Origin of the sequence: Planotetraspora mira, from assembly GCF_016863275.1 — a bacterium.
Classification (GTDB): Bacteria; Actinomycetota; Actinomycetes; order Streptosporangiales; family Streptosporangiaceae; genus Planotetraspora; species Planotetraspora mira.
In genome coordinates, this window is the sequence record NZ_BOOO01000039.1 from 56725 (window position 1) to 113611 (window position 56887).

General features: G+C 70.2%; 52 protein-coding genes (1 of these 52 cut by a window edge). 22 read left to right on the forward strand and 30 right to left on the reverse strand.

The window, feature by feature from the left end:
- Positions 1-173: 173 nt before the first annotated feature.
- Complete coding sequence (locus Pmi06nite_RS33055) at positions 174-1091, forward strand: 5-dehydro-4-deoxyglucarate dehydratase (protein ID WP_203957108.1); 918 nt, start codon at positions 174-176, stop codon at positions 1089-1091.
- A 61-nt stretch (positions 1092-1152) separates the two neighbouring features.
- The gene (locus Pmi06nite_RS33060) at positions 1153-2526 is read left to right on the forward strand and encodes a pectate lyase family protein (RefSeq protein WP_203957109.1); all 1374 of its coding nucleotides are present in this window, start codon (positions 1153-1155) and stop codon (positions 2524-2526) included.
- Positions 2527-2714: 188 nt separating this feature from the next.
- On the opposite strand, the gene Pmi06nite_RS33065 is transcribed toward Pmi06nite_RS33060, so the two are convergent.
- Positions 2715-4229, reverse strand: a complete 1515-nt coding sequence (locus Pmi06nite_RS33065) for an aldehyde dehydrogenase (NADP(+)) (protein ID WP_203957110.1) — start codon at positions 4227-4229, stop codon at positions 2715-2717.
- 1 nt (position 4230) lies between these two features.
- The gene (locus Pmi06nite_RS33070; RefSeq protein ID WP_239114374.1) at positions 4231-5031 is read right to left on the reverse strand and encodes an NAD-dependent epimerase/dehydratase family protein; all 801 of its coding nucleotides are present in this window, start codon (positions 5029-5031) and stop codon (positions 4231-4233) included.
- A gap of 264 nt (positions 5032-5295) precedes the next feature.
- On the opposite strand from Pmi06nite_RS33070, the gene Pmi06nite_RS33075 reads away from it, so the two are divergent.
- The 5 genes from Pmi06nite_RS33075 to Pmi06nite_RS33095 are packed head-to-tail and all read left to right on the forward strand — an operon-like array spanning position 5296 to position 13423.
- Complete coding sequence (locus tag Pmi06nite_RS33075; protein ID WP_203957111.1) at positions 5296-6213, forward strand: 5-dehydro-4-deoxyglucarate dehydratase; 918 nt, start codon at positions 5296-5298, stop codon at positions 6211-6213.
- Positions 6207-7466: a glucarate dehydratase family protein gene (locus tag Pmi06nite_RS33080; RefSeq protein WP_203957112.1), complete on the forward strand. Its 1260-nt coding sequence runs from the start codon at positions 6207-6209 to the stop codon at positions 7464-7466. Before Pmi06nite_RS33075 ends, Pmi06nite_RS33080 begins: the two co-directional genes overlap by 7 nt.
- Positions 7463-8593, forward strand: a complete 1131-nt coding sequence (locus Pmi06nite_RS33085) for a hypothetical protein (RefSeq protein ID WP_203957113.1) — start codon at positions 7463-7465, stop codon at positions 8591-8593. The genes Pmi06nite_RS33080 and Pmi06nite_RS33085 overlap by 4 nt, the downstream gene beginning before the upstream one ends.
- 15 nt (positions 8594-8608) lie before the next feature.
- Positions 8609-11854, forward strand: a complete 3246-nt coding sequence (locus Pmi06nite_RS33090; RefSeq protein WP_203957114.1) for an AfsR/SARP family transcriptional regulator — start codon at positions 8609-8611, stop codon at positions 11852-11854.
- Positions 11855-11884: 30 nt separating this feature from the next.
- Positions 11885-13423 carry a DHA2 family efflux MFS transporter permease subunit gene (locus Pmi06nite_RS33095; protein WP_203957115.1) on the forward strand — a complete coding sequence of 513 codons (1539 nt, stop codon included), beginning with the start codon at positions 11885-11887 and terminating at the stop codon, positions 13421-13423.
- Here Pmi06nite_RS33095 and Pmi06nite_RS33100 read toward each other — a convergent pair.
- The 4 genes from Pmi06nite_RS33100 to Pmi06nite_RS33115 all read right to left on the reverse strand — a co-directional run bounded on the left by Pmi06nite_RS33100 (position 13416) and on the right by Pmi06nite_RS33115 (position 17329).
- Positions 13416-13973 (reverse strand): ribonuclease FAU-1 family protein, encoded by a 558-nt coding sequence (locus Pmi06nite_RS33100; protein ID WP_203957116.1) that lies wholly within the window; start codon positions 13971-13973, stop codon positions 13416-13418. The two genes, Pmi06nite_RS33095 and Pmi06nite_RS33100, sit on opposite strands and share 8 nt — an antisense overlap.
- An 84-nt stretch (positions 13974-14057) precedes the next feature.
- Positions 14058-15743 carry a ribonuclease J gene (locus Pmi06nite_RS33105; RefSeq protein ID WP_203957117.1) on the reverse strand — a complete coding sequence of 562 codons (1686 nt, stop codon included), beginning with the start codon at positions 15741-15743 and terminating at the stop codon, positions 14058-14060.
- A 225-nt stretch (positions 15744-15968) separates the two neighbouring features.
- A complete protein-coding gene (dapA, locus tag Pmi06nite_RS33110) occupies positions 15969-16886 on the reverse strand; it encodes a 4-hydroxy-tetrahydrodipicolinate synthase (protein WP_203957118.1) in 918 nt (305 codons plus the stop codon).
- A 254-nt stretch (positions 16887-17140) separates the two neighbouring features.
- On the reverse strand, positions 17141-17329 hold the full coding sequence (locus tag Pmi06nite_RS33115; RefSeq protein ID WP_239114375.1) for a hypothetical protein: 189 nt from the start codon (positions 17327-17329) through the stop codon (positions 17141-17143).
- Positions 17330-17747: 418 nt separating this feature from the next.
- On the opposite strand from Pmi06nite_RS33115, the gene Pmi06nite_RS33120 reads away from it, so the two are divergent.
- From Pmi06nite_RS33120 to Pmi06nite_RS33130, 3 genes are all read left to right on the forward strand, one after another.
- Complete coding sequence (locus Pmi06nite_RS33120; RefSeq protein ID WP_203957119.1) at positions 17748-18485, forward strand: GntR family transcriptional regulator; 738 nt, start codon at positions 17748-17750, stop codon at positions 18483-18485.
- 52 nt (positions 18486-18537) lie between these two features.
- A complete protein-coding gene (locus Pmi06nite_RS33125; protein WP_203957120.1) occupies positions 18538-19221 on the forward strand; it encodes a JAB domain-containing protein in 684 nt (227 codons plus the stop codon).
- Between the two features lie 87 nt (positions 19222-19308).
- Positions 19309-19791, forward strand: coding sequence for a GntR family transcriptional regulator (locus Pmi06nite_RS33130; RefSeq protein ID WP_203957121.1), 483 nt, complete (start codon positions 19309-19311; stop codon positions 19789-19791).
- A 92-nt stretch (positions 19792-19883) separates the two neighbouring features.
- Here Pmi06nite_RS33130 and Pmi06nite_RS33135 read toward each other — a convergent pair whose 3' ends face one another.
- The 5 genes from Pmi06nite_RS33135 to Pmi06nite_RS33155 all read right to left on the reverse strand — a co-directional run bounded on the left by Pmi06nite_RS33135 (position 19884) and on the right by Pmi06nite_RS33155 (position 24265).
- Positions 19884-20507 carry a DJ-1/PfpI family protein gene (locus Pmi06nite_RS33135; protein WP_203957122.1) on the reverse strand — a complete coding sequence of 208 codons (624 nt, stop codon included), beginning with the start codon at positions 20505-20507 and terminating at the stop codon, positions 19884-19886.
- A complete protein-coding gene (locus tag Pmi06nite_RS33140; protein ID WP_203957123.1) occupies positions 20441-21475 on the reverse strand; it encodes a GlxA family transcriptional regulator in 1035 nt (344 codons plus the stop codon). The genes Pmi06nite_RS33135 and Pmi06nite_RS33140 overlap by 67 nt, the downstream gene beginning before the upstream one ends.
- 83 nt (positions 21476-21558) lie before the next feature.
- A complete protein-coding gene (locus Pmi06nite_RS33145) occupies positions 21559-21984 on the reverse strand; it encodes a hypothetical protein (RefSeq protein ID WP_203957124.1) in 426 nt (141 codons plus the stop codon).
- Between the two features lie 173 nt (positions 21985-22157).
- Entirely contained in the window at positions 22158-23180 is a 1023-nt protein-coding gene (locus tag Pmi06nite_RS33150; RefSeq protein WP_203957125.1) for a hypothetical protein, read from the reverse strand.
- 65 nt (positions 23181-23245) lie between these two features.
- The gene (locus Pmi06nite_RS33155) at positions 23246-24265 is read right to left on the reverse strand and encodes a DMT family transporter (RefSeq protein WP_203957126.1); all 1020 of its coding nucleotides are present in this window, start codon (positions 24263-24265) and stop codon (positions 23246-23248) included.
- Between Pmi06nite_RS33155 and Pmi06nite_RS33160 the strand changes: the two genes are divergently transcribed.
- The 4 genes from Pmi06nite_RS33160 (at position 24264) to Pmi06nite_RS33175 (ending at position 28201) form a co-directional block, all read left to right on the forward strand.
- Positions 24264-25667, forward strand: a complete 1404-nt coding sequence (locus Pmi06nite_RS33160) for an aminotransferase-like domain-containing protein (RefSeq protein ID WP_203957127.1) — start codon at positions 24264-24266, stop codon at positions 25665-25667. The two genes, Pmi06nite_RS33155 and Pmi06nite_RS33160, sit on opposite strands and share 2 nt — an antisense overlap.
- A gap of 224 nt (positions 25668-25891) precedes the next feature.
- The gene (locus Pmi06nite_RS33165; protein WP_203957128.1) at positions 25892-26470 is read left to right on the forward strand and encodes a CGNR zinc finger domain-containing protein; all 579 of its coding nucleotides are present in this window, start codon (positions 25892-25894) and stop codon (positions 26468-26470) included.
- A gap of 5 nt (positions 26471-26475) precedes the next feature.
- Complete coding sequence (locus Pmi06nite_RS33170; protein ID WP_203957129.1) at positions 26476-27060, forward strand: GNAT family N-acetyltransferase; 585 nt, start codon at positions 26476-26478, stop codon at positions 27058-27060.
- Positions 27061-27331: 271 nt separating this feature from the next.
- Complete coding sequence (locus tag Pmi06nite_RS33175; RefSeq protein WP_203957130.1) at positions 27332-28201, forward strand: 1,4-dihydroxy-2-naphthoate polyprenyltransferase; 870 nt, start codon at positions 27332-27334, stop codon at positions 28199-28201.
- Between the two features lie 55 nt (positions 28202-28256).
- Here the strand turns inward: Pmi06nite_RS33175 and dapB are convergent, their stop codons facing one another.
- The 13 genes from dapB to rimP all read right to left on the reverse strand — a co-directional run bounded on the left by dapB (position 28257) and on the right by rimP (position 42794).
- Positions 28257-28994: a 4-hydroxy-tetrahydrodipicolinate reductase gene (gene dapB, locus Pmi06nite_RS33180; protein ID WP_203957131.1), complete on the reverse strand. Its 738-nt coding sequence runs from the start codon at positions 28992-28994 to the stop codon at positions 28257-28259.
- Positions 28995-29084: 90 nt separating this feature from the next.
- Entirely contained in the window at positions 29085-30395 is a 1311-nt protein-coding gene (locus Pmi06nite_RS33185) for a M16 family metallopeptidase (RefSeq protein ID WP_203957132.1), read from the reverse strand.
- A complete protein-coding gene (locus tag Pmi06nite_RS33190) occupies positions 30392-32698 on the reverse strand; it encodes a polyribonucleotide nucleotidyltransferase (protein WP_203957133.1) in 2307 nt (768 codons plus the stop codon). The genes Pmi06nite_RS33185 and Pmi06nite_RS33190 overlap by 4 nt, the downstream gene beginning before the upstream one ends.
- 367 nt (positions 32699-33065) lie before the next feature.
- The gene (rpsO, locus tag Pmi06nite_RS33195) at positions 33066-33335 is read right to left on the reverse strand and encodes a 30S ribosomal protein S15 (protein WP_203957134.1); all 270 of its coding nucleotides are present in this window, start codon (positions 33333-33335) and stop codon (positions 33066-33068) included.
- Between the two features lie 220 nt (positions 33336-33555).
- Complete coding sequence (locus Pmi06nite_RS33200; protein WP_203957135.1) at positions 33556-34524, reverse strand: bifunctional riboflavin kinase/FAD synthetase; 969 nt, start codon at positions 34522-34524, stop codon at positions 33556-33558.
- Positions 34525-34657: 133 nt separating this feature from the next.
- On the reverse strand, positions 34658-35557 hold the full coding sequence (truB, locus tag Pmi06nite_RS33205) for a tRNA pseudouridine(55) synthase TruB (RefSeq protein WP_203957136.1): 900 nt from the start codon (positions 35555-35557) through the stop codon (positions 34658-34660).
- Positions 35558-35734: 177 nt separating this feature from the next.
- Positions 35735-36754, reverse strand: a complete 1020-nt coding sequence (locus tag Pmi06nite_RS33210) for a DHH family phosphoesterase (RefSeq protein WP_203957137.1) — start codon at positions 36752-36754, stop codon at positions 35735-35737.
- On the reverse strand, positions 36751-37236 hold the full coding sequence (gene rbfA / locus Pmi06nite_RS33215; protein ID WP_203957138.1) for a 30S ribosome-binding factor RbfA: 486 nt from the start codon (positions 37234-37236) through the stop codon (positions 36751-36753). The genes Pmi06nite_RS33210 and rbfA overlap by 4 nt, the downstream gene beginning before the upstream one ends.
- A gap of 48 nt (positions 37237-37284) precedes the next feature.
- On the reverse strand, positions 37285-37584 hold the full coding sequence (locus tag Pmi06nite_RS33220; protein ID WP_203882775.1) for a DUF503 domain-containing protein: 300 nt from the start codon (positions 37582-37584) through the stop codon (positions 37285-37287).
- Positions 37585-37645: 61 nt separating this feature from the next.
- The gene (infB, locus tag Pmi06nite_RS33225; RefSeq protein WP_203957139.1) at positions 37646-40786 is read right to left on the reverse strand and encodes a translation initiation factor IF-2; all 3141 of its coding nucleotides are present in this window, start codon (positions 40784-40786) and stop codon (positions 37646-37648) included.
- Between the two features lie 203 nt (positions 40787-40989).
- Positions 40990-41307 (reverse strand): YlxR family protein, encoded by a 318-nt coding sequence (locus Pmi06nite_RS33230; protein WP_308442546.1) that lies wholly within the window; start codon positions 41305-41307, stop codon positions 40990-40992.
- On the reverse strand, positions 41261-42250 hold the full coding sequence (gene nusA, locus Pmi06nite_RS33235) for a transcription termination factor NusA (RefSeq protein ID WP_203957141.1): 990 nt from the start codon (positions 42248-42250) through the stop codon (positions 41261-41263). The genes Pmi06nite_RS33230 and nusA overlap by 47 nt, the downstream gene beginning before the upstream one ends.
- A gap of 22 nt (positions 42251-42272) precedes the next feature.
- Positions 42273-42794, reverse strand: coding sequence for a ribosome maturation factor RimP (gene rimP, locus Pmi06nite_RS33240; protein WP_203957142.1), 522 nt, complete (start codon positions 42792-42794; stop codon positions 42273-42275).
- Positions 42795-42952: 158 nt separating this feature from the next.
- Here rimP and Pmi06nite_RS33245 point away from each other — a divergent pair, with 158 nt between their 5' ends.
- Entirely contained in the window at positions 42953-43450 is a 498-nt protein-coding gene (locus Pmi06nite_RS33245; RefSeq protein WP_203957143.1) for a hypothetical protein, read from the forward strand.
- Positions 43443-43997, forward strand: coding sequence for a ferritin-like domain-containing protein (locus Pmi06nite_RS33250; protein ID WP_203957144.1), 555 nt, complete (start codon positions 43443-43445; stop codon positions 43995-43997). Before Pmi06nite_RS33245 ends, Pmi06nite_RS33250 begins: the two co-directional genes overlap by 8 nt.
- Positions 43998-44008: 11 nt before the next feature.
- On the opposite strand, the gene Pmi06nite_RS33255 is transcribed toward Pmi06nite_RS33250, so the two are convergent.
- Positions 44009-45751 carry a proline--tRNA ligase gene (locus Pmi06nite_RS33255; RefSeq protein ID WP_203957145.1) on the reverse strand — a complete coding sequence of 581 codons (1743 nt, stop codon included), beginning with the start codon at positions 45749-45751 and terminating at the stop codon, positions 44009-44011.
- A 156-nt stretch (positions 45752-45907) separates the two neighbouring features.
- A complete protein-coding gene (locus tag Pmi06nite_RS33260; protein WP_203957146.1) occupies positions 45908-46597 on the reverse strand; it encodes a hypothetical protein in 690 nt (229 codons plus the stop codon).
- Between the two features lie 218 nt (positions 46598-46815).
- On the opposite strand from Pmi06nite_RS33260, the gene Pmi06nite_RS33265 reads away from it, so the two are divergent.
- Positions 46816-48261: a S1 family peptidase gene (locus Pmi06nite_RS33265; RefSeq protein ID WP_203957147.1), complete on the forward strand. Its 1446-nt coding sequence runs from the start codon at positions 46816-46818 to the stop codon at positions 48259-48261.
- A gap of 38 nt (positions 48262-48299) precedes the next feature.
- Here the strand turns inward: Pmi06nite_RS33265 and Pmi06nite_RS33270 are convergent, their stop codons facing one another.
- Entirely contained in the window at positions 48300-48788 is a 489-nt protein-coding gene (locus Pmi06nite_RS33270; RefSeq protein WP_239114376.1) for a hypothetical protein, read from the reverse strand.
- Positions 48789-49181: 393 nt separating this feature from the next.
- Between Pmi06nite_RS33270 and Pmi06nite_RS33275 the strand changes: the two genes are divergently transcribed.
- The 3 genes from Pmi06nite_RS33275 to Pmi06nite_RS33285 all read left to right on the forward strand — a co-directional run bounded on the left by Pmi06nite_RS33275 (position 49182) and on the right by Pmi06nite_RS33285 (position 53475).
- A complete protein-coding gene (locus tag Pmi06nite_RS33275; RefSeq protein WP_203957148.1) occupies positions 49182-50657 on the forward strand; it encodes an Hsp70 family protein in 1476 nt (491 codons plus the stop codon).
- A gap of 188 nt (positions 50658-50845) precedes the next feature.
- Positions 50846-52174, forward strand: coding sequence for an FAD-dependent oxidoreductase (locus Pmi06nite_RS33280; protein ID WP_239114381.1), 1329 nt, complete (start codon positions 50846-50848; stop codon positions 52172-52174).
- A 122-nt stretch (positions 52175-52296) separates the two neighbouring features.
- Positions 52297-53475: a DUF6986 family protein gene (locus Pmi06nite_RS33285; RefSeq protein WP_203957149.1), complete on the forward strand. Its 1179-nt coding sequence runs from the start codon at positions 52297-52299 to the stop codon at positions 53473-53475.
- Positions 53476-53538: 63 nt separating this feature from the next.
- On the opposite strand, the gene Pmi06nite_RS33290 is transcribed toward Pmi06nite_RS33285, so the two are convergent.
- The 3 genes from Pmi06nite_RS33290 to Pmi06nite_RS33300 form a co-directional block, all read right to left on the reverse strand.
- Positions 53539-54219 carry a copper homeostasis protein CutC gene (locus Pmi06nite_RS33290; protein ID WP_203957150.1) on the reverse strand — a complete coding sequence of 227 codons (681 nt, stop codon included), beginning with the start codon at positions 54217-54219 and terminating at the stop codon, positions 53539-53541.
- 52 nt (positions 54220-54271) lie between these two features.
- Positions 54272-54862, reverse strand: a complete 591-nt coding sequence (locus Pmi06nite_RS33295) for a GNAT family N-acetyltransferase (protein WP_203957151.1) — start codon at positions 54860-54862, stop codon at positions 54272-54274.
- 186 nt (positions 54863-55048) lie between these two features.
- The gene (locus tag Pmi06nite_RS33300) at positions 55049-55801 is read right to left on the reverse strand and encodes a GntR family transcriptional regulator (RefSeq protein WP_203957152.1); all 753 of its coding nucleotides are present in this window, start codon (positions 55799-55801) and stop codon (positions 55049-55051) included.
- Between Pmi06nite_RS33300 and Pmi06nite_RS33305 the strand changes: the two genes are divergently transcribed.
- Positions 55789-56235 (forward strand): hypothetical protein, encoded by a 447-nt coding sequence (locus Pmi06nite_RS33305; protein WP_203957153.1) that lies wholly within the window; start codon positions 55789-55791, stop codon positions 56233-56235. The two genes, Pmi06nite_RS33300 and Pmi06nite_RS33305, sit on opposite strands and share 13 nt — an antisense overlap.
- Before the next feature lie 236 nt (positions 56236-56471).
- Positions 56472-56887, forward strand: partial view of an SDR family oxidoreductase gene (locus Pmi06nite_RS33310; RefSeq protein WP_203957154.1) — the 5' portion only. It continues 346 nt past the right edge of the window; only the first 416 of its 762 coding nucleotides appear in the window; the start codon lies at positions 56472-56474; its stop codon lies beyond the right edge, outside the window.

Genomic DNA, 56887 nt, shown 5'->3' on the forward strand with positions numbered 1-56887 from the left:
CTCCACGGTGATGTTCGGTCAGGAGGTTGTCAAGGAGTCGTGTCCTATTCGAAATGTTTCCGGTCATCGCACTCCTGATTTCGGCTTGATGTCTTGACCGCGGGGCCTGCCGGGCTTACCGTCCGGGTGTTCATGTATATGAATTCCGTCCAGAAACATGTCAGGGGGGTCAGTTGTCCTTCGACGGCCTGCTGTTCTTCCCGGTCACGCCGTGCGACGAGGAGGAGCGGCTCGATCTCGGAGCCTTCCGGCGGCATGTCCGCCAGGGCGTCGAGGCGGGCTGCGGAGCCGTGTTCGCCTGCTGCGGGACCGGCGAGTTCGCCGCGCTGAGCCTGCGCGACTACGCGGCCTGTGTGGCGGCCGCCGTCGAGGAGGCCGGCGGGCGGGTGCCCGTCGTCGCCGGCACCGGATACGGCACCGCGATGGCCCTGGAGTTCGCCGCGGCCGCGGCGGACGCGGGGGCCCAGGGCCTGCTGGCGCTCCCGCCGTACCTCGTCCACGCCGGCCAGGACGGCCTGCGCCGCCACTACGAGGCGCTCGCCGACGGCAGCAGGCTGCCGATCATCCTCTACCAGCGGGACAACGCCGTCTTCGAGCCGGAGACCGTGGCGGAGCTCGCAAGGCACCCCGGGATCATCGGCCTGAAAGACGGCCACGGCGACCTGGATCTGATGCGGCGGATCATCGCCGCCGCGCCCTCCGGGCTGCTCTACTTCAACGGCCTGCCGACCGCCGAGACGTCCCAGCGGGCCTACCGCGACCTCGGGGTGGTCCGGTACTCCTCCGCGGTGTTCTGCTTCCTGCCGCACCTGGCGCTGGCCTGTCACGACGCGTTCCGCGACGGGCGGGACGACGTGGCGGACCGTCTGATGAAGGAGTTCTATCTGCCGCTCGTCGAGTTGCGGGGCCTGGGCCCCGGATATGCCGTCTCCCTGGTGAAAGCGGGGGTGCGCCTGCGTGGTCAGGACGTGGGACCCGTCCGCCGGCCGCTGGTCGATCCGAGCCCCGAGCACGTGAGCAGGCTCGCGGAGCTGATCGAGCGTGGCCTCGCCCTGATGGAGGACCTGGAGCGATCCCCGGACCCGCCATGAGATCGCGGCTCGGCAGCGATCGCGGGAGCCGGCCCCGGGCCACCGGAAACGGAGTCAGCTCATGCGCAACAAGACCCTCCTCCTGTCGGCCGTTCTGGCGCTCGCGACAGCCGCGCCCGCCGGGGCGGCCACCGCGAGCGAGGCGGCCACCACCGGGACGGGTGCCGGCGCCATCAGCACCGCCGGCACGACTACCGGCACGGTTGAAGGCGCCGTCAGCACCTCCGGCGCCGGGCTCGGCGCCGGGCTCGGCCGTCGGATCCTGCCCGCGAACGACGGCTGGGCGTCCGCGGGGACGGGGACGACCGGTGGAGCCGCGGCCCCACCGGCGAACGTCCACACCGTCACCAGCCGGTCGCAGCTCGCGGCGGCGCTCGCCGCGCCCGGCCCCCGGATCATCTACGTCAAGGGCCGCCTCGACAGCGGCAGGACCTGCGCCGACTACGCCACGGGCGGATACACGCTCGCGGGCTACCTCGCCGCCTACGATCCGGCCGTCTGGGGCAGGGACGCCGAGCCGTCCGGCCCTCTCGAAGACGCCAGGGCCGCCTCGGCGGCGAACCAGACCGCCCACATCAAGCTGAAGGTGCCGTCGGACACCACGATCGTCGGCCTGCCCGGCGCGACGATCCGGCATCTCAACCTGCACGTCGACAAGGCCGACAACGTCATCATCCGCAACATCCGGTTCGAGGACGCGGCCGACTGCTTCCCCCAGTGGGACCCCACGGACGGTGAGACGGGCAACTGGAACTCGCTCTACGACAACATCTCGGTGACCGGCTCGACACACGTCTGGGTGGACCACAACACCTTCACCGACGGCACCAACCCCGACTCCGCCCAGCCGCTGTACTTCGGCCGGCCGTACCAGGTGCACGACGGGCAGACGGACATCACCAACGGGTCCGACTTCGTGACCGTGTCATGGAACGAGTTCTCCGGCCACGACAAGACCATGCTGATCGGCTCGACCAACAACCCGGCGGCCGACTCCGGCAAGCTCAGCGTGACCGTGCACCACAACCATTTCTCCGACACGCTCCAGCGACTGCCCCGCGTGCGATTCGGCAAGGTCCACGTCTACGACAACTACTACGAGGTGCCCGACGCCGCCACGTTCGTCTACGCGATCGGCGTCGGCGTTCAGTCCCAGATCGTCGCGGAGAACAACTACTTCCGGCTGAGTCGCGCCGTCGACCCGGCGGCGCTGCTCTACGACTGGGGCGGCACCACGCTGACCGCGCGGGGCAATCTGCTGCGCGTCGGCGGGAAAGAGCGGCCGATCGACCTGGTCGGCGTCTACAACGCGGCCCACGATCCCGACCTGGGCACCGACGCGGGATGGACCCCGACTTTGCACACACGGATCGACCCCGCGAGCACGGTCAGGCGTGAGGTGTCCCGCCACGCGGGTGCGGGTCACCTGTCCTGACGGAAGGCCCGCCTGGCGGAGGGCCCACCGGACGAAGGGCCCACCGGCCGGAGCGGAGGAGCCCGCCTGGCGGAGGCCCGCCGGTTCTCACCCGGCCTGGCGAGATCGGGTGAGAACCGGCGAGCGGGCCTTCCGCTCGGCGAAAGACCGGGTGCCGAGGACCGGGGGCCCGCCAGGCCGAGGGTCCGTCAGGTGCGCAGGTGGCCGTCCACGCGCTGCGGCACGCCGAGCGGGTTGTCGTCGCGCAACTCGGGCGGCAGGAAGGCCTCGGGCCAGTCCTGGTACGCCACGGGGGTCAGCCACCGCCTGATCGCGGCCGCTCCGACCGAGGTGTGGGCGGGGGCGGTGGAGGCGGGCCACGGGCCGCCGTGGTGCATGGCCCACGTGACGGCGACGCCGGTTGGCCAGCCGTTCCAGATGAGGCGGCCGGCGAGCCGTTCGAGGACCGGCACGATGTCAGCGGCCTCCTCGGGCCCGGCCCCCTGACCGCCGACCTGATCGGCTCCCTGGACGCCGACCTGACCAGCTCCTTGACCGCCCACCTGCGCGGCCGCGTGCACGGTCGCCGTCAGCGAGCCCGGCAGCCGCCGCAGTACGGCAGGCAGGTCGGACAGATTGCGATATTTCACGACTATCGCTGTGGGGCCGAAGCACTCCTCCCCCAGCTCGGGAAGCCCGTCGGCGAAGGCCTCCAGCGAAACGGAGAACACCTGGGGAGTCACCGCGTCCGCGGCCGTCCCGGCGGCGCCGGTCGCCAGCCGGGCCACGCCGGCCCGCCCGGACAGCCGGTCGACCGCGCGGAGATACCCGTCGTGGATTTTGGCGGTGAGCATCCGGCCGCCGGTGGTCGCGGCGACCGCGTCCCCGATCGCCCCCTCGAACCCACTCCTGTCACCGTCGGGGCCCTCCGGCACGAAGATCAGGCCGGGGTTGGTGCAGAACTGCCCGACGCCCAGCGTCAGCGAGGCGGCGAACCCCGCCGCCACGGCCGCCGCGTCCGCCGAGGGCAGCACGATCACCGGGTTGACGCTGCCGAGCTCGCCGTAGAAGGGGATCGGGTCCGGCCGCTGGTCGATCAGCCCCTTGATGGCCGTGCCGCCCGCGAGCGAGCCGGTGAAGCCGACCGCCGACACCAGCGGATGCCGCACCAGCGGTCCGCCCGCGTCGAAGCCGTGCACGAGTCCGAGGAGGTCGGGGTCGGGCAGGGCCTGCCGTACGACGGAGGCGGTCAGGTCGGAGGTCTCCGGGTGGCCCTCGTGCGCCTTGACCACGACGGCGCAGCCGGCCGCGAGCGCCGAGACCGTGTCGCCGCCCGCCACCGAGAACGCGAACGGGAAGTTGCTCGCCGCGAAGACCGCCACGACCCCGACGGGGTGGTTCATCCGCCGCACGTCGGGGCGGGGAGGCGTCGCCCCGGGATCCGCGTGGTCGATGACGGCCTCGGCCGAACCGCCGTCTCTCAGCACCTCGGCGAACAGCCGGAACTGCGAGGCGGTCCGCCCGACCTCACCGCGCAGCCGCACCTCGCCGAGGTGGGTCTCGGCGTCGGCGACCGGCCACAGTTCGTCGAGATGCTTCAGCAGCGCGTCGGCGACGCCCTCCAGGATCGTCGCGCGCTCCGCGGCCGGAGTGGCCCGCCACTTCGTCCCCGCCGCGGCCGCGCGTTCCACCACCGTGTCGATCACCGTGTCGATGCCGGTCATGTCAGCGCTCCCGGGTGAGGTTGTCGACGTCGAGCGCGGGTCCGCAGAACCGCCCGCCCAGCAGCGCGTGCTCCATGCTCTCCGGATCGGGCTCACCCAACTCGGCGATGAGCCCCGGCGCGTAGACCTCGGCGTCGTCCTTGGGCTCGTAGCCGATGGCCCGGCCCTCCTCCGGCGACCACCAGCCACGGGTGTTGGCGGAGACCCCCCAGACCACGTGATATCCGTCCGCGGCCAGCCCGGCCTCGGTGAGCCGGGCGCAGTCGTCGGGCGACAACCAGGTCGAGAGCATGCGCAGGTCCCTCGGCCGTTCGAAGCACGACCCGATGCGCAGGCAGGTCACCGCCATGCCGTACCTGTCGTGGTAGAGGGAGCCGAGGGCCTCCTTGGTCACCTTGCTGACGCCGTAGAAGGTGTCCGGACGGGGGAACAGGTAGTCGGGGGCCTCCGCCTCCCGGGGGTGGAAGCCGACGGCGTGGTTGCTGCTCGCGAGCACGACGTGCCGGACGCCGGCCTTCCTGGCGGCCTCCAGCACCACGTACGTGCCGTTGATGTTGACGTCCAGGATGTCCTGCCAGGGGTGCTCCACGCTGTACCCGCCGAGGTGCAGGACGGCGTCGACGCCGTCCATGGCCCCGGCCATGGCCTCGGGATCGGTCACGTCGGCCGTGATCGCCTCCTCCCCGTCGCCCGGCTCGACCGCGGCGAGGTCGAGCAGGCGAAGGACCCGCCCCTCGCGGGCCAATCTGGGACGCAGCAGGGTGCCGACGCCGCCCGCGGCCCCCGTCATGAGAATTCGCATGGTTCTCCTGTCCGACGTCGAACCCGCCGCACCTTGGCCTTGCCGGCCCGTCGTGGCGGCCTCTCCCGTAATCTCCACCTGTCAGATATCAGCATCTATGTCCGCTTATTTGGGGAACCTTGACACCGTTAGTACCGATTCTTACAGTTGCCGAGGACAGTTCACAATCCTGACTCTGATTCACGTATATGAACAGAGATGGGTGCCCCCTCTGCTCCGGCCTGGCCGCGCCGACGGTGACGGCTACGAAGATTGCGTGGATCGATGCGTCTCGATGGTGTCTTGTTCTTCCCGGTCACTCCTTTCACCGCCGACGGCACGCTCGACGAGGAGGCGCTGCGCCGGCACGTGGAGGACGGCGTGCGCGCGGGCGCCGGAGGGGTCTTCGCCGCCTGCGGCACCGGCGAGTTCCATGCCCTGAGCCTGGAGGAGTACGCACGCGTGGTGCGGATCGCCGTCGAGGCGACGGCGGGGCGCGTCCCCGTGTTCTCAGGTGCCGGAGGACCGTTGCCGTTCGCGCGGGCGTGCGCAGAAACCGCCGCCCTGGCCGGAGCGGACGGCCTGCTGGTGTTCCCGCCCTACCTGGTGACCGCTCCCCCCGCGGGCCTGGTGGGCTACGTCCGCCACGTGTGCGCGGCGACGGACCTTCCCGCGATCGTCTACCAGCGCGGGAACGCGGTGTTCACCCCCGGCGCCGCGGCCGAGCTCGCTCTGGAGCCGAACATCGTGGGGTTCAAGGACGGCCTCGGCGATCTCGACCGGCTGCAGCGGATCATCCTGGCCGTACGGCAGGCCACCGACCGCGACTTCGCCTTCTTCAACGGGATGCCCACGGCGGAGATGACGGTCCTCGCCTACCGGGGGCTCGGCGTGAACCTCTATTCCTCGGCCGCCTTCTGCTTCGTGCCCGAGGTCGCGCTCGCCTTCCACCGGGCGGTCACAGAAGGAGACGACGTCCTGACGCGACGGCTGCTGTCCGAGTTCTACCGCCCGCTCGTCGAGCTCCGCGATCTCGTGCCGGGTTACGCCGTCGCCCTGGTCAAGGCGGGCGTCACGCTGCGCGGGCTCGACGTGGGCCTCGACGTGGGCGGGGTGCGCCCGCCCCTGGTCGACGCCGCGCCCGAGCACGTCGCCCTGCTCGAACGCCTCATCACGAGGGGAATGGAGATCGCCGCATGCTGATCCGCGAGGTCACGGTCACACCCGTCGCCTTCAGGGACCCCCCGCTCCTCAACGCGGCGGGCGTGCACGAGCCGTGGGCGCTGCGCACGATCGTCGAAGTGGTGACCGACGAGGGCCTCACCGGCCTGGGCGAGACCTACGGCGACCTCGACCACCTCGGAAAGGTGCGGACGGCCGCGCGGTCGCTGATCGGGCTCGACGCCTACCACCGCAACGCCGTGTACTCGGCCGTGGCCGCCTCCGTCGGCGCCGAGGTCGTCACCGACAAGCACGGGCTGACGGGGGCCTCCACGCGCGAGAAGACCGTCGACCGGGTGTTCTCCCCGTTCGAGGTGGCGTGCCTCGACATCCAGGGCAAGGCCGCGGGACGGCCCGTCGCCGACCTGCTGGGCGGCAAGGTCAGGGACGCCGTGCCGTACAGCGCCTATCTCTTCTACAAGTGGGCCGGGCATCCGGACGGGCCCGACGACGTGTTCGGGGCGGCGCTCGACTCCGCCGGCCTCGTCGAGCAGGCCCGCCTGCTGGTCGACCGGTACGGCTTCCGCTCGATCAAGGTGAAGGGCGGGGTTCTCCCTCCCGCTGAGGAGATCGAGGCCGTCCTGGCCCTGCGGGAGGCCTTCCCCGGTCACCCGCTGCGTCTCGATCCCAACGCGGCCTGGAGCGTGGACACCTCGATCGAGGTGGGCCGCGCGCTCGACGGCGTCCTGGAATACCTGGAGGACCCCGCCGACGGCATCGCGGCGATGGCGGCCGTCGCGCCGCACGTCCCCATGCGCCTGGCGACGAACATGTGCGTGGTCACACCGGACCACCTCCCCCCGGCGATCCGGCAGGGGGCGATCGGCGTGCTGCTCATCGACCACCACTACTGGGGCGGGCTCGTGAAGTCCTCCCACATCGCGACGTTGTGCGCGACCTTCGGCATCGAGCTGTCGATGCACTCCAACTCGCACCTGGGCGTCAGCCTGGCCGCGATGACCCACCTGGCGGCGGCCACGCCCGCCGTCACCCACGCCTGCGACACCCACACGCCGTGGCAGGACGGTCAGGACGTGGTCGCGCCCGGAGCGCTGCGCTTCGTGGACGGGGCCGTCCCCGTGCCGGACGGTCCGGGGCTCGGCGTCGAACTCGACCGTGACGCTCTCGCGGTCATGAACGAGCAGTATGAGAAGTGCGGGATACGCTCTCGCGACGACACGTCGTACATGAAGCGCTTCCACCCGTCCTTCTCCCGCCGGAGGCCACGCTGGTGAACGTCATCTACGCCTATCCCTGGGACCTCGTCGGAGACGACGCCGCCGCCGGACGCCTGAAGGCGCTCGGTGCCGACGCCGTGGCGCTGGCCGCCTCGTACCACACGACCCGGGCGGCCACCCCCCTGCATCCGGCCCATCGGCTGGTCGACGCCCTGCACTCCGCGTGCTACGTCCCGGTCCGGGAGGAGGCGTGGAAGAACAGCCGTCTGGTGCCCGGCACGCCGTCGTGGATGGCGCCCGGCGACCCGTTCGGGGAGGCGCGTGACGCCCTGCGCGCCGAGGGCCTGGCCGTACACGCCTGGACGGTGCTCACGCACAACTCGCTGCTGGGCGCGGCCAACCCTGACCTCGTCGTCAGGAACGCCTTCGGGGAGTCCTACCGATACGCGCTCTGCCCGGCGTCCGGCGACGTGCGCGAGTACTGCCGGACGCTGGTGCACGAGGTGGTCGAGCTCGGCGCGCCCGACGCGCTGATCCTCGAGGCCTGCGGCGCACTGGGGTTCCGCCACGGCGGCCACCACGAGAAGACCGACGGGACCGACTGGTCCCCCGCCCAGCTCGCGCTGCTGTCCCTGTGTTTCTGCGCGGCGTGCGTCTCCCGGTACGAGTCGGCGGGTCTCGACGTCGCCGTGCTGCGTTCGAAGATCAGGGCGGCCGTCGACCGCGACCCCCGGTCCGTGTCGTCGGTGGAGGAGGCCCTCGGCGACCTGGCGGAAGCCGTACGGGATCTCCGGACGGGGCTCGCGGGCGAGTTGCGGGACCTGCTCCTCGCCGAGGCCCGGTCGGTACGGCCCGGCATGCCCGTCGCCCTGCACGCGAGCGCCGACCCATGGGCGACTGGACCCTTCGCGACCGTGCCCCCCGGGGTGGACGCCGACGTGCTCGTAGGCAACTGCTGGAACGCCCTCGAGGTCGACGAGGCCGGTCTGCGGGCGCTCGGGCGGCTCGGCCCTCGCGTGGGCGCCTACCTGCTGGCCCTTCCCCCGCGGCCCGCGGACCCGGCGGCGCTGTCCTGGCTGGCCGACGCCTACATCGCGGCGGGAGCCGAGGAGATCCACTGGTACCACGGCGGCCTCGCCTCGGCCGCCCGCCTGGAAGCGATCTCCGCGACCATCGCCCGGTGAGCGACAATCACTGTCATGCGGTTCGGCATTCTCGGCCAGACAGAGGCCTGGCTCGACCACGAGCGCCCGGTCTCCATCGGAGGCCCGGGCCTTCGTGCGCTTCTCGGACTGCTGCTCCTCGGCGGGGGCCGGGTGGTCACCAGCGAGCGTCTGATCGACGGCCTCTACGGCGCCGAGCCTCCGGCGAGCGCGACCAACGCCCTGCAGGCCCAGGTCTCCCGGTTACGTCAGCAGATCGGCGACCTCGTGGTGCGCCATCCCGCCGGCTATCGCCTCGCGGTGGAGCCCGACGACGTGGACGCGTTGCGGTTCGAGCGGCTGGCGGCCGAAGGCCGGCGCGCCCTGGCGTCCGGCGATCATCACGCGGCCGCGGCGCTCCTGCGTGAGGCGCTCGGCCTGTGGCGCGGCCCGGCCCTCGCCGACATCCCCGACGCGCCGTTCGCCGCCACAGAGACCGCACGGCTGGAAGAGCTGCGCCTGGACACGGCCGAGGACCTCGCGGAGGCGGCGCTCGCCCTCGGTGAGCACCGCGATCTCCTGCCCGAGTTGCACCGGCGCGTGACGGCCCATCCACTGCGCGAGCGGTCGCGCGGCCAGCTCATGCGTGCCCTGTACGCGAGCGGACGCCAGGCCGAGGCGCTCGCGGCCTTCGAGGACGCGCGGCGGCGGCTCGCCGACGAACTGGGCACCGATCCGTCCGCGGAGCTGGCCTCGATCCACCTGGCCGTGCTCCGCTCCGACCCCTCCCTCTCCCCCGCCTCAGCGGCCCGGCGGTCGATACCGGCCCAGCTCACGACGATGGTCGGGCGGACGGACGAGCTGCGGCTCATCGACGCCCTGCTCAGCGAGGCACGGCTGGTCACCCTCACGGGACCCGGCGGCACCGGCAAGACCCGTCTCGCCACCGAGGCCGCGGGACGCCGGTCCGGCGGCGTCTGCTTCGTCGAGTTGGCGCCGCTCGGCGACGGGACCGACGTGCCCCAGACCGTGCTCGCCGCGCTCGGCCTCCAGGAGACCGGCCTGCTGGCAGGCCCTGCCCCCGGGCGGCAGGCGGCGCCCCCGGATCCGCTGGCCAGGCTCGTCGCGGCCCTCACCGACCGGCCGCCACTGCTCGTGCTGGACAACTGCGAGCACGTCGTCGAGGAGACCGCCCGGCTCGCCGACCGGCTGCTGGCCGCCTGCCCCGCGCTCCGCATCCTCGCCACCAGCCGCGAGGCGCTCGGCATCACCGGCGAACGGCTCTACCCGGTTCCGCCGCTGGCCCTTCCGCCGTCGGGCAGCGGCGCCGACGAAGCACTCGCCTATCCGGCGGTCGAGCTGTTCGCCGAGCGCGCCCGCGCCGTGTGGCCCGGCTTCGAGCTCGACGCCTCGATCACCGAGGACGTCCTGCGCGTGTGCCGCGCACTCGACGGGCTGCCGCTCGCCATCGAACTGGCCGCCGCCCGGCTGCGCTCGATGAGTGCCACCGAGATCGCGAACCGGCTCGGAGTCGCCGTGCGGGGCGACCTGGAGACGGTCTCAGGAGTCGTGGACGACGCTCCCGCCGACCGCTTCGCCCTGTTGTCACGCGGGAGCCGTACGGCGCAGCCCCGGCATCGGACGCTGCGCGCGGTGGTCGAGTGGAGCTGGGACCTGCTCGACGACACCGAGCGTGCGCTCGCGAGACGACTGACGGTCTTCGCGGGCGGAGCGACGCTGGAGGGGGCCGAGCAGGTGTGCGGGCTTCCGGACACCGACGGCGTGCTCGCCTCCCTGGTGGACAAGTCCCTGGTCGAGGTGGTGGGCGACCGCTACCGGATGCTCGAGACGATCAGGGCCTTCTGCGCGGAACGGCTCGCGGAGGCGGGCGAGGAGGCACGCCTGCACGACGCCCACTCCGCGTATTTCCTCCGGTTCGCGGAGACCGCGGACGCCCATCTGCGCCGGTCGGAGCAGTTGGAGTGGCTGCGCCGGCTGGACGACGAGCACGACAACCTGCACGCGGCCGTGCGCAGGGCGACCCGCTCGGGTGACGCCGTCCGCGCGCTGCGCCTGCTGTCCGCCTCGACCGGCTACTGGCTCCTGCGCGGTCTGCGGAGCGAGGCCGCCGGCCTGGCGAGGGACCTTCTGTCGCGGATCGGCCCGGAGGTGCCGGCCGGTCTCGACGAGGAGTACGCACTGTCCGCGTTCTTCGCCGTGTGGGGCGGCGGTCACGTCGCCGAACTCGGCGGCTACATGGAGACCGCTCTTGGGCTGGTGGACCATGTGGAGACGATTCCCCGCCAGCCGTACGTCTTCCTGGTCCGCGCGACCGTGGGCGGCCCGCCGGAACGGGGCACCGAGATCCAGGTCCCGCCCGGCCTGCTCGGGGTGGATCCGTGGGTGAGCGCGCTCATCAACTTCGGCGGCGCGTTCCTCCTGGCCTTCAACGGGCGGCTTCAGGAGGCCGAGCGCCAGGTCATCGCGTCGGTCGCCGCGGTCAGGGCCATCGGCGACCGCTGGTTGCTGGTGACCATGCTCTCCGCCCACGCCGATCTGGCCACGCTGCGAGGCGACTACGGCGAGGTCGAGGCGCTCTGCAACGAGGCACTGGAACTGGCCGAACAGTTGGGCGCCGTGCTGGACGTGGCCGAGATCCTGTGCCGCCGGGCCGCGGGACGGGCCCGGATGGGCGATGAGGCCGGAGCCCGTGCCGACTACGAGCGCGCCGTGGGCCTGGCCCGGCGGGCCGGCGGGCCGGAGATCCTCGCCACCGCGCACCTGGGACTCGGCGAGATGGTGCGCCTGCGAGGGGACCTCGGCGAGGCCCGCTCTCTTTTCGAGAAGGCACTGGCGGAGTGCACCGCGGACTCCTACAGCGCCGAGGAGGCACGCACCCGCCTGTTCCTGGCGCTCGGCTGGATCGCCCAGATGGAGGGCGACGAGGCGAACGCCCTGGCCTGGCACCGCCGGGCGCTGACCACGGTGGTCAGCGACCGGGACCTCTCCCTGGCAGCCCGGATCGCGGAGGGTCTCGCCGGAGTCGCCCTTCTCTCCCACGACGGCGAACGGGCGGCCCTGCTGCTCGGCGTCGGGTCGGCGCTTCGGGGCTCGGCGTCCGTAGGCGACCCCGACGCCGCCCGGGTCGCCGCCCGCTGCCGCGCGCTCCTCGGCGACGCCGCCTACGACGACGTGTACGAGCGCGGCAAACTGCTGACGAGTGAACGGATGACCGCAGTCCCCGACGCCTCGGCGCCCGCGCTGACCGTCCTGGAAGGGCACCTGTCAGCGTTCGGTGGGTGACTCGTCAGCGCTCCCGTCCACGCTGACGGCATGAACGACACCCGTAAATGGGGCACGCTCGTGATCGCCTGCCTCGCCATGTTGCTGCTGTCCATCGACCTGACCGTGTTGCACCTCGCCGTCCCCAAGCTGGTGGTGAGCCTGAACCCGTCGGCGACCCAGTTGCTCTGGATCGTCGACATCTACGGCTTCGCGCTGGCCGGACTGCTGGTGACCATGGGCAACGTGGGCGACCGGATCGGCAGGAAACGACTGCTGCTCATCGGCACGGTCGCCTTCGGGGTGGCCTCCGCCGTGACGGCCTACGCCCCCGGCCCCGGCCTGCTCATCGCGGCCCGGGCCCTGCTCGGCGTCGCCGGGGCGACCATCATGCCGTCGACGTTGTCGCTCATCCGCAACGTCTTCACCGACCCGCGGCAGCGGACCACCGCCGTCGGCATCTGGAGCAGCGTCTCGGCCATCGGCTTCGCCCTCGGGCCGATCATCGGCGGGGCGCTGCTCGACCACTTCTGGTGGGGCTCGGTCTTCCTCATCAACCTGCCGGTCGTCGCGCTCATCCTCATCGCGGGTGCGGTCGTGTTGCCCGAGTCGCGCAACCCCAACCCCGGCCGGATCGACCTGGTCAGCGTCCCGCTCTCGGTGATCGGCGTCCTCGGGCTGGTCTACGCCCTGAAGGAGGCCGCCTACCACGGTGTCGCGGAGGTCTCCGTCGTCGTCTCCGGCGCCGTCGGCCTCGCGGCGCTGGTGGTCTTCGTCCGGCGGCAGACGAAACTGGCCGAGCCCCTCATCGACGTACGCCTCTTCCGCCGGCGGTCGTTCTCCGCGTCGGTGGGCGCGGAACTGGTCGCCATGTTCGCCATGCTGGCGATGTCGCTCGTCTTCGCCCAGTACTTCCAGCTGGTCGCGGGCTGGACACCCCTCATCGCGGGACTCGCGGGGATGCCGGGCGGGCTGGCCGGCGGCGCCGGCGGAGCCCTGGCCGGGCCGCTCGTACAGAAGATCGGACGGGGACCGGTCGTCGCCCTCGGCCTGGTCATGGTCGCCATCGGATTCGCGATGTTCAGCCGGATCGGGATCGAGGTGAGCTATCCCTACATCCTCGTCGCCATGATCATCCAGGGTATGGGCATCGGATTCACCTTCGCCGTCACGAACGACACGCTCCTCGCGACGGCGCCGAAGGAGCGGGCCGGAGCGGCGGGGGCGATCTCCGAGACCGCCCACGAGATCGGAGGCGCGCTGGGGATCGCCGTGCTCGGGAGCGTGCTCAACTCCGCCTACCGCAACGGGCTCGTCCTCCCGCCCGGGGTGCCCGCCGCGGCTGACGGCCAGATCCGCGACACACTCGGAGGTGCGATCGAGGCCGCCTCCACGCTGCCCCGCGACCTGGCCGCCGCCGTCACGAACGCGGCCAGGCAGGCGTTCGTGGACGGCATCCAGGTCACCGTGCTGACGGCCGCGGCGATCCTCGTCTGCCTCGCGGGCGCAACCCTGTTCGCGCTGCGCGGGGTCCCCAAGGTGATCCCCGAGCACGAGGAGCCGGCCGACCGGCCCGTCGCCGTCAGCTGACGAGCGACAACCACGGGGCGTGCGCGCCGCCGAAGGGGCCGCAAGCACGGCCCACGGCGTCCATCAGCCAGGCGGCCGACCGCTCCGCCTGGCTGATGACGTCGTCCGGATACGCGTACCGGACCTGATGCTCGGCGAACTCGTCCTCGTCGTCCAGGTGAAGACGGCCGTCTCTGAACCGGATGACGTCGAGGTCGAGGTCGACCATGGCCACCTCGTCACCGCGCCACCGCGGCACGGTGGTGACATCGCAGTAGATCTCCATCGCGTGCGGGGCCGCGTAGAACATCGCGGTCCACCACGCGTCGCGGGGGAACAGGCCCACATACGCCTGCACCCACGTCGTCGGCGGACCGTACCCCTTGCGGGCCACGGTCCCCGCGGGACAGCCGACCCACACCCCGTGCTCGTCCTCGCCGAGCAGCCGCCCGGCATGGTTCCAGTGCAGGCCGCCGCCGTACTTGCGGTAGACCACCCTCACCTCGGCGGCGCCCACCCCGCCCGCGCTCACCTTGTCCGTGCCCACCTCGTCCGCGCCCACCTCAGACATGGGCGGCACGCTACGTCAGGGCGCGCGCCGGGCGCAACGGTGATCGCCGTGCGGGGGCCACACCGGAGTGCGGCCCCTGCGGAACTAGACCTCGACGATCACCGGAATGATCATCGGCCGGCGACGGTAGGTGTCGCTGACCCAGCGGCCCACCGTGCGGCGGACCGTGCGGCGGATCTGCATGATGTCCGCCACCCCGGCCGCGGCGACCTCCTGGAGGGCGATCTCGATCTGCGGGATGACCGCGTCGAACGCCTCCGGGTCGATGCCGGACCCACGCGCGGTGATCTCCGGTCCGCCTGCCAGCTTCCCCGTGGTGGAGTCGACCACGATGACGATGGAGATGAATCCTTCGTCACCGAGGATGCGCCGGTCCTTCAGCGCCACATCGGTGATGTCCCCGACCGAGGTTCCGTCGACGAACACGTAACCGCAGGGCACCGCACCGACGACGGAGGCCTTGCCGTCGACCAGGTCGACGACCACGCCGTCCTCCGCGATCACGATGTTCTCCTGCGGGACCCCCGAGAGGCTCGCCAGGTGCGCGTGCGCCCGCAGATGGCGCCACTCGCCGTGAACCGGCATGAAGTTGGACGGCTTGGTGAGGTTCAGCACGTACAGCAACTCACCCGCGGCCGCGTGACCCGAGACGTGGACCCGCGCGTTGCCCTTGTGGATGACCTTCGCGCCCCAGCGCGTGAGACCGTTGATGACCTTGTTGACCGCGGTCTCGTTGCCGGGGACCAGCGAGGACGCCAGCAGGACGGTGTCACCCGCCGCGATCCGGATCGGGTGATCCCGGTTGGCCATCCGTGACAGCGCCGCCATCGGCTCACCCTGGGAGCCGGTGCAGATCAGCACCACGTCCTCCGGCGGCCACTCCTCGATCTCCCTGGAGTCGACCAGCAGGCCGGCCGGGATCTTGAGGTAGCCGAGGTCACGGGCCACGCCCATGTTGCGGACCATGGACCTGCCGATGAGGGCCACCTTGCGGCCGTGGTGCTCCGCCGCGTCCATGACCTGCTGCACGCGGTGGATGTGCGAGGCGAAGCTCGCCACGATGATGCGCTTGTCGGCCGTGCGGAACACGTCGTCGATGACCGGCGCGATCTCCCGCTCGCTCGTGACGAACCCGGGCACCTCCGCGTTGGTCGAGTCCGACATGAGCAGGTCGACGCCCTCGGCCCCGAGCCGGGCGAAGCCGCCGAGGTCCGTCAGCCGCCCGTCCATGGGCAACTGGTCCATCTTGAAGTCGCCGGTGTGCAGCACGATTCCCGCGGGCGTGCGGACGGCGACCGCCAGCGCGTCCGGAATCGAGTGGTTCACCGCGAAGAACTCGCACTCGAACGGCCCGAACCGGCGCCGCTCCCCCTCGATGACCTCGGCCTTGACCGGTTGAATCCGGTGCTCGGCCAGCTTGCTCTCGATCAGCCCCAGGGTGAGGCGCGACCCGACCAGCGGGATGTCCACCCGCTCACGCAGCAGGTACGGCACGGCGCCGATGTGGTCCTCGTGCGCGTGGGTCAGGACGACCGCCTCGATGTCGTCCAGGCGATCGCGGATGTAGTCGAAGTCGGGCAGGATCAGGTCGATGCCCGGCTGGTCGGGCTCGGGGAACAGGACCCCGCAGTCGACGACGAGAAGACGGCCCTCGTACTCGAAGACCGCCATGTTACGGCCGATCTCCCCCAGACCGCCGAGCGCGACGATGCGCAGCCCGTTGTCGGGCATCGGCGGGGGCGGCGCAAGCTCGGGATGCGGGTGGCTCATGAGAGCTCCTCCCCGCGCTCGTGCCGGCGACTATCTCTGGTATTTCGCTCGCTCATTCGGCTCCATATGACTCAGGGATTGTGGACAACGTGCTGACCGCCGCGGCCCCGGTTCCTCGGGGGAAGGGGACACGGCGAAAGGGCCGGAGCCGGGCTCTGGCCGAAGACGAAGGGGCGCGGCGCCACGAGGGCCGCGCACGGCAGGACGCGACGCGTCCGGCTTGACTCAGCTGTCGGCAAGTTTGAGACCTCCGGCGATGAGGTCCTCGCGCAGCACCACGACCTGCTCCTGGGTGGCGTCGACCAGCGGAAGCCGGACGAAGCCTGCGTCCAGGCCGGCCAGCTTCAACGCGGCCTTCACCATGATCGCACCCTGGGTCCGCGTCATGATGCCGGTGGCCACCGGCAGCAACTGACGGTGGACGGCGAGCGCGCCCGCCACGTCACCGGAGCGGTACAGGTCGATCATCGAGGCCAGCTCGGCGCCCGCGACATGGCCGATGACGCTGACGACGCCGGCCGCGCCGACCGACAGCCAGGGCAGGTTGAGCAGGTCGTCGCCGGAGTAGAACACCAGGTCGGTGGTGGCGATGACGTGGGAGCCCGCGAACAGGTCGCCCTTGGCGTCCTTGACGGCGACGATGCGGGGATGCCGCGCGAGCCGTACCAGGGTCTCGGTGTGGATCGGAACACCGGAGCGGCCGGGGATGTCGTACAACATCACGGGAAGCTCAGTCGCGTCGGCCACCGCCGTGAAGTGGCGGAACAGCCCCTCCTGCGGTGGTTTGTTGTAGTACGGGGTCACCGCCAGCAACCCGTGCGCCCCCGCACGCTCGGCGGCGCGGGCGAGTTCCACACTGTGGTGGGTGTCGTTGGTCCCCGCGCCCGCGACCACGCTGGCGCGGTCGCCCACGGCTTCCACGACCGCTCGCAGGATGCGGTCCTTCTCCTCGTCGGTGGTGGTGGGGGACTCCCCCGTGGTGCCACTGACGATGAGACCGTCATTGCTCTGCTCGTCCACCAGGTAGGTGGCGAGCCGCTGGACACCCTCGTAGTCGACCGCGCCGTCGGAGGTGAACGGCGTGACCATCGCAGTGAGCATGCGGCCGAAGGGGGCGTCGGAGGTTCCAGTTGGCGATGCCATAAACGGAACGCTACCTGGATCCCGACATGCCCGTGGACCCCGCCACCCCGTTATGCCGAAGTCATCGCCGCCGCCGCGACACGCGGGACGAGACAGGGCGATCCACATCACATGCGGGCAACGAAAGAGACCGCCGATATGTGCTCGGGGGTACACACATCAGCGGCCTCTACCGGAGAATCGCCGCGTCTTACGCCGGCGTTACAGCCTCCTGGTGAGAATTTTTCCGAAGCTCGCCGCGGGACGGCGAACGCTCAGCGCGCCTGCCCAAGAATCAGCCTCATCCATAGATCTTCCATGCGGACGGTGATGAGCCGTTCGGTCTCGTGAGCCACAGGACCGCCCGGCTCGCGAATGGTCCGCCGGATGAACAGCAGGCCACCGGCGTGGCACAGCTCGTAGATCGTCTCCTTGCAGTCGCAGGTGTGCCTGCGGACCCGCACGCGATCACTCCGCCGCGTGTCCCTCATCCACTTGATCCGCTCGTGCTCCCGCTGAAGGGGCGCGACGTGGATGCCGTGATCCGGCGGGGCGATCGCGACCGACCGGCGGACCCGGGACTTCGCCGGGGTCCGCCCTCGGGACGGCCCGGCGGTCCGAGAGACGGGACGGATTCCCCCCGATCGCCAGGCGGCGCCGGCCACCCGACTCGGATCGTCCGGTGACCGGGAGCCTTCGGCAGCCGCCGTGAGATTACGTGAAGAATCCAGAATCGGGGGACCTGACCGTGGAGCACCACATTGGACCATTTGGCGACCTTTCAGCAGGCAAAGTTGGAGCCACAGGCGAGCTTCATTACTCAGGGTTGTCTGTCGAATACGCCAAGATTGGGTTTCCGCCCAGCCCCCGAGGGATGGATTGATGGCCAACTCTGATCCGGTTTACCTGCGCGTAGTCGAGGACCTCCGCCGCCAGATCGTCGACGGCACGCTTCCGCCAGGAGCTCCGATCCCCTCGCGGCATCAGATCACCCGGAAGTACAGCGTCGGTGAGACCGCCGCACGTCACGCGCTGCGCGTGCTGGCCCAGGAGGGCCTGATCGTCGGACGGGTGGGCTCGGGACACCGGGTCCGTGAAAAGCCGACTCTCCTGCCTTCCTACCGGAGCCGCGTGCCCGAACCCCACACACCGTTCGCCATGGACATGCAGGCCAGCGGGCGGCAGCCGAGCTGGAACTGGCGGAGCGAGCTCGCCGAGGCGCCGCCGGAGATCGCACAGCGTCTGCAGCTCAGTCAGTGGAGTCCGGTGATCAGAATCCGCTTCGTCTTCCGTGGCGACGGAAAGCCGATGCAGCTCGCCACGTCCTATGAACTGATCGAGTTCGGCCAGAGCCAGGCTCCGGAAGAGGGCACCGCCGAGCGCAGGAGCACGGTGTCCCGCATGGCGGCGAACGGCACCAAGATCACGGAGATCAGTGAGAGCGTTCACGTGCGCGTGCCGCAACCGACCGAGAGCGACCTGCTCGAACTGCCCACCGGCGTGCAGGTCCTGCACGTCGAGCGAACCCACTGGGCCGCGGAGCGCCCGGTGGAGACCAGTGACATCGTGATCCCGGGCGACAAGTTCCGCCTGGTCTACGGGATTCCCGTCTCCCTCTGACTGTCGGTGACCGCTGGTACAACCATTCCGGATTCCCCATCCGGAGGTGCCGATGCGCGTCAAGGACCTGCCCCCGGCCGACCAGCCTCGCGAACGGCTCCTGAACTCGGGCGCGACGGCCCTGGCCGATCGAGAGTTGCTCGCCCTGCTGCTCGGCTCGGGCAGCAGGGGCGTCAGCGCGGTCGAGCTCGCCTCCCAGCTCATCGCCCACTGCGGCGACCTCGGTGAGCTCTCCCGATCCGAGGCGCACCGGCTGCTGGCGGTGCCCGGCGTGGGGCCCGCCAAGGCCGCGCGGGTCGCGGCCGCCTTCCATCTCATGCGGAGAGCACAGGCCGAGCCCGAGCGGCTACGCGTCAGATGCTCGGCCGACATCGCGATGGTGGCCGCTCCGCTGCTCCATGGTTGTCCGCGCGAGAAGCTCGTGATCGTGGTCTGCGATCCGCGCGGCGCCGTGATCCGCCGGACCGTGATCAGCGAGGGCGGCAGCGACCACACCTCCGCACCCGTTCGCGACATCGTCGCCACCGTCCTGGTCTCCGGCGGGGCCGCCTTCGCCCTCGCGCACAACCATCCCAGCGGTTCTCTCGAACCGAGCGCCGCCGACCTCGAGGTCACCGCCCGTCTCAGTGAGGCCGCGGAGACCGTCGACCTGCGCTTCCTCGACCACGTGATCGTCACCGACGCCGCCTGGCGCAGGATCGCTCTTCCCTCTGACACGGATCGAAGATACGTCTAGTTGTATTGACCTGTCTAGTGGAATACTTTGGTCTAAGCAGACATAGCCCTACGATTGGCCTCGTTCCGGGTCGCCTATCTTTCGAGCGTGCTCGACCATGACGGTGACACTCACCTGTACGTGCAGATCGCCGAGATCATCCGGCAGCAGATCCTGCGCGGCGATCTCGCGCCCGGGCATGCCGTTCCGAGCGAGGCGACGATCCAGAGCGAGTTCGGCGTGGCCAGGACGACGGCCCGGCGGGCGTTCCATCTGCTACGCGAAGAAGGCCTGATCTACACGGTGCAGGGAGAGGGCACGTTCGTCGGCCCTCCGAGCGAGGCGGCGAGGGAGCCGCGCAGGACTCCTCTGTACCGCCAGATCGCGAACGACCTCATCGACCGCATCCGCGGTGGAGATCTGCGGCCCCGTCGCCCCGTCCCCAGCGAGACCACGCTGGTGCAGCAGTACGACGTGGCCCGCGAGACCGTGCGCAAGGCGATCGCCGTCCTGCGCGAGGAGGGCTGGATCTACACGGTCCCGCAGCGGGGGAGCTTCGTCTCCCCCGAGGACGACCAGCCCAGGTCGTAGGCCGTCGCCCCGCTCCACCGAGGCGCCCGATCGGACGCGCGGCATCGCGCCCGGCCGTCCGGACGCCTCGCTCGTCCTCCGAAGGGAATCGGTCAGCCGATCAGCTGCAGGGCCCGGTCGGCCAGTCCTTCGGGTGCGGTCGCCGGCGAACCCGTGTCGAACGGCGGCTCCGGGTCGTACTCCATCGCCAATTGAACGGCCTGCGCCGTCGTCACGTCGCTGAGGCGCGCGAGCAGGGTCAGCGCCATGTCGATGCCGGACGATACGCCCGCCGCGGTGACGATCTTCCCGTCCATGACGACACGCTCGCTGACGGGCTCGGCGCCGAAGCCGGCGAGATGTTCCAGCCATCCCCAGTGGGTGGTCGCCCGCCTGCCCTTCAGCAGGCCCGCCGCGCCGAGCAGGAACGAGCCGCTGCAAACGGACGTCGTCCACAGGGTGTGCTCGTGTGCTTCGGCGATCCAGGCGACCAGGTCCGCGTCGGCCAGCGCCTCGGCCGTACCGGGACCACCGGGAACGATGATCACCTCCGGCCTCGGGACGTCCGCGAGGGACGCGGTGGCCGTCAGGCTGAGACTCCCCCTGTCGTCGACGACCGGCCCGGCCTCGGCGGCCACGAAGGTGACCGTGCAGCCCGGCGCGAACGCCATCACCGTGTACGGCCCGACGGCGTCGAGGGCGGTGAAGCGGGGGTAGAGGGGGATGGCGACGTGCACGATCGGTTCTCCTTCGACTGGAACCGGCGACGGTAGTCGCCGGGTGAGATGCGCCAGTGACGGCGGAAGACGCGGTAGAGGGTCTCCGGCGCCCCGAGCCCCGACTCCCGTGCCACCCGGTCCAGGGGGTGGGCGGTGACCTCGAGCAGCCTCCGGGCGATGTCGGCCCTGCTCCGCTCGACGTACCGGCCGGGCGAAAGGCCGGTCTGCTCGGTGAAGACGCGGGAGAAGTGGCGCTCGCTCATCCCCGCGCGCCGCGCGAGAGCGGGCACGCTGAGATCTCCCGCCGGGTTGGCGTCGATGAACGCCTGAAGCTCGCGTAGAGGCTCCAGACGGGGGACGACGGCCCGCATCGCGGTGCTGAACTGACTCTGCCCGCCGGGCCTGTGCAGGTAGACCACGAGCCCGCACGCGATGTCCCGTGCGAGCGCGTGGCCGTGGTCCTCCGCCACGAGAGCGAGGGCGAGGTCCACCCCGGCGGTGACTCCTGCGGAGGTCCAGACGTCCCCGTCCTTGATGTAGATGGGGTCGGCGTCCACCTCGACCTCGGGATATTCGGCGTCCAATTCGGAGGCCGTCAGCCAGTGCGTGGTCGCCCGCCTGCCGTCGAGCAGTCCGGCCTCCGCCAGGAGGAAGGCGCCGCTGCAGACCGATGCGACCCTGCGCGACGCCGGTGCAAGGCGGGCGACTCCCTCGACCAGGCCCCGATCACGCCGGTGCCCCTGCGCGGACAGGCCGCCCACGACCAGGAGCGTGTCGATCGGCCCCTCGACCTGGTCGAGCGGGGTCTCCACGACGGTCGTGATCCCGTTCTGCGCCGCCACCTGACCGGCCCGCACGGCGGTCACCTCGATGCGATAGCCGTACTCGGCCGCAAGCAACGTCGCGGTCCCGAACACGTCCGCCGGACCCGCCAGGTCGAGCAGTTGAAAGCCATCGAAGACCACGATCACGACGCGCCGTTCCATGGCCCCATGGTGGCCACAAGGCAGGCATGGCGTCCACGACACGTGTATTGCAGATCACGCCAAGAGGCGGCTCCTGGACAGGGCTAGCCGAGCCCGTCGATCTCGACCTGGCATGACCCGAACGAGTTCGCCTTCTCCTCGCCGACGGTCTTCCCGTCCACCTTGATCCGGCAGGTGACGGTCCCGTGGGCATCGTCGCTCTGCACTGACAACGCCAGGCCGTGGACGTCTTCCTCCGCCGAGTCGGTCCTCGAGACGGGGAGGGGGACGCGGAACTCCTGCGTCTCGCCGAACCCGACGCTGTACATGAGATAGCTGACGGTCTTCGCTCCACCCGAGCCGGTCACCTCGAAGGTCACCTCGTGGTCACCGTGGGCGGGCCCACCGCCCGTGCACCCACCTGTGACGAACCCCGTCAGGCCGAGGACGAGGCTTGCGACAGCCAGTCGGTTCGTACGGCCCGGCTGCGGCGGCCGGGCGGGCTGACCGTACGGGGGCTGCTCGGTCATCGTCGGACTCCAGGGGGTGAAGGGAGGCCATGTCCGGTCGGCAGAGGGTGTGCGTCACCCATGCTCCACGATCTTGCCGGACTCCGGAACGTCCCGCCGGGCAGAAGAGGGATCCTCTCGCCCAGGCCGGGCGAACCACGACCGATCACCCATGCCGGCCCCGATCAGGCCTGTCAGAACACCGGAATGATGTCCTCGGGGTCGATCACGTCGACCGCGACGCCCTCGATGTCCAACTCGGGGATCGCGGGGAACTCGATCCCCCACCGCTCGACGATCACCCGGACGCGTGCCATCGCGATCCGCCAGTTCTCCGCCTGCTCGTCGTAGGACAGCACGCCGAGACCGGCGTCCCGCGCGCGGTCCATCAGCACCCGGTGGTTGTGCAGGAAGTACGGCGGGAGCTCCCAGAAGCCCTCCGGCGGCTCCCAGAGGATCATCGACAGGAACACGAACCCGGCCCTTAGCTGCCTGGTGATGAGGCTGCGCACGTCGTCGGTGAGCCCGGGCCACTCGTTCTCGAGGATCGTCATGCAGATCTGCAGGTGCCGCGACTCGTCCCGGCCGATCTTGTGGAACATCTCGGAGAACAGGGGGTGGCCGGTGGCGCTGGCCATGCCCCGGAACAACGTCGAGGCCGCCATCTCCCCCATCATGAAGCTGGTGAAGAGCACGGCCAGCGAGTACTTCCCCACGGCCGCGTTGTAGCCCGTCCAGTAACGGCCGCCGTTGTGGTAGAGCCAGCCGATGTTGTTGTGCGCGGCGTGCTCCAGGTCGGTGGACGGCTCCCAGCCGAGCGGCCCGCCCGGCCACAGCCGGGAGATCGACCGCTGGCAGCACTCCTCGTGGTTCATCTCGTCACGGGTGATCGAGAAGAAGCACTTGCGGACGGGATCCTCCTCGTGCTTCTCGAACGCCTGGATCGTCGCGCGGGCGAAGACGGCGGGACCCGACGCGTCGAAGTTGGCCAGCACGGAGAACCAGTACATGATCCCCAGCCGCTGCTCGCGGGTGAACGCCGCAGGATCGAGCAGGTCCCAGGGGAGATCGGCGGGATTCCACACCATCCGCTTCGACTTCTCGTAGATCGCCGCCAGCTTCGCCGTCTCGACCCGCCACTCCATCGGGTAGATGTTCGGCTGCGGCACCTCGGGCGCGGGCCAGAAACCGCCTTCGGGAATCGTGACGTCCGTCATCGCTCCACCGCCGCTCGTCTGGTGTGACAGTTTCAGCCCTATCCTGCGCCGACCTGTTACACGATTCAAGCCCTTCCGGCTCCGCTCTCGCCCGTGTCCGGCAGGGGACGGCGCCCGAGGCGGGCCCGCGGCCCCCGCTCCCGCCCGGGATCGGCGGCCCTCCGGCTGCCCTGGCTCACCGCGACGCAGACGAGCACGGCGGTAGCGGCCACGACGGTCGCGACGCCGAACCGCTCGTCCAGCAGCAGCCAGGCCCAGACGAGGGTGAGGAGCGGCTGCGTCAACTGGACCTGCCCGGCGCGGGCGATCCCCCCGATGGCGAGACCGGCATACCAGGGGATGAAGCCGAGGAACATCGAGATCAGGCTCACGTAGGCGAAGCCCGCCAGGGACACGGCGGTGAGCCGGGGATCGGTCACCAGCGCGAGGACGACGGTCGCGGGCACCGTGACCGGGGCCGCCATGACCAGCGCGTACGAGATGACCCGCCAGCCCGGCTCCGCGCGGGCCAACCGGCCGCCCTCGGTGTAACCGACGGCCGCCGAGAGCAGGGCGAGGACGAGCAGCAGGTCGGCGCCCGCGAACTCGCCGCTTCCCCTGGTGAGGGTGAACGCCGTGATGGACACCACTCCCCCGGCGCACGCGAGCCAGAAGAGCGCACGCGGCCGTTCCCCCGCTCGCAGGACGGCACAGGCCGCGGTCGCCGCCGGCAACAACCCGATGACGACCGCGGAGTGCGCCGTGCTCGCGCCGCTGTGCAGGGCGAGCCCGCTGAACAACGGAAAGCCCACGGCCACCCCGAGCACGATCAGGCCGTATGACCGGAGATGCGCACGAGGCGGCAGGAGGGGCGCGCCCGCGGCCTTGAGGCAGATCACGGCCACGATCGACGCGAAGGCGGCTCGCCCGATCGCCACCAGATAGGGATCGAGGCCGCGCATCGCGAAGACGGTGGCGGGAAACGACCCGGAGAACGCGATCACTCCGATCCCCGCGAGCAGAGTGCCCTTCCAGGCACGTCGCCGGTCCGCCGCCATGTGCAGCGCTACCGATGGAGAGACGATAGCGCTATTGTCAATCTTCATGAATGACGATAGCAGTATCGCGCGTCTTGCCGCGATCCTCCGGAAAGAGGTGGAGAAGTCGCGGCCCGGCGAGCGACTGCCGTCGAGCCGGGAGATCATGCGCCGTCACGGGGTGAGTCCGGTGACGGTCTCCCGGGCCATCGCCCAACTCGCCGCAGAAGGGCGTGTGGTGACCCGGCCGGGCAGCGGAGCGTTCGCGACCTCGGTCCGCACGCCCGCCGCCGAGGCCCCGGACCTGTCGTGGCAGACCGTCTCACTCGGGGACCGGGTCGTGGACGACTCGGGTGTCGTGAGCCTGCTCGCACAGCCGCCGGACGGTGTGATCCCGTTGACCGGCGGCTACCTGAATCCGCAACTCCGGCCGGTGCGGGAGTTGTCGGCCGCGGCGGCGAGAGCCGTACGGAGACCGGGAAGCTGGGCGGTGCCGCCCCTCAGCGGTCTGCCCGACCTGCGGCGGTGGTTCGCGAGCGAAGTGGGCGGCACGGTGACGCCGAACGACGTCCTCGTGGTCAGCGGAGGCCAGTCGGCGCTCACGCACGCCTTCCGCGCGCTGGCCGCCCCCGGCGAGGCCGTGCTGGTGGAGACTCCCACGTATCCGGGTGCGCTCGCGGCCGCCAAGGCGGCCGGACTCCGGGCGACGGCGGTGCCGGTCGACGTCGACGGCGTGCGGCCCGACCTGCTGGCCGAGGCCTTCGCACTCACGGGCGCACGTGTCTTCCTCTGCCAGCCCACACTGCACAATCCGACCGGGGCCACGCTGCCCCTCGATCGCAGGGAACAGGTGCTGGCCGTCGCCACGGCCGCCGGAGCCTTCGTGATCGAGGACGACTACGCGAGATATCTCGCGCGGGGCCCGGTGCCGCCTCCCATGGTGACCCTCGACCGGCACGGCACGGTCGTCCACATCCTGTCACTGAGCAAGATCACCGCGCCGAGCCTCCGGGTGGCCGGTCTGATCGCGCGCGGCCCGGCCGCCCGGCGTCTGCGGGCGAGCCAGGTCGTCGAGTCCTTCTTCGTCGCCGGCCCGCTCCAGGAGACCGCGCTCGAGTTCGTCGGCTCACCCGGGTGGCGCCGGCACATCAGGGCGGTCGGGCACGAGGTCGACGTCCGGCAGGAGACGCTTCTCACCGGCCTGGCCCTGCATGCCCCCGAGGCGGAGGTCCATCTCGTCCCGCGAGGAGGCCTGCACGTCTGGTTGCGGCTTCCCCCGGCGACCGACGAGGCGATGCTCGTGGAGGCGGCACGCCGGGAGGGCGTCCTGATCAGCCCCGGGCGGATCTACTACCCCTCCGAGCCGCCCGGCCCACGGCTCCGGCTGACCCATATCGCGGCCGTCACCCTCGCCGAGTTGAGCGAGGGCGTCCGGCGCTTCGGGGTCGCGCTCCGGGGTCTTCACGAGTGAGGTCGACGGGCTCTCGGTCCACTCAACGGGTGGCGGCCTTCTTGCGTGCGGCGGGCACGCGCCTGCGGTCGCGGCGGCTCTTCTCCTGCATGGCCAGGTAGGCCAGGTAGCTGAAGCGCATCGTTCCTCCAGAAATAATCGACACCAGTAAAACACTTACACTGGTGTTGAATATTCCGCACCCGGCGACTCCCCTACAGTGGTGGAAGGAGGCGATCACCCAGATGACGAGTCCGGCGGAGCTGCTCCGCGACTTCGTGAACACCTACGACGTCGAGGAGGACGCCGATGAGCTGTCCTCCCCCGCCGAGCTGTCCCTATGGCTTCGCGAGCGGGGACTGATCGACGCCGCCGACAGCGCCATGGAAGGCGACCTCATGGTGGCGACCCGGCTGCGCGAGGGACTGCGGCACGTCCTGATCGCCAACCACGACGCCACGCCGTACGACGTCTCCGGCGACCTGGCCTCCGCCCTGCGCGCGCTGCCGATGCGGGTGACGCTGACCGGCGGGACGCCGGCGCTGGAGCCGGCGGTCACCGGCGCACCGGCCGGGCTGGCGAGGCTCGCCGCCCTGATCCCCGCCGCCCACGCCGACGGTTCCTGGTCACGGCTGAAGGTGTGCGCCGAGAGCACCTGCCAGTGGGCGTTCATCGACTCCTCGAAGAATCGATCCCGCTCATGGTGTTCGATGCGCGTGTGCGGAAACCGCAGCAAAACCCGGACATATCGGGCGCGACGTCGGGCGGACGACCCATCAGGCCACGCTGACCAGTACGGTGAGACGGGCAAGGAAGGGAGTTGACGCACATGGGTGTCAGGACTGCTCGCCTCGAGGACGTCGAAGCGGTGACGAGCACCCAGATCCGCGCGTGGAAGTACGGCTACCGCGACTTCCTGCCGGCCGGCCCGCTGGAGCAGATGACGGGTGCGGCCGCCGAGAAGATGTGGCGCCGCCAGTGGGACGAGGCGATCGTCTCGCCGCCCACTCCCCGGCACCGCGTGCTCGTGGCCGTGGAACGTGTCATGCCCGACGGTGAAGCCTCGGACGCCGCGGAGACCGAGGAGTCGCCGGACTCCGACCGCGTCGTCGGACTGGCCTCGCACGGACCGGCCGAGGACCCCGACGTGAGCCCCTCCACGACCGCGGAGCTGCTCACCCTGCTGATCGACCCCAATCACATCCGGCGTGGTCACGGCAGCAGGCTCCTCAACGCGACCGTCGACCACCTGCGCGATGACGGCATCCGCACCGTGGTGACGTGGGTCTTCGCCGACGATCACGCGATGGTCGGCTTCCTGGAGTCGGCCGGCTGGGGCGAGGACGGAGCGGAGCGCGTGCTCGACATGGGCCGTCCCATCCGCATGATCCGCCTGACCACCGACATCAGCTGACCCCCCGCCCCCTCCGTCGTGATCATGCACACCTTCGCGCCCACCCCCTCCGACCTGCCCACCCCCCGGGCGTGATCATGCACAGGTTCGTGCATATGGCCTCCGACCAGCACACCCTTCGCGCGCGATCATGCACGGATTCGCGCGCGCGGCTGTGACCTGCGGGCATTCAGTTCGTGATCATGCATCCTGAGGCGTCCCTTCCGCGGTCCCGCGAAGGCAAGACAAGCAAGAATCCCGCGAAGCAAGACAAGCTAGAAAAGGTAAGAAAGTGGCCACACCAGCTCAGTGGTTAGCGGGCGCACGCCCCCGTACGCTCCCCGCGGCCGTCGTCCCCGTCGTCGTCGGCACAGGGGCGGCGATCTCGCAAGGCGGCGCGGTCTGGTGGCGGGCCGTGATCGCGCTGTTCGTGGCGCTGGCCCTGCAGGTCGGGGTGAACTACGCCAACGACTACAGCGACGGCGTCAAGGGAACGGACCGGGACCGGGTCGGGCCGATGCGACTGGTGGGCTCGGGCGTTGCACCGCCCAAGGCCGTGCTCGCCGCCGCGCTCGCCTGCTTCGCCGCCGCCGCGGTCGCCGGGCTCGCCCTCGTGATCGTGACCGGCGCGTGGTGGCTGCTCCTGGTCGGGCTCGCCGCCATCCTGGCCGCGTGGTTCTACACCGGAGGTTCCCGCCCGTACGGCTATCGCGCCATGGGCGAGATCTCGGTCTTCGTGTTCTTCGGCCTGGTGGCCGTCGCGGGCACGACCTACGTCCAGCTGGAGCGGCTGACCTGGCTGTCCCTCGTCGCGGCGATCCCTGTGGGCCTGCTCGCGTGCGCCCTGCTGGTCGTCAACAACCTGCGCGACATCAATACCGACGTGGTGTCCGGCAAGCGGACTCTCGCCGTGGTCCTCGGTGACGGCCGCACGCGCGTGCTCTACTCCGCGGCACTGATCCTGCCGATCGTGATCGCGCTCGCCCTGGTGCCGGCGCGGCCCTTCGCCGCGCTCACCCTGCTGGCCGTTCCCCTTGTGGCGGCTCCCGTCAAGACGGTCCGCTCCGGCGCGACCGGCCCGGCGCTCATCGCCACACTCCAGCAGACCGGGCGCCTCCAACTCGTCTTCGGCGTCCTGTTCGCCATCGGCCTCGCGCTCTGACCCGCGTGTGTACGGCTGCCGCCGAACCGCCGGCAGCCGTACCCCTGCGCGCGGCCTACAGGTCGAGGAGACGGTCGAGCCCGACCGTGAGACCGTCCAGTCCCTGAACACGCCGGATGCCGAGCAGCACGCCCGGCATGAAGGACGACCTGTTCATCGTGTCGTGCCGGATCGTCAGGATCTCCCCGTCACCGCCGAGGATCACCTCTTGGTGGGCGATCAGCCCGGCCAGCCGTACGGCGTGCACGTGAACGCCGTCGACCGAGGCCCCGCGGGCGCCTTCGAGCTCGGTGGTCGTGGCATCGGGTGACGGGCCCAGGCCCGCCTTCCTGCGCGCCTCGGCGATCAGCTCAGCCGTACGGCGGGCAGTTCCCGACGGCGCGTCCGCCTTGTTGGGGTGGTGCAGTTCGACGATCTCGGCCGACTCGAAGTACTTGGCCGCCTGCTGGGCGAAGTGCATCATGAGCACGGCGGCGATGCCGAAGTTGGGCGCGATCAGCGCGTTGGTCCCCGGGCTGGCGGCGAGCCAGCCGCGCACGGTGTCGAGACGCCCCGCGTCGAAGCCGGTGGTGCCGACCACGGGGTGGATGCCGTTGCCGATGCACCATTCGAGGTTGCCCATGACGACGTCGGGGTGGGTGAAGTCGACGACCACCTCCGCGCTCGCCAGAGCGTCGAGGGAGTCGTCCTTGTCGACCGCCCCCACCAACTCCAGGTCCTCCGCCGCGTGCACGGCCTTGCAGACTTCCACACCGACGCGCCCACGAGCGCCCAGAACACCGACCTTAATCACGCGCCCAAGGCTATATCGACCGCACGGGCCGACATGACGAAGCCGCGCGGGCGACGAGCGCACCGCGCGGCTTCGAGTGAACGACAGACCTCAGGCGATCGCGAAGCCGAAGTCCTTGTCCGAATAGGGACCGATGACCGCGAGCGTCAGCGGCCGGTTCAAGATGTCGCCGGCCACGGCGGCGAGGTCGTCGGGCGTGACCGCCTCGATCCGGGCGAGGACCTCGTCCACCGACATGAGCTCCTCGTAGACGAGTTCGCTCTTGCCGATGCGGGACATGCGGGAACCGGTGTCCTCCAGCCCCAGCACGAGCCCGCCGCGCATCTGGCCCTTGCCGCGGGCGATCTCCTCGGCGGTGATGCCCTCGGCCACGACCCTGGCCACCTCGTCACGGCAGATCTTCAGCACATCGTCGATCTTGGACGGCAGGCAGCCGACGTAGATGCCGAACTGGCCGGTGTCGGCGTACTGGGAGGTGTAGCTGTACGCGCTGTAGGCCAGGCCGCGCTTCTCCCGGATCTCCTGGAACAGGCGCGACGACATGCCGCCGCCGAGCGCCGCGTTCAGGACCCCCAGGGCGAAGCGCCGCTCGTCCGTCCGGGACACGCCCGTCATACCGAGGACCAGGTTGGCCTGCTCGGTGGGACGGTCGACGACCCTGATGCCGGAACGCTCCTCGACGCCGGGACCGCCGAGACGAGGAGGCGCGGGGCTGGCGACAGCGCCCAGCGCCCCCGCCCGCTCGTATGCCGCGGCCACCAGTTCGACCACCCGCTCGTGGCTCACGTTGCCGGCCACCGACACGACGGTCTGCGGCGGCACGTAGTAGCGCTGGTAGTACTCGGCGATGCGGTCACGGGTGAGCGCGTTGATCGACTCCTCGTTGCCGAGGATCGGCCGCCCGATCGGCGTGTCGCCGTACAACTCGGCGGAGAACTGCTCGTGCACCACGTCGGACGGATCGTCGTCGTGCATGGCGATCTCTTCGAGGATCACGCCGCGCTCGGACTCCACGTCCTCAGCGGTGACCAGCGAAGAGGTGACCACGTCGGCGAGCACGTCGATCGCGATCGGCAGGTCCTCGTCGAGCACCCGGGCGTAGTAGCAGGTGTACTCCTTGGCGGTGAAGGCGTTGATCTCACCGCCGATGCCCTCGATGGACGCCGAGATCTCCATGGCGTCGCGCGTGGGCGTGCCCTTGAAGAGCAGGTGCTCGAGGAAGTGGGTGGCCCCCATGTGCTCGGGGGCCTCGTCACGTGACCCGATGCCGACCCACATGCCGACCGCGACGCTCCGCACGGTCGGCATGGTTTCGGTCACCACTCGAAGACCGCCGGGAAGGACGGTGCGGCGAATGACGCCCGCGCCGTCCTTACCGGGGTGCAGAGTCGTGGTGGTCACGAGTTGCGGTCGTCCCGGCCACCGCGGGTGCGGCGGCGCGGCCTCTCCGTGCGCTGCTCGTCCTGCGGCTCCGCCGCCGCCACGGGCGCGCTCTCGCCCTCGTCGCCGCCACCGGCCGCCTTCTCCGCGGCCTCCTTCTCGACGACCTCGACCGGCACCAGGGACAGCTTGCCGCGGGCGTCGATCTCAGCGATCTCGACCTGGACCTTCTCCCCGACGCTCATGACGTCCTCGACGTTCTCGATGCGCTTGCCGCCGTGCAGCTTGCGGATCTGAGAGACATGCAGCAGGCCGTCCTTGCCGGGAAGCAGCGACACGAACGCACCGAAGGCGGCGATCTTGACGACCGTGCCCAGGTAGCGCTCGCCGACCTCCGGCATGTGCGGGTTCGCGATGCCGTTGATCAGCGACCGGGCCGCCTCGGCCGACGGGCCGTCGGTGGCGCCGATGTAGATCGTGCCGTCGTCCTCGATCGTGATCTCGGCGCCGGTGTCGTCCTGGATCTGGTTGATCATCTTGCCCTTGGGGCCGATGACCTCGCCGATCTTGTCTACCGGAACCTTGATCGTGATGATGCGCGGCGCCGTCGGGTTCATCTCCGCCGGAGAGTCGATCGCCTCCTGCATCACGTCCAGGATCGCCAGACGCGCGCCGCGCGCCTGCTTGAGCGCGGCCGCCAGCACGCTGGCCGGGATGCCGTCCAGCTTGGTGTCGAGCTGCAGGGCCGTGATGACGTCCTTGGTGCCGGCGACCTTGAAGTCCATGTCGCCCATGGCGTCCTCGGCGCCGAGGATGTCGGTCAGCGTGACGAACTGGTCGCCCTCGCCGATGAGACCCATGGCGATGCCGGCCACCATCTCCTTGAGCGGGACACCCGCGTCGAGCAGGGCCATCGTCGAGGCGCAGACCGAGCCCATCGAGGTCGAGCCGTTCGAGCCCAGCGCCTCCGACACCTGCCGGATCGCGTACGGGAACTCCTCACGCGACGGCAGCACGGGGATGAGCGCGCGCTCGGCGAGCGCCCCGTGGCCGATCTCGCGCCGCTTGGGCGAGCCCACGCGGCCGGTCTCACCGGTGGAGTACGGCGGGAAGTTGTAGTTGTGCATGTAGCGCTTGGTGCGCTCGGGGTTCAGCGTGTCGATCATCTGCTCCATGCGGAGCATGTTCAGCGTGGTGATCCCGAGGATCTGGGTCTCACCGCGCTCGAACAGCGCCGAACCGTGCACCCGCGGGACCACGTGGACCTCGGCGTTGAGCTGCCGGATGTCCTTGGGGCCGCGGCCGTCGATGCGGACGCCCTCCTTGATGACGCGCGCGCGCATCAGCTTCTTGGTCAGCGACCGGAACGCGGCGCCGACCTCCTTCTCCCGGCCCTCGAAGTCGGGGAGGACCTTCTCCGCGGCGAGCGCCTTGACCCGCTCGATCTCGAGCTCGCGCTCCTGCTTGCCCGCGATGGTCAGCGCGGAGCCGAGCTCGGTGCTGACGGCCGCGGTGACGGCCTCCAGGACGTCCTCCTGGTAGTCCAGGAAGATCGGGTACTCCGCGGTCTCCTTGGCGGCGACCCCGGCGAGCTTCGCCTGCGCGTCGCAGAGGACCTTGATGAACGGCTTGGCCGCCTCGAGGCCCTGGGCCACGGTCTCCTCGGTCGGCGCGACGGCACCATCGGCGACCAGCTTGAGCGTGTCACGCGTCGACTCGGCCTCGACCATCATGATCGCGACGTCGCCGTCCGCCAGGACGCGACCCGCGACGACCATGTCGAACGTGGCGTTCTCAAGCTCGGTGTGGGTCGGGAACGCCACCCACTGGCCCTCGATCAGCGCGACGCGGACGCCGCCGATCGGGCCGGAGAACGGCAGACCGGCGAGCTGGGTCGACAGGCTGGCCGCGTTGATCGCGACCACGTCGTACAGGTGCTCCGGGTGCAGCGACATGATGGTCGCCACGACCTGGATCTCGTTGCGCAGGCCCTTGACGAACGACGGGCGCAGCGGCCGGTCGATCAGGCGGCAGGTGAGGATCGCGTCCTCGGACGGCCGGCCCTCCCTGCGGAAGAACGAGCCGGGAATCCGGCCCGCGGCGTACATCCGCTCCTCGACGTCGACGGTGAGCGGGAAGAAGTCCAAGTTCTCCTTGGGATTCTTGGACGCGGTGGTGGCGGACAGGACCATCGTCTCGTCGTCGAGATAGACGACGGAGCTTCCTGCCGCCTGGCGCGCGAGGCGACCGGTCTCGAACCGGATCGTGCGCGTGCCGAAGGAGCCGTTATCGATAACGGCTTCCGTGCTGTGGACACCCTCCACGGGGGACCTCCTTCTCGGGTCGGTCTCCCGCGTCCTTCCGTTTGCCGGGCTCCCCGTTCAGGTGCAGTGCCGGTCTTCGATCGAAGCGCCCGGTTTCGTCTGTACGGCTGTCGCCGTACTGACCGGGGGCCACTACCGAGGACCGGCCCTCTCACGCCGCGGGATCGCGCGTGCTGCTTGCTTGCGGACGCGGGGCACATGTTCTGTCGGGTCGAGTCGGCCTTCCGGCTCCCTCTCCCTCTCGGCTATTCAGTTGTCTCGGCCCGGGCCGCTCACACCGGCGACTCACCGGGACCTTTCTCGTAGCAGGCCAATTGTGGCCTGCTACGAGAAAGGAGCGGCGAAGACTCGCCGCTCCCCGCCCACGCTATCGGCGCAGACCCAGCCGCTCGATCAGGGTGCGGTACCGGGTGATGTCCTTGGCCTGCAGGTACTTGAGCAGCCGACGGCGGCGGCCGACCAGCAGGAGCAGACCGCGACGGCTGTGGTGGTCGTGCTTGTGGGTCTTCAGGTGCTCCGTGAGGTCGCTGATGCGCTTGCTCAGCAGCGCGATCTGGACCTCAGGGGACCCGGTGTCGCCCTCGCCCGTGCCGTACTCGGTGACGATGGCCTTGGTGGTGGCGGTGTCAAGCGACACTGCTTCTCCTTCTCATGGGAAGGCACGCGGAATACTCTCAAGCCCGCGAACGACCGTGCGTGCCTACAGTCGCCGTGACAGGCCAGCCCGGTGGTGAGAAGCACCATCTGAACATGGCTGACATGCAAGGCTACCACCGCAGCTCAGCGGGCCGCACACTTGCGATCACGGAGGGGTCCGGACGGCCTTCCCCGCCCGGCCTGCCTGGCATCTTGCCTGGTCATCCCCGACTTGCCTGGTCATCCCCGGCGGTCAGGCGGCGGGCCTCGTCGACGTCCGCATGCATCTGCTCGATCAGATCCTCGATCGAGTCGAACCTGAGGGTGTCACGGAGCCGCTCCGAGAAGTCGACCGCCACGTGCGCGCCGTAGAGATCGAGATCGTCCCGGTCCAGCGCGTACGCCTCGACCGTGCGCGACACCCCGTCGAAGGTCGGATTCGTGCCGATGGAGATCGCGGCCGGCCACCGCTGCCCCTCGTACTGCGAGGGCTCCTGCGTGCACTGCAGCCACCCCGCGTAGACCCCGTCGGCCGGGATCGCCATGTGCTGGGGTGATTCGACGTTGGCCGTGGGGAAGCCGAGCGCGCGGCCGCGCTGATGACCCCGGACGACCACTCCCTCGACCCGGTGGGGGCGGCCGAGCGCCGCCGTCGCGCCGACCACGTTCCCCTCGGCCAGCATCTCGCGGATCAAGGTCGACGAGATGGCCTCGCCGTCGCGTACCAACGGCACGCCTTCAGTCACGTAATCGTATTTTTCGCCCAGCGTCCGCAATGTCTCTATATCGCCGGAGGCTTTGTGGCCGAAGCGGAAGTTCTCCCCCACCACGACCCCCGCTGCATGGAGCCGGTCGACCAGGGCGGTCTGCACGAACTCGTCCGGCGACATCCGGGAGAACTCCAGCGTGAACGGCAGCACGCACACCGCGTCGACGCCCAATGCCGCGAGCAGTTGGGTGCGCCGGTGCGGAGTGGTCAGCTGCGGAGGGTGGCTGCCCGGCCGCACGACCTCGTCAGGATGGGGGTCGAAGGTCACGGCCACGGCGGGAACACCGAGGTCGCGGGCCAAATCGACCGCCCTGGCCACCATGTGCTGGTGACCGTGGTGCACACCGTCGAACACGCCGATCGTGACGACGGACCTGCCCCAGTCCCCGGGGACGTCCTCCAGCCCGTGCCAGCCCTGCACCTCGACCTCGATTCCTGTACGGCTTTCGCCAACCGGCCGAAGACAAGCCTGCCATGCCCTACGGCGATTGCGGGAACCAGCCCCTGGACAGTCTCCGATCAGTGCCTGATTCGCTGCCTGATTCAGAACTCGCTCAGGGCACGAAGACCGCGAGCGGCCGCGCCGTCCCCCCGCGCTCCTCGACGAGCGCCAGCAACGTGCCGTCGGGGCCGAATACCCCGACGGGCCCGGCTCCCAGGCCCGCCGACGCGAGGCGCCCTCCGTGCGCGACCAGCCGGGCCTCCTCCTCCGAGACGTCCCTGCGGGGGAACGCGGCGGCCACGGCCTCGGCCATGGGCAGGATCACGCACTCCCGCGACAGGTCCTCGATGGTCCTCGCCGACTCGATGCCGTACGGCCCGACCCGCGTCCTGCGCAAGTAGGTGAGATGGCCGCCCACGCCGAGGGCCGCGCCGAGATCACGGGCCAGGGCACGGATGTACGTGCCGCTGGAGCAGGTGACCGTGGCATCTACGTCGACCGACTCCCCCTCCCGGCGGATCCCGGTCACCTCGAAGGCGTGGATCGTCACCGGACGAGCCGCGAGCTCGACCTCCTCGCCCGCCCTCGCCCGCTTGTAGGCCCGCTCACCGTTCACCTTGATGGCGCTGACCTGCGGGGGAACCTGCATGATCTCGCCGGTCAGCGCCGCGATCCCCTTGCGGACGTCCTCCTCGGCGACGTGGCCCGCCGGCGTGGTGGCGGTGATCTCCCCGTCCGCGTCGTCGGTGTTGGTCGTGGCGCCGAGACGCAACGTGGCCTCGTAGACCTTCTGAGTGAGGGCGAGATGCCCGAGAAGCCGGGTCGCCTTCTCCACGCCGATCACCAGGACCCCGGTCGCCATCGGGTCCAGGGTGCCCGCATGGCCCACCTTGCGGGTCCCGGCGATGCCGCGCATCTTGCCGACCACGTCATGCGACGTCCATTCCGCCGGCTTGTCGACGATGATCAGCCCACTGGGGGGCGCGGGCCGGCGCGGCCTAGCCGTACTCATGAGAGGTCCAATGCATGGTCACGAAACGAGGGTACGCAGGTCAGGGTGCACGTTCGGGAATTCGTGCATGATCACGAATCGGGTCGTCGCAGGTCATGCCGGTCACGCCCGAACCTGTGCATGATCACGGATCAGGTTGGGGCAGGTCAGGACCCCTGCGCCCGAACCTGTGCATGATCACGCGGAAGGGGGGTGCGGGGGGCGGAGGTGGGGGCGGAGGGCGGCCATCGTCTCTTCTGGGGACACGTGGGAGGAGAACCCGGCGGCGGACGGATGCCCTCCCCCGCCGAGGGTGGTGCAGGCCCTGCCCACGTCGACGGCCCCCTTGGAGCGGGTCGAGACGTTCCAGACGCCGTCGTCGGCCTCCTTGAGCACGACCGCGACGTCCGCCTCGTCGACCCGGCGGACGACGTCGATCACGCCCTCCACCTCGTCGTACGGCAGGGCATGTGCCGCGCGGTCGGCCCTCGTCACGTAGGTCCACACGATCCCGTGGCCGGCGGCCTCTGCGGGCTCCAGCGTGACGCGGTCGAGCGCGGCGCCCAGCACCCGCAGATAGGCGAACGGCGACCGGTCCCACAGCTCGCGGGCGATCTCGTCCGGGCGCAGGCCCGCGGAGATCAGCCGACCTGCCATGGCGTGGGCCGCGGGTGTGGTCGCCGAGTATCGGAAGGACCCGGTGTCGGTCACCAGCCCCGTGTAGAGGCAGGCGGCGACGTCCCGGTCGATCGTGAGCCCGAGCCGGTGGATCAGCTCCTCCACGATCACGGTGGTCGAGGCGGCGGACGGGTCGATGAGGTGCAGCGACCCGAAACCGGTGTTGGAGACGTGATGGTCGAGCACGACCAGGTCCCCGGCCCTGCCCGCGTTGGGGACGAGCAGGCCGAGCCTGTCCATGGTCGAGGCGTCGAACGTGATCATCAGGGGTGGCTCCGCCGGGTAGGCCGCCGGCTCCACCAGGAGGTCCTGCCCGGGAAGGAATCGCAGCAGCCTGGGCACCGCGAACCCCCGGTCCCCGAACGAGGCGACCACTTCCGTGCCCGTCTGTCGCAGGGCCAGACCGAAGCCCAGCATCGACCCGAGCGCGTCCCCGTCCGGGGACACATGGCAGGCGAGCGCGACGGAGTCCGCGCCGCGGACCAGTTCGACGGCCCGATGCCAGTCCGTCTCGGCGACGGCCGTACCGTGCGTGATCACGTTGTGCGGTGCCCCGCCCGGTCCGAAGTCTCGTCCTCGTCCTGTTCGTCAGCCTCGCCGTCCAGTTCGTCGTCGAACCGGTAGGGATCGGCGTCGCCGGCGAACTCCGCGCCTTCGGCCCGCTTGGCGATCTCCTCGTCCCTGGCCTTGGCCACGGCGAGCAGATCGTCCAGATGGCGCGCGCTGTCGGGCAGCGGGTCGTGGACGAACGAGAGCGTCGGCGTGTGCCTCAGGCCGGTCTGGCGGCCCACCTCGGATCGGATGATCCCCTTCGCGCTCTCCAGCGCGGCGGCGGTGCCGCTCCGCTCGGCCTCTGAGCCGAACACGGTGTAGAACACCGTCGCGTCACTCAGATCCGCGGTGATCTTTGCGTCCGTCACCGTCACGAAACCGAGCCGCGGATCCTTGATCCGCCGCTCGAGCATCTCGGCGACGACCTGCTGGATGCGGTCGGCCAGCTTCCTGGCGCGCGCTGCGTCCATGCTCACGCTCCCTCGTTCGATGTACGGCTGACGCGCCGGCCGTTCGGTCTATTCCTCGTGGTCGTTGAACAGCCGCTGCCGCGCGGACAGCAGCTCGATCTCGGGGTGGTAGGCGACCACTCGCTCGCACGCGTCGAGCACCTCGTCGCAGTTGGCCGCCGACGCGGAGACGACGGCGACGCCGATCTCCGCGCGACGGTGCAGGTCCAGATGGCCGGTCTCGGCCACGGCCACACCGGGGAACCGCCGCTGCACCTCAGCGATGAGCGGGCGGATCACGGAGCGCTTCTGCTTCAGCGAGTGAACGTCGCCGAGCAGGATGTCCAAAGAAAGAGCACCTACATACATGGGTACGTGTCCACGTCTCGGACGGTTCGGCCGCCGCCCGTGAGGGCGGCGGCCGAAGACGTCAGCTACGCGGCTTCTCCCGCATCTCGAACGTCTCGAAGACGTCGTCGATCTTGATGTCGCTGTATCCGAGGCCGATACCGCACTCGAAGCCCTCGCGGACCTCGGTCGCGTCGTCCTTGAAGCGCCGCAGGGACACGACGTTCAGGTTGTCGGCCACGACGACACCGTCGCGGATGATGCGGGCCTTGCTGTTGCGGGTGATCGTGCCCGAGCGGACCAGCGCACCGGCGACGTTGCCGATCTTCGGCACCTTGAAGACCTCGCGGACTTCGGCGGTGCCCGTCTGGACCTCTTCGAACTCCGGCTTCAGCATGCCCTTCAGGGCCGCCTCGATCTCCTCGATCGCCTGGTAGATGACCGAGTAGTACCGGATGTCGACGCCCTCGCGCTCGGCCAGGTCGCGCGCCCGGACTTCGGGGCGGACGTTGAAACCGATGATGACGGCGTTGTCGTCGGCGATCGCGAGGTTGACGTCGTACTCCGTGATCGCACCGACGGCGCGGTGCAGCACGCGGAGGTTGACCTCCTCACCCACATCGATCTTGAGCAGCGCGTCCTCGAGGGCTTCCACCGAACCGGAGACGTCACCCTTGATGATGAGCTTGAGCTCGTCGACCTGGCCCTTCTCGAGGTCCTTGAACAGCTCCTCGAGAGTGCGCCGGCGGCCGGACTTGGCCATGTCCGCGATGCGCTGCCGGGCCGCCCGCTGCTGGGCGATCTGACGCGCCATCCGGTCGTCGGTGACGACGATGAAGTTGTCACCGGCGCGGGGGACGGCGGTCAGGCCGAGCACCTGGACCGGACGCGACGGGTCGGCCTCGTCGACCGTGTCCCCGTTGTCGTCCAGCATCGCCCGGACGCGGCCGAAGGCCTCGCCACAGACGATCGAGTCGCCGACCCGCAGGGTGCCGCGCTGCACGAGCACGGTCGCCACGGGACCGCGGCCCCGGTCGAGGTTCGCCTCGATGGCCAGGCCCTGGGCGTCCATGTGCGGGTTGGCCCGCAGGTCGAGCTCGGCGTCCGCGGTCAGCACGATGGCCTCGAGCAGGTTGTCGATGCCGGTGCCGTTCTTCGCGGAGATGTCCACGAACAGCGTGGAACCACCGAACTCCTCGGCCACCAGGCCGTACTCGGTCAGCTGGGCCCGGACCTTGGTCGGGTCCGCACCCTCCTTGTCGACCTTGTTGACCGCCACCACGACCGGCACGTTCGCCGCCTGTGCGTGGTTGAGCGCCTCGATGGTCTGCGGCTTCACACCGTCGTCGGCCGCGACCACCAGGACGGCGATGTCGGTGGCCTGCGCACCACGGGCACGCATGGCGGTGAACGCCTCGTGACCCGGGGTGTCGATGAAGGTGATCTTCCGCTCTTCACCCTCGTGCACAGCCGTCACCTGGTAGGCGCCGATGTGCTGGGTGATGCCGCCGGCCTCGCGGGCGACGATGTTGGTGTTCCGGATCGCGTCGAGCAGCTTCGTCTTACCGTGGTCGACGTGACCCATGACGGTCACGACCGGCGGACGCGGAGCGAGGTCCTCCTCGTCACCCTCGTCCTCGCCGAACTCGATCTTGAAGGACTCGAGAAGCTCCCGGTCCTCCTCCTCCGGGCTGACGACCTGGACGACGTAGTCGAGCTCGGCGCCGAGAAGCTGCAACGTCTCCTCGTTGACCGACTGGGTCGCGGTCACCATCTCGCCGAGGTGCAGCATGATCTGCACGAGCGAGGCGGGGTTCGCACCGATCCTGTCGGCGAAGTCGGCCAGCGACGCGCCGCGCGGAAGGCGGATCGTCTGCCCGCCGCCACGCGGAGCCTGCACGCCACCGATCGCCGGGGCCTGCATGTTGTCGAACTCTTGACGCCTCTGACGCTTCGACTTGCGACCACGGGTGGGCCGGCCGCCGGGACGCCCGAAGGCACCCGCCGTACCGCCGCCACGGCCACGGCCGCCGCCACCACCGGGACGACCGGCGAAACCGCCGCCGCCGCCACCGGGACCGCCCGTGCCGCCACCAGGACGACCGGTGCCCGCGGCACCCGTGCGAGGACCGCCGAAGCCGCCACCGGGACGACCGCCGCCGCCACCAGGACCCGGACGGCCACCGCCGCCACCAGGACCCGGACGACCGCCGCCGCCACCAGGACCCGGACGGCCACCGCCGCCACCGCCACCGGCGGGACGGCCCTGCGGCATCATCATCGGGTTGGGGCGCGGGCCACCGGGACGAGGACCACCGGCGCCGGGACCAGGGCGAGGACCGCCCGCGCCGGGACCGGGACGGGGACCACCGGGACCGGGACGAGGACCGCCCGCACCGGGAGCGCCCGTACGGGCACCCGGCGGACGCGGCATCGCTCCGTCACGGCCGCCGTCACGACGCGGCTCGCGAGGGCCGCGATCTCCGCGATCGGGCCGGTCGGTGCGCTCAGGACGCTCGGCGCCGCCGTCGCGGCTGCCGGGACGCGCGGGACGCTGACCCATGCCGCTGGCGGTCGAGGAGAACGGGTTGTTGCCCGGACGCGGGCCACGGGGACCCGGCTTGGGACCGCCGGGACGCGGAGCGCCTCCGGAGGGCGCACCCGGGGCCGCAGGCGCACTCGACGCGGGCCGGGGGGCCGGGGCCGGTCGCGGACCGGGCTTCGGCGCTCCGGGACCGGCGGGCCTGCCGCCGGACGCCGCCGGACGCTGAGCCTGTGCCGGGGGACGGGTGACCTCGGGACGCGCCACTTCAGGCTGACGCGTCACCTCAGGCTGGTGCGCCACCTCGGGCTGGGGAGCCGGCTGGGCCGGCTGCGTCGGATGGGGCATGGGAACCGGACGCGGCGCAGGCCGCGGACCCGGCTTGGGGCCTGGCTTCGCCACCGCGTCGGCCGACGGGGAAACGGGCGCCGACGGGGCGCCACCGGCCAGACTCTCGGCCGGCCTCGGCGCGGGCCTCGGCGCCGGACGCGGGGACGGCTTGCCGCCACCCCGGGAGGCGTCGCCCTTGCCGAACGCCTCTGTTAGTTTGCGGACGACCGGCGCCTCTATCGTTGAAGACGCCGACCTCACGAACTCGCCCATCTCGGTGAGCTTGGCCATCACGACCTTGCTCTCTACCCCGAACTCCTTGGCGAGCTCGTACACACGGACCTTCGCCACTGCACTCCCTAACTCGGCCCGGGAGGCTCGCAGTGCCGCCGGACCATCGCTACCTGGACATACTCATCGCCGCGTGCTCATCAGGCGCTCATAGCAATCTGACTCCGCCCATTCAACTCGGCGTCCTTACATGACAGTTCTTCGTACGTCGGCCCCAGGCCGAATTCAGGGGCCAGCGGTAACCATTCACCCGGGGCTTACCCCTAGTCAAGCCCCTCAAGGTGAGCACGCAGACGCGCCACTTCGAGCGCTCCCTCCGCGCGAAACGCGCGAGAGAACGCCCGGCGGCGTTCGGCGAGCTCCAGACAACCCAAAGACGGATGCAACGAGGCACCGCGTCCCGGAAGCCGTCCTCGTAGGTCGGGGACGATGACGCCATCGACCACTACCAGGCGGAGCAACTCGGACTTTACCGTGCGAACCCGGCACCCCACACATGTTCTCAGTGGAGCAGCCTGGTCACCGCTCTCCAGCTTACCTTGCCGAGGCATCGGCGGGATCAGCCGGTACCTCCTGAGCATCCGACCGGATGTCGATGCGCCATCCGGTCAGACGCGCGGCGAGGCGGGCGTTCTGGCCCTCTTTGCCGATGGCCAGCGACAGCTGGTAGTCGGGCACGGTCACCCGTGCCACCCGGCCGTCCAGATCGATGACCTCGACCCGCGAAACACGTGCGGGCGAGAGTGCATTCCCGACGAAGTCGGCCGGATCGTCCGACCAGTCGATGATGTCGATCTTCTCGCCGTGCAGCTCGGTCATCACGTTCCGCACGCGGGAACCCATCGGACCGATGCAGGCGCCCTTGGCGTTCACACCGGCCTTCCTGGACCTCACTGCGATCTTCGTGCGGTGGCCAGCCTCGCGCGCGATGGCCGCGATCTCCACCGTGCCGTCGGCGATCTCCGGGACCTCCAGGGCGAAGAGCTTCTTCACCAGGTTCGGGTGGGTACGCGACAGGGTCACCGAGGGACCCTTCGGCCCCTTCTTCACCTGCACGACGTAGCAGCGGATGCGCTCGCCGTGTGTGTACTCCTCACCGGGGACCTGCTCGTTGTGCGGAAGGATGGCCTCGATCTTCCCGAGGTCGACCAGCACTACGCGCGGATCCTTGCCCTGCTGGATGATGCCGGCGACCAGCTCGCCCTCGCGGCTGGCGAACTCGCCGAAGTTGATCTCGTCTTCCGCGTCGCGCAACTGCTGGAGGATGACCTGCTTGGCCGTCGTGGCCGCGATCCGGCTGAAGTTGCCCGGAGTGTCGTCGAACTCCCTGGCGACCTCGCCGCCTTCGTCGAGCTCGGCCGCCCAGATCGTCACGTGTCCCGAGACTCGGTCGAGCTCGGCACGCGCCTTCTGCGCCGCGCCCTCCGTGCGGAAGTAAGCGATCAGCAATGCGTCCTCGATCGCCTTGACGACCAGGTCGAAGGAGATGTCCTTCTCCCGCTCCAGGCTGCGCAGGACGCTCATGTCAATGTCCACAAGGTTCCCCCTAGCCCTCGTCGTCGATGTCGTCGTCGCCGAGGTCGTCCAGGTCGTCGTCCGCGTCGTCGAGATCGGCGCCTGAGCGGCTGAACTCGACCTGCACACGGCCTCTGACCAGTTCCTCGAACCCGAGGCGGCGCGTCCCGTCCAGCTCGACGCCGGAATCGTCCGCGCCGGTCACGCGGCCTTCGGCCGACGTGCCGTCCTTCAGGTCCGCCTTGACCAGACGGCCGGTCGCGCGCCTCCAGTGGCGCGGCTCCGTGAGCGGGCGGTCGACTCCAGGGGAGGTGACCTCCAGGACATAGGGACCTGTGCCCAGGGCGTCCGTCGCGTCGAGCTCCTTGGAGATCGACAGGCTGACGTCGGCCACGTCGTCGAGGCTCACGCCGCCGTCGCGGTCGACCACCACACGCACCAGCCTGCGCTTGCCCGCCGGAGTGACCGTCACTTCCTCGAGATCGAAACCGTCGGCGGCGATCACCGGGCCGAGCAGTTCCGCAAGGCGGTCGCGTCGAGCACCGTTGCCCATACCGACCTCCCATTTGTTCGTTTGACTCGCCCGATGTGCCAACAGCCTATCGACACTATGGGACGGAAAGAGCGCCACACCCGGCGGCTACCCGACACGGGCACGACCATCCGCACGAAGCGGTGACCACTGGGCGGCGCGCCGTACGATGCTGTGTCGTGGAGCACACAAGCGGGGGACACCTCACGAGGCGCGCCCTGCTGGGCACGGCCGTGTCCGGGTTGATCGTCTCCGGCTGCTCGTCCGTCTCCTCCGGGCCGCCCGAGCAGAAACCGGTGGATCCCCAGGTCGTGCTGCTGAGATCGCTCATCGCCGCGAAGGAGCAGATGATCGCGCTCTACCAGCGCGGGACGCTTTCCGGGGATGTGCCGGCCACCGCGCTCGAGCCGTTCCAGGAGCGTCACGCCGCCCATCTGGCGGCCTTCCGCAAGATGCTCCCGCCGGACGCCACGGCGAGCCCCTCCCCGACGGGAACCCCGTCGCCGGTCCCGACATCCGCGGTATCGGTCAAGAAACTGCGTGACGCGGAACGCAAGGCGGCGGCCGGGAGACCCGACCAGATGGCGACCGCGTCTCCCGCGCTCGCCCAACTGCTGGCAAGCGTGGGCGCCTGCGAGGCCGTGCACGTGATGGCGCTGGGGAGGCTCCGTGGCTGACGCGCTCGCCAAGGCACTGTCCGCCGAGCACGCGGCGATCTACGCGTACGGGGTGATCGGCGCCAGGACGTCGGGAAGGCTCCGCACCCGGGCGACGGCGGGATTCGACGCGCACCGGGCGCGCCGCGACAAGTTGCGCTCGCTGATCACCCAGCGCGGCGGTTCCCCTGCCGAGCCCGGCCCGACCTACCAACTGCCGTTCGAGGTCTCGTCCTCGTCCGACGCGGCCCGCCTCGCCGTGCTGGTGGAGCAGCGGCTCACCACCGCCTATCTCGAACTGGCCGCCGACCCGGACGCCTCGGTGCGCCGTGTGGCCGCGCTGGCCGCGCAGGAATGCGCCACCCGCGCGTACGGCTGGCAGCCCGCGATCGCGGCGTTCCCCGGGATGCCGGGGCAGACGGCCTCGCCCGCGCAGTCGAACGACGCGAGCGAGACCACAGACGACACGACAGACGAGACGACGGAGGAGACCACGGACGCGGCCACCGATACGGCCGCGACGATCGACCCCACGCCGCCCGCCTTGGAGCCGTCCGCCGCCCAGTGAGGCGGCCGCGATCAGGCCTGGGCGGCCGCCAGGACGCGATCCACGGCCTCGGCGAGCGGGATCTCCTCCTTGGTCCCCGCCGCACGGTCGCGCAGCTCCACGACGCCCTGGGCGAGCCCGCGCCCGACGATCAGGACGGTGGGCAGCCCGAGCAGCTCGGAGTCCTTGAACTTCACGCCCGGCGACACCCCGGCGCGGTCGTCGACGAGGACCCGCAGACCGCGCGACTCCAGCGTCTCGGCGAGCTGGGCGGCCACCTCGATCTGGTTCTCCTTGCCGGTCCCGACGATGTGCACGTCGGCGGGGGCCACCTCACGGGGCCACACGAGGCCGAGCTCGTCGTGCCTCTGCTCGGCCAGGACGGCCACCGCACGCGAGACGCCCACGCCGTACGAGCCCATGGTGATCCGGATCGGCTTGCCGTCGGGCCCGAGCGCGTCGAGCCCCGCGGCATCGGCGTACTTACGGCCGAGCTGGAAGATGTGGCCGATCTCGATGCCGCGGTCGATCGACAGGGGGTGGCCGCAGCGCGGGCAGGCGTCCCCGGCCCTGACCTCGGCCGCCTCGATCGTGCCGTCGGCCTCGAAGTCGCGCCCCGCGACCACGTGGGCGGCGTGCTTGCCGGGCTGGTTGGCGCCGGTGACCCACGCCGAGCCCTCGACCACGCGGGGGTCGACCAGATAGCGGATGCCGAGCGACTTGAGGACCTGCGGGCCGATGTAGCCGCGCACCAGACCGGGGTGACGGGCGAAGTCCTCCGCCTCGAAGATCTCCGGCACGCCGGGCGCGAGGAAGGCCTCGAGCCGCTTGAAGTCGATCTCACGGTCGCCGGGGACGCCGATGATCAGCGTCTCGAGCTTGTCCGATCCCGGCGTGCGGACCTTGACCACGATGTTCTTCAAGGTGTCCGCCGCGGTGATCCCGAGGCCGAAGTGCTCGTTGACGTGGTCGACGAGGGTCTCGATGGTGGGCGTGTTCGGCGTGTCGAGCACCTGGACGGCGGGCTGCTCGGTCCTGACGGCGGGCGGCGCGGTGGTGACCACGGCCTCGGCGTTGGCCGCGTAGTCGCAGTTGCGGCAGGCCACGAACGTGTCCTCGCCCGTGGGAGCCTTGGCGAGGAACTCCTCCGAGGCCGACCCCCCCATGGCTCCCGACATGGCGAAGACGACGCGGTAGTCGATGCCGAGCCGGTCGAAGATCCGGATGTAGGCGTCGCGGTGCATCTCGTAGGAGCGCTTGAGGCCGTCGTCGTCGAGGTCGAAGGAGTAGGAGTCCTTCATGACGAACTCACGCCCGCGCAGGATGCCGGCCCGGGGGCGGGCCTCGTCGCGGTACTTCGTCTGGATCTGGTAGAGGGTCACCGGATAGTCCTTATAGGAGGAGTACTCCCCCTTGACCATGTCGGTGAACATCTCCTCGTGGGTCGGCCCGAGGAGGTAGTCGGCGCCCTTGCGGTCCTTCAGGCGGAACAGCGTGTCGCCGTACTCCGTCCACCGGCCGGTCGCCTCGTAGTAGTCGCGGGGCAGCAGCGCGGGGAAGAGCACCTCCTGGGCGCCGATCCGGTTCATCTCCTCGCGGACGACCCGGGCGACGTTCTCCAGGACGATCTTGCCGAGCGGCAGCCAGGAGTAGATTCCGGGGGCGACCCGGCGGACGTATCCGGCGCGGACGAGCAGCTTGTGGCTCGGCACTTCCGCGTCCGCCGGATCCTCACGCAGGGTGCGCAGGAACAGGGTCGACATACGCAGCAGCACGGCTACTCCTTGCTCGTGAGAGCTCTCGAGCCGCGTCCTGCGGAAAGCTCGCGGAGACCGGCGTCTGAGAGACGACGTGAGTACGACGTGCACCAAGGGTATCCAGTCCCGGCCGCGTGACGCCTCCACGTTTGCGCCTAGCCCGGCGCGCGCCGGTCACAGGAAGCCCTGGAGCCTTCCCACGCCGATCAGCGACGCCGCGAGGACGGCCATCGCGGCGAAGGATCGAAGGCGCGCGGCCGGCGTGGGCCGCAGGAGCACCGTGAGGGAAAGGGCCAGAGCCAGACCTGCCCAGTCCTGCCAGGGATGGCCCCATTCGACCGCCACGCAGCATTCGCCGCCTTCCCGGCTGAACAGATACAGCAGCGACGACACCGCGGGGATCAGTTGGGCCTGCAGGAGAACGGCGAGAGCCAGATCGCCGCGAAAATCGACGCGTCGTGTCAGGAAGGCCAGCAGGACTCCGACCGGCGGCAAGATGAGCGCCGCCGACAGTCCGGGACCGAAATCGCCCGCGCCGAGGCCGAAGGGGCCGAACGCGACGGGCCACCCCCCGAGCAGGTCGGCGGCCGCTCCACCGGCGTAGGCGCCGAGAGCGAGAATCAACCCGGCGGCCGTCGCCTGGCGCGGCCCGGGAGCCGATCGACCGCACAGGACCACGACCAGGAAACCGGCGAACCGCGCGAAGAACGACTCGGTGACGAGATACGCCTGTGACACGTCGCCACCGCGATAAGTGATCACCTCACCGACGCCGCCGAGCACGAATGCCGCCGCGAGGACGAGACCGGCCTGCCGGAGCTCACGCGACTGCGGAACCAGGGGGGAACTCGCCTCCGCGACCATCTCCGCATTGTGTCAGCGCGACAATCATGCCTCGCTTCCCGCGAAATCCCGCAGATCAGCCAAGACAACAAGATCACACTAAGATCATCATTTTCTTTGACAACTAAAGAAAACGGACCAATCACTCCTTTCGCGTAATTTGCGACATCGGCGTCCGATTTTCATGATTCACTTCGCAGCGCTGTCTCCGATCATGAACCCCCCTAATTGGAGAATCCATGCGGCCTGCCCTCATCAGGCGTTCCCTGCTCGCAAGCTGCGCGCTCGCCGTCGCACTGACCGCCGTCGCCGCTCCCGGCGCCGCGGCCGATCCTGTGACTCCGGTACCGGTGTTCACCGAGGACCCGTACGCCAACGTCACGGCCCCCGACTACAGGCTGAGCTACGCGCTCAGGGAGGCCGAGACGCGTGCGCTCGCCAACCCCGATGTGTACGGCCAGCCGTACGTCTCGAGTGGCACGCTGGTCACCGCCGTGACCAGCGCCGACCTGGAGAGCGAAGCAGGGCGGCCCGTGTCGCTGCCGCCCCAGCTCACGCCCCCGGATGACGGGACGGCGGACCTGAGCGCGGTGCCGCCGCCGGAGGACAAGGACGCCGTCGCCCCGCCCGCTGAACCCTCCAGCGTCGGGGGATCCCCCGTGTCGGCCGCCTCGAAGGAGAAGGCGGCGAGTCCCGCGTCCGCCTCCGCCACGAACCCGTGGATCATCTATCCCAAGGTCCACATCGTGAAGTACAGCTGGAACAGGCTCAACGCGATCAAGGACGAGGTGGTGACGCTGACTCCTGACGTCCTCCCGGACAGCGGCAAGATCCTCAACGCACTGGTCCAGCCAGAGCTGGACCGGGTCATCGTCGAGGCCACTGCCGCCAGTGACGCGCTGCGCCTGGGGTTGGCGGTCCGCTACGGCTCGGACGCCGTCGCCATCCGGCTCGTCGACGATCCCGGCCTCTCCCAGTTCGACGCGCGGCAGAACGACACCAGCAACGGCGGCTTCTACGGGGGCGCCCGCATCCGCACGAGCGTCGGCACCTGCACCAGCGCGTTCTCCTGGCGTTACGACGGCTACAAGGCCATGATCACGGCCGGCCACTGCACCACGTCCGGCGGCACCGTCTCCACACCCGTGGAGACCATGGGGACCGTCGTCAAGGACACCTGGTCCAACAGCAAGGGGACCGTGCTCATCGACGGGCAGTCCGCCTACCACGGCGACGCCTCATTGATCAAGCTGAGCGGGAGCAAGACGAGTGCGGCGCGCATCTACGTGGGCTCCAGCACATCCACCTCGAGCCGGGCCGTCGGGGCGATGTGGTCGCGGCGGGCCGGCTCTGGCGACCAGTACTGCACGGGCGGCGCGACCACCGGAGAGATGTGCGGCTGGAAGGTGAACGCCATCCGCATCAACCACAAGTACAGCGACGGAACCGTCATCAAGAACGCGGTGCGCGGCATCAAGCAGGGCCAGTGCACCATCGGCGGCGACTCAGGCGGCCCCGTCTACACCGTCACCTCGGCCGGCAAGGTCGTCGCCAAGGGAATCCACAGTGGGACAGGAGGCGGCGGCTCCGACCACTGGGGTGGCGCCTTCGATCCCTGCATCGAATACTTCACCGACATCTGGGACCCGTATACCGCCTTCCCCGGCATCCTCGCCACAAGCTGACGAGTGCGGCCCGGGCGGCACCTGCGGCCGCCCGGGCCTCAGCCGCCGAGAAGCTCTTCCCAGTGTTGCCTCTGGGTGACGCGTCTGCCCGCGGTCACCGCGCCGTCGAGCGTCGCCGACATCCGCCACAGCCCCGGACGCGCCCGCAGCCGGGTCATCCCGATGGGATCGACGGCCCGCAGCACGAAGCTGACGCCCATCACGTCGAGCGTGGCCATGGAGGCGGTGACGAGACCGGCCGGTCCGGCCAGCGAGCCGGCGAACCCCGGCTCCTGGACGCGCTCCATCAGCAGCGCCGCCACCTCGGAGGCGTTCGGCCCGTCACGCCACTCGATGTGCCAGGAGTGGTCGCTCCCCCGCCACCAGGCGAGGTCGCGGCAGGCCTCGAGCATCTCGGCCTCGCCCGCCAGTACGGCCATGACCCGGCCTAATGCCTCGTATCGCCGCGCGTTCGGCGTCCGGGCGTCGTCGCGATCAAGGCTCGCGTGCGCCCCGATCGCGTCCCGCCCCCCGCGGAGTCCCGTCATGTCTGGGAGGGTTTCATCATTCGGCCGCCTCGTCCCGGAGTTGCCGTCTTTTGGGCCGCGGCAGGAGTTCTCGTGGTCTAGGCCGCCTCCGGGCCGGGCGGTGTGCGCCCCGCCGCGGACGTGAACGAACCGCACGTCCGCGCCTCCCTCCCCGGCCGCGCCCGTACGGCGGCGCACGGAGACGGGCCCGCCGGGACGGAAAAGTCGCGACCGGAACCGCCTTTTCCGGTCGCCGCCGAAGGTGGGCGGTCATTTCCTCCAGGTAAATGAATGACGTCCTTTATTGAAATGACACATCATTTGCCCGGAAATTTCATCTCATTGCCCCGACCGCGGTCGAACGTGATACTCACCGCGTGCGTCCTTTCCGGATAACCGCATGGAGGAGAGCCGATGGGCGAGAGGATCTGGAGCCGTCGCGAGACGCGACGCGCGGTGGGCATCGACCTGGGAACCACCGACTCCGCCGTGTCCGTCCTCCGGGACGGCGTGCCGAGTGTGGTCGTCAACGCTGAAGGCTCGCGGACCACGCCGTCCGTCGTCGCCTTCACCGAGACCGGTGAGGTCCTCGTCGGCGAGGCCGCCAAGCGGCAGGCCGTGTTCAACCCCGGCCGGACCGTCCGTTCGGTCAAGCGCCGGATGGGCACCGGCTGGACCGTCGAGATCGACGGCAGGACCTTCACGCCGCAGCAGATCAGCGCCCTCATCCTGCGCAAGCTCAAGGAGGACGCCGAGGCCCGCCTGGGTGAGAAGGTCACCGACGCGGTGATCTCCGTCCCGGCCTGCTTCGGCGAGGCCGGGCGGCAGGCCACCAGGGAGGCCGGCGAGATCGCGGGCCTCAACGTGCTCCGCATCGTGAACGAGCCCGCCTCCGCGGCTCTGGCCCATCGGCTGAACCGGCTCAGCGCGAGGAAGGAGCAGACGGTTCTGGTCTTCGACCTCGGCGGCGGCACGTTCGACGTGTCCCTGCTCGACGTCGGCCCCCACGGCGTGAGTGTGCGGGCGGCGAGCGGCGACGCCCGCCTGGGCGGCGACGACTGGGACCGACGCATCGTCGAGGAGCTTCTGAGGCGCTACAGGGTCACGCACGACGCCGACCTGTCCGGGGACGAGCAGGCTCTCCAGCGCCTCGGGGAGGCGGCGGAGAGGGCCAAGATCGAGCTTTCCGACAGGTCGCAGACGGGCGTGCACATGGCCTTCAGGGAGTCGCGCCAGGCATTCCCGCTGTTTCTGGACCAGACCCTGACCAGGCGCGAACACGAGTCGATCACGGCCGACCTGCTCGATCGTTGCAGGGCCCCCTTCCACCAGGCCACCGAGCGGGCGGGAATGAGGGCCTCCGACGTCACCCATGTGGTGCTGGCCGGCGGCGCGACCCGGATGCCCGCCTTCTCCGCGCTGGTCAGGGAGCTGACCGGCAGGGAACCCATCACCGACGGCCCGAACGAGTCCGTGGTCCTCGGCGCCGCCCTCCAGGCGGGGGAACCCGCGGACGAGACCGCGGAACGGGCCTCCACCGACCGTCTGACCCGTTCGATCGGCATCGAGACCAGAGGCGGCGTGCTCACCCCGATCATCGAGCGCGGCGCGCCGCTCCCCGCGAGGCGGGTGGAGGTCTTCACCACGGCCGATGACGGCCAGAGATCGATCAAGGTCGCGGTCTTCCAGGGGAACGACGGACGCGTCGCCTCCGCCACGGAACTGGGCAGGTACGAGGTGACCGGAATCGACCCCGCTCCGCGGGGCCTTCCACAGATCGAGATCACGTTCGCGGTCGACGCCGGCGGGCTCTTCAGCGTGTCCGCGCGGGACGCCGGCACGGGGAGGCCGCAGCCGGTGACGCGCCTGGACGGCCCCGCCGACCAGTGACGACCGTGTCCGCGCGAGCCGGCGCGGGAGCCCGGGACACCGGCTCAGGACACCGGCCTCAGGGCACGGGAACCCCGGACACGGGGACCCGAGCGGACACGGCGCCGGACAGGTCGCACGCCCAGGTTCTGGCCCGGAGGGGTGCCGATGATTGAGAATCACGGGGAGGACGTCTGCAAGTGGAGGCCATGATGGCGTTGCGCGTAGCGGTCGTCGGATCGGGTCCGGCCGGGATCTACACGGCGGAAGCGCTGACCAAGCAGGCCCAGGGGCCTGTCGAGATCGACGTGCTCGAGCGTCTGCCGACGCCCTACGGGCTCGTGCGGTACGGCGTGGCCCCCGATCACACGTCGATCAAGTCGATCGCGGGTTATCTTCGCCGCGTGCTGGAGGCGCCGGGCGTCCGTTTCCTGGGCGGCGTCGAGTTCGGCTCCGACGTGTCGGCGGACGACCTGCTGTCCTGCTACGACGCGGTCGTCTACTGCACGGGCGCCATGGTGGACAGGCACCTGGGCGTGCCCGGCGAGGATCTGCCGGGAAGCGTGGCCGCCACCGACTTCGTCAATTGGTACTGCGGGCATCCCGACGTGCCGCCCGACACCTTCTCCCTCGACGCCGAGGACGTGGTGGTCATCGGGGTCGGAAACGTCGCGGTCGACGTGGTCCGCGTGCTCGCCAAGGGGGCGGAGGAGCTGCGCGACACCGATGTCCCCGACGAGGTCCTGCGACGCCTGGAGGCCTCGCGGGTCCGGCGGATCCACATGGTCGGCAGGCGAGGACCGGAACACGCCAAGTTCACCCTCAAGGAGCTGCGTGAGCTCGGCGAGCTGATCAACGCCGACATCCTCACCTTCCCCCACGAGGTGGAGGTCGAGGACCTCACCACGCTGTCGCGCCAGACCCGGGGGAACGTGGAGGTCCTCCGCTCGTGGTCCGAGCGCGTGCCCGTGGACCGGCCGAGGCGCCTGGAGGTGCGCTTTTGGCTGCGCCCTGTCGAGATCCTCGGCGTCTCCCGTGTCGAGGGCATCCGGCTGGAGCGCACGCGCCTGCAGGACGGCCGGGTCGTGGGGACGAACGAGTTCGAGACCATACCCGCCGACATGGTGATGCGGTCGGTCGGCTACCAGAGCGTCGCGCTGGCCGGGGTGCCCTTCGACAGCTCCACGATGACCGTGCCCAACGTGGCGGGCAAGGTGTCGGACCGGCAGTACGTGGCGGGCTGGCTCAAGCGGGGGCCGACCGGGGTCATCGGGACCAACAAGTCCGACGCCGCGGAGACCGTCCGCACACTGCTCGCCGACACGGCGCCCGGAACGGCCCGCATCCGTCTGGACGATCTCCTGAGCGCCCGCGGCGTGACTCCCCTGACCTACCAGGACTGGCTCGCGATCGAGGCCGCCGAGGCCGAGCTGGCCACGGCGCTCAAGCGGGGCGAACGAGTCAAGCTGGTCGGCCGTACCGCCATGCTCGCCGCCTGCGGGCGGGTCACCCATCCCGCGCAGGACGCCACGCCCTGACCTGGGCCGTCTGAAGGACGGGCGGCCCGGCGAAGCCCGGCCCTATCCACGAGACGAGGGCCGCGCCCCGTCCGGCAGCGCCGGCTTTCCCCGATCGCGGGGGTCTCTGCGAAGATCGGGCCATGGACACGACGCTGGCCGAGCCGGACGAGTCGCTCGAGGGATTCGACGAGGCTCATCGTGGGCAACTGGAGCGCTATCCGGCACAGGAGATCGCCTGGCAGCCGGTGCACACGGTGTACGTCCCCGCCGACCGGGTGACGCCGGGGATCGTGGCCGACTGGCGGCACGCCGCGATGAAACTGCTGCACCGGCACGTCTTCGCGCCCACCGAACTGGCTTCGCTGTTCGGTCTCGACATCGACCTCGCGACGCCCGTCCACGACCGGCTGAGGAAGAAGCTCGCCGCGGAGCCGATCGAGGACCTGCGGATCGACTTCGAGGACGGCTACGGACTCCGGTCGTGGGACGAGGAGGACCTCCACGTCGAAAGCGCCGCCGCCACGGTCGCGGCGATGCACGAGGAGGGCACGCTGCCCCGGCGCTGGGGGCTGCGGGTCAAGTCCTTCGCCGACGGGGACCCCCGCCGGTCGATCCGCACGCTGGACGGCTTCCTGACCGAAGTCCTGAAGCGCACGGGACGCCTGCCCGACGGGTTCGTCGTGACCTTCCCCAAGGTCCTCGTCGAGGCCTACCTCGGGCAGTTCGCCCGGTGCCTTGAGGCGCTGGAGGAGGCCCTGCGCCTCGACCGCGGCACGCTCAGGTTCGAGATGCAGGTGGAGGCGCCGCAGACCGTGCTGTTCCTCCAGCGGACCGCCGATCTGGTCCCCTCGCTGGGCGGACGGCTGGCCGCGGCGCACTTCGGGGTGTTCGACTACACCGCCTCGATCGGCCTGCCGCCGCACGAGCAGCGGCTCGACCACCCCGCCTGCGACCATGCCAGGCACGTCATGCAGACGGCCCTGGCCGGCACCGGAGTGGAACTCTCGGACGGTTCGTTGGCGGCGGCTCCGGCCTCCGACTCGGCCGAGGACGTCGGCGAGCTCCTCCAGCGGCATTCCGCCCAGGTGCGCCACTCGCTGGCGCACGGCTACTACCAGGGCTGGGACATGCATCCGTCCCATCTCATCAGCCGGTTCGCGACCGTCTACGCCTTCCACTACAAGTGCTACGAGGCCTACGCCGAGCGGGTCCGCGCGTGGGAGGACCGGCGTGCCGCGGAGGGCGGCGTGCTGGACGAACCCGCGACGATCAGGACTCTGGTCTCGGCCCTCGCCCGCGCCGAACACGCGCTGTCCTGACCCGCGTCTCCTCCCGCGTGCTCACGCGGCGGCGCCTTCCCGCGGCCGCGCCTGCGGGTGATCTCAGTCGAGGTCCACGAGTTCCCGCCACGCGCGCACGCGGGCCGGGTCGACGGGCAGGCTCCACGACTCCCGTACGGCGCTGCCGACGTGGAAGGCCCTGATGCCGTAGTTGAGCAGCACCGGGACGTGCTCGGTCCTGAGCCCTCCCCCGGCGAGCGTGAGCGGGCCGTCCCCCGCCTCGGCCCTGGTGCGTAAAACCGCCAGGCCGTCACCCACACCGTCGGGAGAGCCCGCCGTGAGCACGGTGGCGAGGTTGGGCAGGAGCCGTACGGCGCGCCAGGCCGCCCGGACGTCGGCCGCGTGGTCCACGGCCCGGTGGAACGTCCACGGCAGCGGCGCGACGGCGTGGATCAGCGCCTCGGTGGCGTCCATGTCCACGGAGCCGTCGCCGGTGAGGAACCCGAAGACGAATCCGGCCGCGCCCGCCTCGGACAGTTCCTTGACGTCGCGGCGCAGCCGGTCCAGTTCCTCGGGCGTCACGCCGAAACCCGCGTTGCGGCGCAGCATGACCATCTGCGGCAAGCCGCACTCCCCGGCGATCGCCGCCACGGTGTCCGCCGAGGGGGTGAGCCCGTCGGAGCTCATGTCGGCCACGATCTCCAGGCGGTCCGCACCGCCCTCCTCGGCGGCCACCGCGTCGCGCACGTCCAGCGCGATCACTTCCAGGAGAGATCCGGTCATGATGCGAACAGTATCGGGTCCCTTTGCGACGCCGTACGGCATCCGCCCCTGTTCAGGCCCGGATCAACTCCTTGTGAGCCTCGATGTCAAGAGCGCGGCCGTATCCCGCCCCGCGGGCGGGGCGCTCGAAGAGCGCACCCGAGGCGCGGTGCGGCAGGTCCACCGTGCGCACGTGGCGGAACCCGAACCTGCGGTAGTAGGCCTGCAACCGGGGGTTGTCCTTGGCGCAGTCGAGACGCAGCCAGCGCCGGCCCTCCTCGGCGGCACGGCCGGCGGCCCAGTCCAGCAGCACCTCGCCGAGCCCCTGTCCCGAGTAGGCCCTGCTGACGGCGAGTTTGTGCACGTACAGGGCGTCACCCGGCCGGTCGCTCCTTGTCCAGAACTCCGGGTCGGCGTGGCCGTCCAGCGCCATGGTCGCGGCGGGAACGGGATCGCTCCCGTCGTCCAGCAGGTACATCGTGCCCTGCTCGATGAGGGGCTCGATCCGCGCGGCGGGGAAGCCTCCGTCCGGCCACTGGTGCACTCCGGCGGCGTTCAGCCACTTCGCCGCCTCGGCGAGAAGGGTGAGCACGGTCGGGAGATCGCCCGGCTTGGCGCGACGGAGCGTGAGTTCGACCGGCAGATCGAGGGTGTTCGTGGGCATGAGAGAGTCCTTCCGGTGCTGAGCGAGTTGATGTGAACACGAAGAGTGACGACCGCACGCCGCACGGCGGCCGCGTCAGCGAAAGGCGGAAAGCAGCGTCAGGGTGCCCGAGCGTTGCGCGGTGATCGCTCGCGGCGGGCGCACAGCCAGAGACGACCCCTCCGGCGAGGGGTCATCCGTGTTTCGTCAATGACGTTCCAGCTCGTATCTGATCAGGTGCTTGTCGGCGGGGAGAACCGACACGGCGACGCGCACCGGCGTATCGCCCGAGTCATATCCAACTCGGACATAAACGACAACTGGCGTACCCGGTTCCAGCTGAAGTTGCAATGCTTCATCCGGAGTCGGCATACGTGCCGAAATGTCGTCAACAGCTCGGACTTGGTGATGTCCGAGCTCCGCCAGTACGCGGTTGGCCCCGCGTTTGATGTCCCCCGGCCTCGCGATCTCCGAGTCTCCGACGAGATCGAGCGGGAAATACGAGTCATACGTGTTGTACGGCTGGCCGTCCACGAAACGGAGACGGCGGCGGACGACGGCGAGGGAGTCGTCGCCCAGGGCGAGACGGATGGAGACGTCCTCCGGGGGTTTGACGATCGAGACCTCGATGTTCTGATCGGCTCTGCGGCCCTCCGAGGTGACCGCGTGAACGAACGAGTCGAAACGGGGCTCACTCTGGTCGAGCGGGAGGAACTCGTCCTGGGGACGCATGAGAAGGGGCCGGCGCTCGCGTACGAACGTTCCTCGCCGGCGCATCCGGAGGATGAGACCCTCGTTCTCCAGCTCGCCCAGTGCCAGCCGTACCGTGTTGCGGCTGACGCCGTGCGCTTCCATGAGGTCGGTCTCGGTCGGAATCTGGTCGCCTGGCGCGAGATCACCCGTATAGATGGCCCGGCGTACTTCGGCGGCCACCTGTTGGTAGAGCGATGATCGTGCCATCTTTCCTCAATCTACCCTTTTGTTCCAACAAATCTAGACGATCTCGGTCTGCCGGGGAACAACCCCTTGACCTGACCCCGCTGGGCCGCGCATTATCCAAACGTTGGTACAAATCCATCAAATGGGGGTGGGAGCCGGTGCTAGCGGTCCGCGCGGGTACGCCGTACTTGCCCTGGCGCGATCCCGGCGAGGCGACCCGTTTGCTTCGCTACGCCCTGCACCGGCAGGGATTCACCCACACCTATCAGAGCAATGGGAACGGCATGTCCGTGCTGTCGGTATCTACCGAACTGACCGTCTGGTGCAAGAACGGATGCTTCGTGTGGAGCGAAGGTGACCTGGTGGTCACCCATCCGTCCGACGATCCCGACGGCGCGACACGCCTGATCATGCGGCATTACCGCGTGCCGGAGCAGCAGTCGGACGACGGCTGATCCCCCTGAACTCCGCGCGATCAAGCGAGGCTTCGACCCCAACCCTCGCCGGGGTCGAAGCCTCCCGCCGGGGAGGTGCGCGTCCTGGCGGGTCCCCCACGCCCGCCAGGACGCGTCGCCATCTCGGCGACGCGTCCGCCCCCTCGCCGGCCTCCGCGCCGCCGACGACCGCCCCGCCACGGGAACGCCGCTGAGACCGCCCTGGCACGGGACCGACCGGTCGGTATGCTTCGGGCATGACTCTGTTCTCGGTGGAAGGCAAGACGGTCGTCGTCACCGGCGGCTCCCGCGGGATCGGCAAGATGATCGCGGCCGGTTTCCTCGACGCGGGCGCGACGGTCTACATCTCCTCGCGCAAGAAGGACGAACTCGAGGCCACGGCGGCCGAGCTCGGATGCCATGCCGTACAGGCCGACCTGTCGGGGCCCGAGGGCGTGGAGACGCTCGTCGAGGCCGTGTCGGCCCGCGAGGACCGGCTCGACGTGCTGGTCAACAACGCCGGCGCGAGCTGGGGCGCCCCGCTGGAGGAGTATCCCGAGCACGCCTTCGACAAGCTCTGGAACATCAACGTCAAGGGGATCTTCTTCCTGACCCGGCGGTTCCTTCCCCTGCTCAGGGCATCCGCGTCGGCCGACGACCCGGCACGCGTGAT

Coding starts and splice junctions, on each gene's coding strand:
- Pmi06nite_RS33060 (WP_203957109.1), top strand. CDS start 1,153: ATGCGCAACAAGACCCTCCTCCTGTCGGCCGTTCTGGCGCTCGCGACA.
- Pmi06nite_RS33065 (WP_203957110.1), bottom strand. CDS start 4,229: ATGACCGGCATCGACACGGTGATCGACACGGTGGTGGAACGCGCGGCC.
- Pmi06nite_RS33070 (WP_239114374.1), bottom strand. CDS start 5,031: ATGCGAATTCTCATGACGGGGGCCGCGGGCGGCGTCGGCACCCTGCTG.
- Pmi06nite_RS33075 (WP_203957111.1), top strand. CDS start 5,296: ATGCGTCTCGATGGTGTCTTGTTCTTCCCGGTCACTCCTTTCACCGCC.
- Pmi06nite_RS33080 (WP_203957112.1), top strand. CDS start 6,207: ATGCTGATCCGCGAGGTCACGGTCACACCCGTCGCCTTCAGGGACCCC.
- Pmi06nite_RS33090 (WP_203957114.1), top strand. CDS start 8,609: ATGCGGTTCGGCATTCTCGGCCAGACAGAGGCCTGGCTCGACCACGAG.
- Pmi06nite_RS33095 (WP_203957115.1), top strand. CDS start 11,885: ATGAACGACACCCGTAAATGGGGCACGCTCGTGATCGCCTGCCTCGCC.
- Pmi06nite_RS33100 (WP_203957116.1), bottom strand. CDS start 13,973: ATGTCTGAGGTGGGCGCGGACGAGGTGGGCACGGACAAGGTGAGCGCG.
- Pmi06nite_RS33105 (WP_203957117.1), bottom strand. CDS start 15,743: ATGAGCCACCCGCATCCCGAGCTTGCGCCGCCCCCGCCGATGCCCGAC.
- dapA (WP_203957118.1), bottom strand. CDS start 16,886: ATGGCATCGCCAACTGGAACCTCCGACGCCCCCTTCGGCCGCATGCTC.
- Pmi06nite_RS33120 (WP_203957119.1), top strand. CDS start 17,748: ATGGCCAACTCTGATCCGGTTTACCTGCGCGTAGTCGAGGACCTCCGC.
- Pmi06nite_RS33125 (WP_203957120.1), top strand. CDS start 18,538: ATGCGCGTCAAGGACCTGCCCCCGGCCGACCAGCCTCGCGAACGGCTC.
- Pmi06nite_RS33140 (WP_203957123.1), bottom strand. CDS start 21,475: ATGGAACGGCGCGTCGTGATCGTGGTCTTCGATGGCTTTCAACTGCTC.
- Pmi06nite_RS33145 (WP_203957124.1), bottom strand. CDS start 21,984: ATGACCGAGCAGCCCCCGTACGGTCAGCCCGCCCGGCCGCCGCAGCCG.
- Pmi06nite_RS33150 (WP_203957125.1), bottom strand. CDS start 23,180: ATGACGGACGTCACGATTCCCGAAGGCGGTTTCTGGCCCGCGCCCGAG.
- Pmi06nite_RS33160 (WP_203957127.1), top strand. CDS start 24,264: ATGAATGACGATAGCAGTATCGCGCGTCTTGCCGCGATCCTCCGGAAA.
- Pmi06nite_RS33155 (WP_203957126.1), bottom strand. CDS start 24,265: ATGAAGATTGACAATAGCGCTATCGTCTCTCCATCGGTAGCGCTGCAC.
- Pmi06nite_RS33165 (WP_203957128.1), top strand. CDS start 25,892: ATGACGAGTCCGGCGGAGCTGCTCCGCGACTTCGTGAACACCTACGAC.
- Pmi06nite_RS33170 (WP_203957129.1), top strand. CDS start 26,476: ATGGGTGTCAGGACTGCTCGCCTCGAGGACGTCGAAGCGGTGACGAGC.
- truB (WP_203957136.1), bottom strand. CDS start 35,557: ATGAGTACGGCTAGGCCGCGCCGGCCCGCGCCCCCCAGTGGGCTGATC.
- rbfA (WP_203957138.1), bottom strand. CDS start 37,236: ATGGACGCAGCGCGCGCCAGGAAGCTGGCCGACCGCATCCAGCAGGTC.
- Pmi06nite_RS33220 (WP_203882775.1), bottom strand. CDS start 37,584: ATGTATGTAGGTGCTCTTTCTTTGGACATCCTGCTCGGCGACGTTCAC.
- Pmi06nite_RS33230 (WP_308442546.1), bottom strand. CDS start 41,307: ATGCTCAGGAGGTACCGGCTGATCCCGCCGATGCCTCGGCAAGGTAAG.
- nusA (WP_203957141.1), bottom strand. CDS start 42,250: ATGAGCGTCCTGCGCAGCCTGGAGCGGGAGAAGGACATCTCCTTCGAC.
- rimP (WP_203957142.1), bottom strand. CDS start 42,794: ATGGGCAACGGTGCTCGACGCGACCGCCTTGCGGAACTGCTCGGCCCG.
- Pmi06nite_RS33260 (WP_203957146.1), bottom strand. CDS start 46,597: ATGGTCGCGGAGGCGAGTTCCCCCCTGGTTCCGCAGTCGCGTGAGCTC.
- Pmi06nite_RS33265 (WP_203957147.1), top strand. CDS start 46,816: ATGCGGCCTGCCCTCATCAGGCGTTCCCTGCTCGCAAGCTGCGCGCTC.
- Pmi06nite_RS33270 (WP_239114376.1), bottom strand. CDS start 48,788: ATGACGGGACTCCGCGGGGGGCGGGACGCGATCGGGGCGCACGCGAGC.
- Pmi06nite_RS33275 (WP_203957148.1), top strand. CDS start 49,182: ATGGGCGAGAGGATCTGGAGCCGTCGCGAGACGCGACGCGCGGTGGGC.
- Pmi06nite_RS33280 (WP_239114381.1), top strand. CDS start 50,846: ATGATGGCGTTGCGCGTAGCGGTCGTCGGATCGGGTCCGGCCGGGATC.
- Pmi06nite_RS33285 (WP_203957149.1), top strand. CDS start 52,297: ATGGACACGACGCTGGCCGAGCCGGACGAGTCGCTCGAGGGATTCGAC.
- Pmi06nite_RS33290 (WP_203957150.1), bottom strand. CDS start 54,219: ATGACCGGATCTCTCCTGGAAGTGATCGCGCTGGACGTGCGCGACGCG.
- Pmi06nite_RS33295 (WP_203957151.1), bottom strand. CDS start 54,862: ATGCCCACGAACACCCTCGATCTGCCGGTCGAACTCACGCTCCGTCGC.
- Pmi06nite_RS33305 (WP_203957153.1), top strand. CDS start 55,789: ATGATCGTGCCATCTTTCCTCAATCTACCCTTTTGTTCCAACAAATCT.
- Pmi06nite_RS33300 (WP_203957152.1), bottom strand. CDS start 55,801: ATGGCACGATCATCGCTCTACCAACAGGTGGCCGCCGAAGTACGCCGG.